Here is a 49,158-nt window from a genome sequence, read left to right on the forward strand (position 1 = left end):
CTCCTGAAAAGGCAATCGGTACTGTAGGAAGCGGATTTGAAGCCTTCCTTCTTGTTGATGAGAACATTAATAAGGATCAGCTTAAGACCCGCTTTACAAAAGAAATAGAAAAAGCTCAGAAGTCATGCCAGATGAGTCAGAATAAGCTTAACGGAAACTTTGCAAAAAATGCTCCGGCAGAAGTTGTTCAGCAGGAACGTGACCGTCTTGCAGAAAGTCAGCAGCGTATAGAAAAGCTCGAAGGTTATCTTAAGAGCCTGTAATCGCGGAAGCCTGATTTAAGGAGGACTTATGGCTAAGAAAAAGTATGAAATGGCTGTTGATAAGCCCAGCAGCATGGATACAGCCCACATGCTTCAGTTGAACAATACATACGTTGCTCCTTACATTCAGATTGCAACGAATTTAATCGGTAAGCAGAGATTTGCCGGCGGAAACATGTTCCGTCATCAGATAGATACCTTCGGAATCCTGATTGATTACGGTTACATGGATCCTGTTCTGCTTAAGGCAAGTCTTGTGCATGACGTCATAGAAGATATTCCCGGATTTGATGCATCTCTTATAGAAAAAGCTGATGCTGACGGTCCGGAAGTTCTGTCGCTGGTGAATGAAGTAACGAAAAAGCAGGGACAGCTTAAGAATGAATATCTGCGGGGAATTATTGAGAATGGAAGTTATCGGGCAAAGCTTTTAAAATGTGCTGACAGAATCAGTAACATGATAAGCCTTGGTTTTGTTACCAGTTCAGAGTTTATTGACCGCTACTGTAATGAAACTGAGTATTATATTCTTCCGATAGCAATTGAAGTTGACTATAACATGTATCAGGAAATCCTTAATCTTGTTATGACCCGCAGAAAGTATCTTGAGGATTCCGGCTATTACGATAGAAAAAAAGACGAGTAGATTTTTATGTCAGAAGAAATAGTAATTTATACAGACGGTGGCTGTCTTGGAAATCCCGGGCCGGGCGGCTGGGGGTGTGTCATTCTTGACGGTGAAAATGAAAACAGACTTTCCGGCGGAGAAGCTCAGACTACAAATAACCGTATGGAATTAAGTGCTGCAATCAATGCGCTGGATGCAGTTGTAAAAAATCCTCAGTGGGTTTCAAAAAAAATCTGTGTATATTCCGACAGTCAGTATGTAAAGAACGGAATTACTTCCTGGATAAATAACTGGAAGAAAAACGGATGGCGTACGGCTGCAAAAAAGCCTGTTCTTAATAAGGAACTGTGGCTTGCCCTTGATGAACTTTATAATCAGCTGAATATTGAATGGAAATGGGTTAAAGGTCATGCGGGTTTTAAATACAACGAAATCTGTGATCAGTTATGTAAGTCAGAAATGTCTAAGTTTTAGATTTTAAAATGCAGCAGGGAATTGCCCGTCAGGACAGTCCCCTGTTTTTTTTAGCAGTATTTATTCTGATTTAACGAAAAATACTTTTATTCCTTCATCAGGAAATTTTTCTTTTACTGCAGCAATGATTTTTTTTACCGCAGTTTTTTCTTCGTCTTCAATATAGCTTATCATTAGAAAATTTGTTTCAGGCCATGTTGCCGTTCCTAATTTATAGCTTGATTTTCCACGTCCGGTAACAAGAGGCACGGTTGTGTAAAGTATTCCCGGAATATTTTCTTCAAGTACTTCAATTATGTCATCCTGAACGGACTGGTTTGCAATTATTTCTGCCCTGTACATTTTAATCCTCCTGTGTAACTTCAGCTTCAGGCTGTTCCGTTTTTCCTTCAAGTAAAACCCTGATGTGGCTTTTCTGAGTTTTCTTTTCCTTCATGATGAGGGAATAAAGAACTGGAATAAAGAACAGAGTAACGAAAGTAGAAGAGGTAAGTCCTCCTACAACAGCAACTCCTATAGGCTGAACCATTGCGGCACTTCCGCTTGTAGCAAAACACATCGGCAGCATTCCGAGAATTGTAGTAAGGGTTGTCATAAGAACTGGACGCAGACGGCTTGCACCTGCTTCAAGACAGGCTTCCTTTTTCTTGTAGCCTCTGTCTATGAGGAGGTTTGTATAGTCAACAAGAATGATACCGTTGTTTACTACGATACCTACAAGCATGATCAGTCCTACGGCACTTACCATGGAAATAGCCTGACCTGTTATTTTGTATATTCCTACTACACCGATTACAAGGAACGGAATCGTACAGAGGTTGATGAGAGGTGCCTTAAAACTTTCGTAAGTTCCGGCCATTACTCCGAATACCAGCAGGACTGCCATAAGGATAATGCTGCCGTAAGTTTTGCTCTGGTCCTGCATGCTCTGCCAGGTTCCGTCGTAAGTAATGTTTACGTTATCAGGAATAATGAAGGTAGAAGCTATTTCTTCTTTAAGAAGGTTTTCTACTTCACGGGCATTTGCATTTGAAACAATGTCAGCACTTACAGTAACGACGCGGGTCTGGTTTTCGCGCTTGATGCTTACAGGTCCCAGGCCTTTTTTTACTTCTGCAAAGTTTGCAACGCTTACCTTGCCGTTTGTTCCCGTTACATAAATCTGTTCAAGGTCAATGACTTTCTGCTTGTCAGAATCCTGATACATGATTTTTACGGAATACTCTTTTCCGTTGTCACGGTAGGTTGTTGAAGTAACACCGTTGATGGCATAGTTGATTTCTTTTGCAACTGTAGTTACGTTGACGCCGAAGGAATAAGCTCTCTGTCTGTCGATTACAACTTCAACTTCAGGAACTCCTTCTTCCGTGTCAATACTTACTTCTCCGATGTCGCTTATGGATTCCATTACTTCACGAACCTGAGAAGCAACGGAAAGTGCATCATTGAGGGAATCAGACTTGATTTTAAGTACAAGATCGCTTCCCGTCATCTGTCTCATCATGCCCTGAGAAAAGTTGAATCTTACTCCGGCAAAATCGTTGAAGTGGGCGCGGAGTTTCTGCTGTATGGTTGCGGCTGTATCAATCTGACTGTCACTGTCCGGCAGTTTTATTTCTATGCTTCCCTTGTAGGAAGAAGAAGTGCCTCTTCCAGTACCGATGCTTGTAATGATGTTTGTATATCCTTTAATTTCATCCTTGCAGATCTGTTCAAGAGTTGTCATTACCTGTGCTGTTTCGCTTAAGGTTGTTCCTGTAGGAAGGGTTGCAGTTACTGTAACGCTGTCGTCACTTCCTGAAGGCATCATGTTGATTCTTAAAGTTGGAATGAAAGCAAATGAAACTGCAAGAACGCTTACACAGATTATGACTGTAACTGCACGATGGTTAAGGGCTGCATTGAGTGCTTTTCTGTATGCTCTTGTAACGGCATTAAGCGGAATATCCAGCAGTTCGTAGAATTTGCGAAGAGGCTTGAATTTAACAGGCTTTTCTTTTCTGTTGGACAGCGGAAGAAATTTTCCTGCAAGAACCGGAACAAGGAAGATGGCTACGAACAGTGATGAAATAAGTGCGATTACTACTGTAAAGATAATTCCCTTGAACATCTGTCCCATCATTTCCAGATCCTTAAGGAAGAACAGGAACGGTATGAATACACATATGGTTGTAAGGTTTCCGGATACGACGGACATTACCATTTCACTGGAGCCGAGTTCTGCTGCGACTTTAGGTTTTGCACCGCGGGTTCTGTAGACGTAGATGTTTTCAATCATAACGATGGAAGCATCTACAATCATTCCTACTCCGAGAATAAGTCCTGTCAGGGTCATCATGTTCAGTGTGATTCCTGCCATGCTCATGCACAGCATTGTAATTACAAGAGAAAGAGGAATGCTGATTGCAATGATGATTGTGGACTTAAAGTTTTTCAGGAAGAGGAAAAGAATTATTACGGCAAGCAGAAGTCCTTCGTAACAGCTTTCTATAAGAGTGTTGATTGTGTCCCTGATGGAATCAGTAGTGTCAGAAACAATCTCAAGAGAAACATCTGCCGGAATTGCTTCTTCTATTTCTTTCATTTTTTCATAGACTGCATTTGCAACAGTTACGCTGTTTTTTCCGGACTGTTTGCTGACGCTGATGTATACGCCCGGGAGGCTGTTGATGTAAACTTCACTGGTCTTATCTTCGTAGCCGAGTTCTGCAGTTCCGATGTCAGAAAGTTTTACGACATATCCGTTTACTTCCGTAATGATTGTATTTCTGATTTCTTCGATACTTGAAAATTCCCCTGTCGTGCGGATTGAATAGTCTGTGGTACCTTCCGTTATTTTACCGCCGCCAAGTTCAAGGTTCTGTTTTGCAAGGGCAGTGTTTACGTCTGTAATTGTAAGTCCGTATGCTGCAAGACGGTTCTGGCTCAGTTCAATTCGTACTATTTTAGAACGGCCTCCGTATACAGAAGCTTCTGCAACGCCGTCTGTCTGTTCAATAAGGTCTGTTATTGTATCTTCTGCGATGACTTTAAGATCATCAACGGAACGGTTGCCTTTTACTGCAAGACGGATTATAGGCATGCTGTCACTGTCCATCTTAAAGATGCTTGGAGAATCACAGTCATCCGGCAGGGATTTTGAAACACGGTCCAGTTTGTCCCTTACATTGTTTGTAGCAATATCAAGGTCTGTTCCGTAATTGAATTCAAGTGAAATAGTAGAAGAACCTTCCGAAGAAGTACTGGTCAAGTTCTTAAGGCCGCTTACGCTGATAAGCTGGGCTTCAAGAATTTTCGTAACTGACTTTTCTACTGACTCAGGACCTGCGTTTGTATATGTCGTGCGTACCATAAGATACGGACTGTCAACGTCAGGCATAAGGCTTATAGCAACATTTTTTATCGTAAAGATTCCGATAATTCCCAAAAGTACGAAGACAATAAGGGTAAGTACCGGATGCTGAAGTGTTTTTTTACTGATGCTCATCTGTACCTCCGGAAATTATTTATTCTGCTTCTGTCCTTCATCAGAAGTTTCTGTTTTCTTTTTATTAACGTCACGGATTTTTGCTCCGTCACTAAGAGATGTCTGTCCCTGAATTACAACGGTTTCTCCCGCTTCAACTCCGGAAGTAATCTGAACGACACCGTCTACGCTGCTGCCTAAAGTAACGGTACGTTTTTCTACGGTATCATCTTCTTTTACAACGTAAGCAAAATATTCTCCGTTATTCTGTACGAGGGAATCTGACGGCATGACTGCATAATTGCTGTAGTCCTGAGTGTAAAGCTTGACTTTTGCAAACATACCGGCATTGATTCTTGAATCTGCTTTGTCGAAAGTAAGAATGATTTCTTTAGTACGGCTTGCTGCATCAACTACAGGAGAAACATACTGTACTGTTGCCGTAAAAGTAACTCCAGGATAGGCTTCTACGGTTATGTCTGCTTTAAGTCCCGGTTTAAGTACTGCAACATATCGTTCAGGGATGCTTGCCGTAATCTGAAGGCTTGCAATGTCACCGATGACTGCTATTGCAGTTGAAGTGTTTACTGTAGTTCCGTTTTTAAGGGGAGAACTAATTATGCTTCCGTTAATAGGTGCGTAAACGGGACTTTCTTTATAGTAGGAACCGGGAGAAGTAGGGTCTATGCTTGCAATGACATCGCCTTTTTTTACAGATGTTCCGAGCATTACTTTTGTGGAAATTATTTTTCCTGCCGTATCAGGATAAACTGAAACTGAATTCTGAGCTTCAACTTCACCGTTTGCAATTACATAGTCATGAAGAGTCTGCTTTTCAAGAAGCTGGGTCTTTACGCTTATAAGGGTCTGCGCTCCTCCGCGTCCATTTCCCATGCCCATGACGCTGCCGTCAGATTTTGCGGTAGCTGCATAGGTTATAAGAATGACTGCTGCGAGAATGGTACATGCTCCGACTAAAAATGGTTTTGTTAATTTAATACCTTTCATTTTACTACTCCAGAATTATTTATTTGCCCAGGGTTCCGAATGAAACCCCTGTTGTATTTTCAAGATCAAGAACGGCACATATAAGGGTATATGCCTGAGACAGAAGGTTTACCCGTGCGGTAAAAAGACTGTCGCTTGCCGACTGCAGGCTCAGCAGATCTTTAGTTCCGTGATTGTAGGCTTCAAGAGTCATGTTATAGGTCTGCTCTGCAAGTTCAATACTGCTTTTTCTCAATTCAACCAGGGACTGGTATTCTTTAATCTGATTCAGATAGCTTTCTATGGAAACTTCAAGAGTTGTCTTCTGGTTTTCTATTTCAAGTTCCAGAGTCTTGACGCTGTCTTTTTTTGTATCAACGGCAAGGAAAGTATCAGACCATGGGAAGAGACCGTCCAGAGGAATTGTTGCACCAAAAGAAAGAGTTCCTTTTCCGGAATCCGTGAGGCTGCCGGTGTCATCAGAAGCTGCATTCATTGTGTAGGAATATCCTGCTGTAAGAACGGGAGTATATGCAGAAAGGCGTGCTGCTGTCAGTGCATTTTTTGCAGATTCCAGCTGAACTTCCAGGGATTTTAATGTCGGATTTTCTATAGTAATTCCGTCCAGAGAAATTTCTTTAAGGCTGAGGATTTCATTTAAATCTCCAATAAGTTTTATTTCTGTATCCTGAGGAAGGGCAAGCATCTGCTTGAAAGCTGCCGTGTCATTTTTCCAGGTTGTGCGGGCGCTCTCAAGACTGAACTGTGCATTCTGCCATGTAACCTGTGCGCTTAAAACGTCCAGCTGGCTTAAAGAGCCCCTGTTGTATTTTGTACGGTTGGATTCATACTGGCTTTTTGCCGTAGCTTCATTTTTTTCCTGAAGGGCTATGTTTTCCTGTTCGTTAAGGAGAGCCCAGAAGGCTTTTCTTACGGAAAGTTCTATCGTGCGGCGTGCTGTTTCGTAAGAAATTTTCGATGACTTGTAATTAAGGGAAGCTGCCTTTACGGAAGTTGCCAGATTTGCTGACAGTGAAAGGTTTAATTTTCCTGTAATCGTAATTGTTCCTGCGTCAGAAACTGCATTCTCTTCTTCCGGCAGTGTCTGACTGTAGGAGGCAGATACGTTTGCGGTCGGACTGATTGAATTCCATGACCAGCGGTTGTTTCGTTCTGCCTGCTCAAGTTCAATCTGGTTCTGTTTAATTGTAAGGTTTCCATCTAAGGCATATTTTACTGAATCTTCTATGGTAAGTTTCAGTTCTTCTGAATATGCAGCGGAAACTGCTGACATAACTATTAGTGCTGTAACTGAAAAAAGTTTTCTCATATCAATTCCTTCTCATTTCTTAAACCGGTTTCAATAATAAAAATATATATTAACGGTTCGTGTTACACAAAAAAAAATTGTTATGAGTGAATAAAAATGTGTTATTCTGAAATTGTTTCAGTCGCAGGTATATCTTGCTCTGTTTGTATCCGTTTCAAAAACGTCTACTGCATAAAGCCAGGGCTGTTTTCCGTCGGTCTTTTTTAATTCAGGAAGAATTTCAATCAGTGCTGAATAAATATAAAAGGCGATGCGCTCTGCACTTGGATTCTGGTCAAACCACTGGATGTCATTAAGGTTTGTGTGGTCAAGTTTTCCTGTTACCTGTTTAAGGCCATCCTTGAGTTTTGAAAAGTCCAGAAGCATTCCCCCTTCATTTAAAACGGAACCTTTTACGTGAACATAAACTTTGTAGTTGTGGCCGTGCAGTCTTTCACATTTGCCGTTGTAGTCCCGCAAAAAATGTGCTGCTGCAAAATCCGTATTTACTCTTACTTCGTACATACATCAAGCCTTACGGGAATTCCGTCATTGTTAAGGGCTTCTTTTATAGAAGAAACCGTGTAGTCTCCTGAGTGAACCATGCTTGCAATGAGTGCGGCATCTGCTTTTCCGTCAGATAGAACTTTTGTAAGGTGTTCAGGTTTTCCGCCTCCTCCTGAAGCAATTACCGGAACATTTACGTTTTCTGAAATCATGCGGGTAAGGTTAAGTTCGTAGCCGTCTCTGGTTCCGTCTGCATCAATGGAGTTAAGAACGATTTCTCCTGCTCCAAGTTCAACTGCTTTTTTTGCCCAGTCAAGGGCATCAAGTTCAGTGGCAACGCGTCCGCCGTTAATAAAAACCCTGTAACCGCTTGGCATAGCCGGGTCTTTTGCAGCATCCATTCCCAGTACGATGCACTGATTGCCGAAAACCCTTGCTCCTTCACTGATAAGTTCCGGGTGTTTTACAGCCTGTGAGTTAAGGGAAACTTTTTCTGCTCCTGCAAGAATCGTAGAACGGATGTCATCAATCGTGCCGATTCCACCGCCTACACAGAATGGAATGAATACCTGGGAAGCAACGCGGCTTATAAGGTCAAGAATCGGTCCTCTTCCTGCTGCACTGGCCATGATGTCGTAAAAAACCAGTTCATCAACTCCCTGACGGTAGTATTCAGCAGCCATTTCTACAGGGTCGCCTATATCAATATTGTTTTTAAATTTTATTCCTTTTGTCGTGCGTCCGTCCTTTACGTCAAGACAGACGATAATTCTTTTCTTTAACACTGTCTGCTCCCGTTTTTTACAGTTCTGCAAAGTTTCTTAAAATCTGAAGTCCTGCACTTCCTGATTTTTCCGGATGAAACTGAAAGACGCTGATGTTGTCTTTTTCTATGATTGAAGGTACAAGCATTCCGTAGTCAGCCGCTCCTTTTATAACCGAAGGATCATCAGGCTGAATTACGTATGAGTGTACAAAGTAAAAATCTGTGTGTTCCGGGATTCCTTTCATCAGACGGGAACCGCCGTTAAGATAGGTAATGTCATTCCAGCCCATGTGAGGAACTTTCAGCTCGTTTTTAAGCATGGCCCTTTCTTTGTGTTCGTTTTCGTCAGGATGTCTTTCCTGCCACAATTTAGAAAAGTGCCGTATTTTTCCTTTTAAAATGCCCAGACATTCAACATTTCCTTCTTCACTGAAATCAAAAATGATCTGAGAACCCAGACATACACCTGCCAGAGGTTTGCCTGAAGCAGCAAAGTCTTTTAAAAATGAGTCGTATCCGCTTTTTTTTAGCTGTTCCATAGCATATGCAGCATCACCAACGCCAGGAAATATGATCCTGTCTGCATTTTTAAGTTCTGCAGGGGTTTTAGAAATAATGTAGGGTGCTTTTATGTAGTTAAGGGCCCGTTCTACGCTTTTAATGTTGCCGGCATTATAATCTACTATACCAATCATGCATAAAAAGTAGCAGTTACCGTGCATTTTTTCAATGGATTTTTCGGTAATAGGGAGATTGAAAAACATGAAAATTATCCACCTTTTTCTAAAAAATAAATGGTTGCTAAAATAAAATTTCTATGTTTATGTTTTCCCTATGATTCCAGAAAATATGAAACTTGTATGGCAGGATAATTTTGACGGCAGCGGACTTGATTCAGCTAAGTGGAAAAAACTTGTCTGGAAAAAGGGCGTTGTGAATAATGAGGAGCAGTGTTATACGGATGATTCTGAGACCTGCTTTATAGATAATGGTCTTGTAATTCAGGCTGTAAAAACGGAAAACGGAAGCTGGAAAAGTGCCCGCATAACTACAGCCGGTCTTTGTTCCTGGAAGTACGGATATTTTGAAGCAAAAATAAAGCTTCCTGCAAAAACGGATGGTATCTGGCCGGCTTTCTGGATGATGAGTGAAGAAAATGCTTACGGTAAGTGGCCCCGTTCAGGAGAAATTGATATTCTTGAATATTCGCCTGCAACTTTCGGTTCTGATGTGTATGGAACCGTTCATTATGGAACGGGAACTGTGGATAAAGAAACGCATTTCTGGAAAAACCTTATGCGCGTTCCCCTTGAAAAACTGCCTGAATCTGCTGACGGTTATCATACTTACGGACTTATGTGGTCTGAAAATGAAATCAGCTTTTATTATGACGGAATAAAGTCTGCTTCTTCCTGGCGGCGCTATGACGGGGATGAAGTACGCTGGCCTTTTGACAGATCCTTTCATTTTATAATTAATCTTGCCATGGGCGGAACTTTAGGCGGTAAAATTCCTGAAAATCTTGAACGTGCGTCCATGAAAATTGAATATGTAAGGGTGTGGCAATAATTATACTGCACTAAAGTCGAAAAAAATGCACCTTTCTAAAAATTGTCCGTCTTGAGAATTCCCTCTGTCAGGCTGAGAATATCATAAAAGTTAAAGATAGACTGGGGCTGAAAGTTGTATGCACTTCAGGCTCCGGTAGGGGGTATTATGAAAAAATTGTCTTGGTTGGCAGCTGTAAGTGCATTGCTTATCGGCAGCTCAGTTTTCGTTTCCTGCGGTGGAAGCGACAGTGACGGCGGATCTGATCCGGTATTAGATAAGATAACAGTAGATGCTTCTGCTGCAAAAACTGTTTTTGCTGTAGGTGATTATTTTTCTGCTGACGGTCTTGATGTAAAGGCTGTAATGTCTGATAAAACAAAGAAACCTCTTTCTGTAGACGAATATACAGTTGCTCTTGCTGCAGCAAATCTTGGTGAAAATGGAAAAATCATCCGTGCAAAAGAAAGCGGACATTCAGAAGAAGCTGTAGTTACTGTAACTTATGAAGAAAAAACAGCTACTTATAATGTAACTGTTTCTGATGTTGTAACAAAACTTGAACTTACTATCGGATCTGCTGCTAAAGCAGAGTATGATGTTGGAGAAGAGTTTGATCCTACTGATATTACTGTAAAGGCATTCTATGGTGATGCTGACACAGTAGGTGAAGATGTTACTGAAAGCGCAACATTTACAGCAACTGTAAAAGATGATGAAGGTAATGATGTTGAATTTACAACAGAAGAACCTGGAACTTTTGCTGTAACTCTTACTGCTGAATATGCTGGTAAGACAGCTTATAAAAAGGCAACAGTTACTGTAAAGGAACCTGCCGCACCAGCTGACTATGAAATTTCTTTCAGTAACACAAAGAATTCTTATGTATACAGCGGTGATGGTGTATATACACTTACTATTGTTGAGGCAAATGATTCAGAGTGGGGTAATCAGATTTTCATCAAGAATCCTAACAAACTTGCAGGAGTAGCAAAGGGAGACCTTGTACTTGCAACAATCACTGTAAAGTCTGACAAGGCAATCAATGAATTATTCTTCAAGAACCAGTATAATGGCGGAACATATTCTGGAGTAGATACAGCAAAGGCTCTTACAGCTGATACAGAAACTGTTTTCCAGGTTGTTGGAACTGCAGCAAATGATTACGATGATTCAAGCTCTTATGTTATTGCTCTTCGCGGAAACCTTGCAGACACAACACTTGTAATCAGCAACATTAAGTCAGAAGTTCTTACAGACTATGATGTAACAAGTGTAACCCTTGAAGCAACTCCTGATTCAATCAGTGCTGGTGAAACATCAACAATCACACTTAAAGATCAGTACGGAATTGCTATTGCTGATGCAGTTTATGAAATTACCTCTGCGGATCCTGTTGCAACCCTCGAAGGAAATGTTCTTACTGCAGGGGATACAGCAGAGACCGTAACTGTAAAGGCAACTTATGGTGACTTTGAAGCGACTGTTGATGTAGTGATTTCTGCTGAAAAGGATTATGCAAAGTACTGGGCTCCTTCAATTACGACAGAAGGTAATAATGCACCTGCTGATTATTTCAGTATTTGGGCTAACCTTGGTTGGGTAGATGGTGGTTATGTACATCTTTCTGATATGACAGCAAGTGCAACAGGTGTAGCTTTGACCCAGACAGTGGATAATTTCTGTTGGTTCGGTACACAGATCTGGTACGGTGTAAGTGCTGCTAGTGACTTCTCATTCAAAGTAACTTCAACTGTTGCCGGTGGTATTACTATTAACGATGTGGTTTATGAACTTGAAGCTGGTACAGCAAAAGAAATTACCCTTGAAGGTGTAACTGGAAAACTTGCAATTCAGCTTGGAACAAAGGAGCCTGCAACTCAGCTTGGTGACTGTACCTTTACAATCAGTGACTTCAGCGTAACAGCCGCAGAGTAATCCCCCAAAAAATTACAGTTCATCCTGTAATTCAAAGGATAGATCTTACTTAAACTTTAACGGCACTTCCGTAACAGGAGGTGCCGTTTTTTTTGTTCTTTTGTGGTGATTTTGAAACTTCAGTGAAAATATATATATGCAAACCAAATTAAAAAAAAGGAGCTGTAAAAATCATGAACGGACAATTCACCAGACCCTGGAAGGACCTGACCTTTAAGGACAACTTTATCTTCTGCAAGGTTATGAAAAACGAAGAAATCTGCAGAAAGATGCTTGAGATTCTTCTTAAAATTAAGGTTGAAAAAATTGAATACATTGAATCAGAAAAGACCATCGAAAACTATTACGAATCCAGGGGAATCAGGCTGGATGTCTACGTTAAGGATTCAGACAGAATCTTTGACATAGAAATCCAGACCGGCAACTATGATGACCTGCTGCTGAGGGCCCGCTACTATCAGGGAGCCTGTGACGTAGCAACCGTAAGGCGCCGCACTAAATTCAGGAACCTTAAGGAAACCTACATCGTCTTCATCTGTGAAGAGGATCCTTTCGGAATGGGACTGCCCGTGTACACAAAGAAGAACCGTTTTACAGAAACAGACGCACTGATTTATGATGACAAAACCCATGCCGTATTTTATAATTCAAGTGCATGGAGCAAAGTTCAGGACGAAGAACTAAGGGACGTACTGCGTTTTATTTATGAATCCAAAGCCACTTCTTCTTTCTCAAAACTTCTTGAGGAAAACACCCTCCGTGCAAAATCCAGACCCGAAATGGAGGATGAATACATGTATTTTATGGACATAGTTGAAGAAGAAAAGGAATATGCTCGTGAAGCCGGCCTTGCAGAAGGAAGGGAAACTGGCAGAGCTGAAGGGGTGAAAGATACTAGAATTGAGACAGCAAAAAATCTTATTAAAATGAGCGTACTTACTTTGTCTCAGATAGCTCAGGCGACCGGGCTGCCGGAGCAAGAGATCGAGAAGTTAAAATAAAACTTGTATTGAATCACTTCCGTAACAGCCGGTGCTGCTTTTTTGAATGAATTTAATCTAAAAAAAATCTCCCAAAACTGAAAATTAGAGAGTTTTAATTCCTGAAAAGCTAACCATAATATCTAGAAGGGCTTTTTTTTATAAAAGCAGGTCAATATTTTATGGGGGAACAATTATGGTTTTATTCTCTTCACAAAAAGTAAAAAAGTCTGCCTTGGTTACAATGATTCTTTTTTTAATGGCAGTGCTGGCAGGTTTTTCTTCCTGTTCAGCATCTTCAAATGATGACTCAGAACCAGAAGTCAGTGAGATTACGTTAAAGGTTCAAGATGATGCTACATCACTTGTTGTCGGTGATACTTTAAAGATAACTGCTACTGTATTACCAAGAACAATAAAGAATCCTCAGATTACATGGAAGTCAAATCCTTCATCTGTAGCAACTGTAAGCAATGGTGTAGTTACAGGTGTTTCTGTCGGTAATGTTACTGTTACTGCAAAATGCGGTAAGAAAAGTGCTCAGGTTACTCTTACTGTAAAACGTGCAGAAAACGGAGAGACCGATGATTCTGTTGTAACAGGTGCAACTAAAGGAACCAGTGTCGGAACTTCGGGAACATCTTTTGAGGCAAAATCAAATAATGTTAACGATTATACTGTTCTTGTATGGTCAGATGAATTTGAAGGTACGAGCTTAAAAAATGAAAACTGGGCTTACGAGACCGGAAGAACAGGATGGGGTAATAATGAGTCTCAGAATTATACTACATCAAGCGACAATTCAGAAGTTAAAGGAGAAGTTCTCCGCATTACTGTAAAAGGTGACGGAACGACAGATCCTACGTCTGCACGTATAAAAAGTCAGGATTTAAAGTACTTTAAATACGGAAAACTTGAGGCCCGCATTAAATTTGATGAAGGTAATCTTTCATGGCCGGCATTCTGGATGCTTGGTCAGAATATGAGTGACGGTGTTACATGGCCGTATTGTGGTGAAATTGATATCATGGAGCATATCAATGAGGACCGCACCGTAATGGAAACCGTTCACTGGAATACTACAGGAAGTAATCCCGCAACAGATACATATTCTCATGGCGGCTGGGGAACTCATTCACCTGATTACAGCGGAACAAAACCTCCGATTTCAAAAGATGACTGGCACATATATGGCCTTAAGTGGACGGAAAATAAAATAACCATGTATGTGGATGACATTGATTATTTCAGCGTTGGTCTTGACGGAACAGGTTTTGACTGTTTTAAAAATCCTTTCTTCTTTATCTTGAATTACGCAGCAGGCGGTCAGCTTGTTGGTTATGACTGGGCTCCGGCTTCTGCATTTGCAGGTGTAAACTGGAACATGTATATCGACTACATCCGTGTATATCAGGATGAAAATCATGTTGTAGACGGTGTTGCAGCAGTTCCTGTTGAATCTGTTTCTGTTACTGGAACTGCATCTGTAAAAGTTGGTTCGACAACTACTCTTACTGCAACTGTAACTCCTTCGAATGCAACAGATAAAACAGTAACCTGGTCTTCTGACGATGCAAATGTTGCGACAGTTTCTTCAGACGGTGTAGTAACCGGTGTGTCAGAGGGAAGTGCAGTTATTACTGCAACTGCAGGCGGTAAGTCATACAGCGTAACAGTCAGTGTAGAAGAAGCAGAAGTTGCCGTAACCTCTGTTACTGTAAGCGGAACAGGTTCTATAAAAGTAGGTGCAACTACAACCTTTACTGCAACTGTAACTCCTTCAAATGCAACGGATAAAACAGTGACCTGGTCTTCAGGAGATACAAGTGTTGCAACCGTTTCTTCAAGCGGGGTAGTAACCGGCGTAAAAGCAGGAAGTGCCGTTATTACTGCAACTGCAGGAGGAAAGTCCGGAACAAAAACTGTAACTGTTACTGCAGAATCATCTTCGGGAATTACTTCTCCTTTAAGCGGCTATTCCCTTATCTGGAATGATGAATTTGATGAAGCTGATTCTGATGGAACACCATTAAGTACAAAATGGGGTTATGACATTGGTATAGGTTATTCTGCCTGTACAGATGGAAAGAACCCGAATAATGGAAACTGGGGTAACGGAGAACTTCAGTGGTATTCAGACAATGATGCCGACAACACATATGTAAGTGACGGAACTCTTAAAATTGTTGCAAAGAAAGAATCTTCCAACGGAATGAATTATACATCCGGACGTATTGTTACCCGCAGTATTACAGGTGGACAGTGGAAATACGGATATATAGAAATGTCTGCAAAGATTCCAAATGATGCCGGTGTATGGCCTGCATTCTGGATGCTTGACCAGGATATATATGATGGAGAAAACTGGCCTGGAAGCGGAGAGATTGACATCATGGAATCCAGTGTAAATCTCTGGGGAAGCGACAATGTTTACGGAACCCTTCACTGTACTGCAGGAAGCGGAGGAAGTCCTGTATTTACAAAGAATTCTACAGTTTCTTTCAGTGACGGAAAATTCCATAAATATGCCGTGGACTGGGATGATGATCACATTGACTGGTATTATGACGACGTAAAAGTATTTACATATAATCCGGCAAGCTATGATGACGGGCCGTGGCCATTTAAAGAAGAATTTTACATCATTATAAACCTTGCCGTGGGCGGAAACCTTGGTGGTGAAGTTCCTTCTGACTTTACCTCAAGTACTATGGAAGTTGACTACGTGCGCGTATGGCAGAAAGATGCCGGATATACAGACAGAAGCGGAGCTGTGGAAGTCACTGGAGCACCTTCTTCAACTGTAACAAAAAACATTCCGGATGGAGCAAAGGTTGTGTATGATTCCACTGCAGCTGCAACAAATGGAATTACCGGAGGCGGTTCATGGAACGGCGGCTGGGCATGGAGTGACTATACAGCAGGTGATAAGACTTTAAAGCAGGTTACATTCAGTTCCATTAATGGAGATAATGCCTGCGGCGGATGGAATATCAGCAGTTATGATTATGGAGCAAATGCAAAACTTCATTTAAGTGTTTATGCAAGTCACGATTTCCAGATTAAGCCTGTAAAGCCCGATACAGCTTATTCTCAGACAGTTTCTTCTGACGGTACTTATGAATGGGTTGATGTAGAAATTGATCTTGGTTCTGCAAATACTCTCTCTCAAATCGGATTTATTTCCTCTGTCGTACAGACCATCTGGGTAGACCATGTTTATATTACTGAATCTGACAGCGGTTCAAGCGGATCCGGAGGAAGCGGTTCAGGTTCCGGCGGAAGTGGAGATACTGGTTCCGGAATTGACTGGAGCAGTATTAACTTCGCCGGAGACGGAGCGGGAGGTGGAGCTTATAGCAATAAATATAAGTTCTATTCAGAAAACAATGTAGGTTCCCTTGTGAACATACAGAGTTCATTCGGAAAAGAAGCTGGTTTGTATGTGGCATTTAATGATGTCGGAGCACCTTCGGCCTGTTCTTTATCAAAAGAAAACTATGCTCAGCAGGGGGCAGGTATGTTGTTCTATATCAGTAAATTTACTGCAAAGGAAACTTCTTTCACAATAACTGCTGGTGGTAAAACCTACACTTGTGCAGTTTACTATGCCGATGGAGCAGAGTAAGATTTAATTAAATTGCAGTGCAGGCCTTTCTTTCTGACGGGCCTGCATTTTTTTTCATTTCAAAACATCCTAAAACCGAAATATAAAGACTACAGAAATAAAAAAAAGTGTAATACCTTTGTATTTGCAGGAGGAATTCCATGAATAAAATCAGAAACTTTTTTCAGTTAAAATCATGTGTGTTTTTATTTTTTATCGCAGGTGTTTTTTCAGTAATTTCCTGTGAAGTGAATTCAGATTCTGAACCGGCACCTGTAAAAGTAGAAAGCGTTACTCTTTCTGGAACAGATTCCCTGAAAGAAGGTGAATCAAAAACATTTACGGTTACGGTATTGCCAGAAAATGCTGCAGATAAAACTGTTACCTGGACTTCTTCTGATTCAGAAATTTTAAAAGTTGATGCCGGCGGACTTGTTACTGCTATAAAAGAGGGAAAGGCTGTCATTACAGTAACTTCATCTGACGGTAATAAAAAAGACAGTATTGAAGTAACTGTTGTAAAAAAACAGACTTCTGAAGATAACGGCGGAGATGACAACGGGGGAGGGAATAACGGAGGACAGGAAGGAGGGGAAACAGAAAATCCTGAACAGCCTCAGTCTGCTCCATCAGTGGAAATTCCTTCCGGAGTTTATGTAATTCAGAATTCATCAAAAAGCATTTCCACATTCGGCGGTGCTTTAGGCTGGAATGCAGGTTCCGTTGAACTTTCAGATTACACTTATCCGTCAGATTCAAAAAAAGCAAAGAAAGTAGTATTTACCCGTAACGGTGCTTATGATGCTTTTTATGTCAATACAACCATGCTTGATGTGACGGCTTCTCCAAAACTTTATATGAGCGTGTATGCTTCTCATGATTTTGCAATCAAAGCCATGACCACAAACAGAGAAGATTCATTCACTGTAGAAAATGACGGTGAATGGGGCTGGCATAGTGTTGAGTATGACATGGGAGCTGCTTCTGAAATTACAATGATATGTTTTGTATCAAGTATTCCCCAGACAATATATGTTGATAAGGTTTATGTAACCGGCGCAAAAGTTTCTTCCGGTTCAGAAGGAAGCGGCGGCAGTGGATCCGGCGGAACTCAGCCTGATGAAAACCTTACGGGAATAAGCATAAGCGGACCTTCTTCAGTAAAGGTAACTTCCCAGATAAATCTTACTGTAACGGCAACTCCATCTGATGCTTCTACAGGAACTGTAACCTGGTCAAGTTCAAATGAAGATATTGCCCTTGTTTCAAATAAGGGAACGGTTACAGGCCTTTCTGTTGGAACTGTCGTTATTACTGCAGAGGCCGGAAGTTTTTCTGCAGAAAAAACAATTAAAGTTATAGAAGATGTAGATCCTGAAAGTGCAGTTCAAAAACCTTCTGACATTTCACCTGAATCAAAATACACTGTTCCTTTCGGTGTTGTAACAAACGGCGGAATCGGTAACGGTCAGTTCAGTATCTGTTTCGGAGCTCCTTCTCCTATGGCAGACTACTGGGATTTATTTATTACAGGCGGTGATTACAGCGAACAGAAAGTAAAGCTTGGTACTTGCGGCGTGACAAATATAAAAACAGGCAAAGCCGGTACATACAGTCTTTCGCTTTATGCAGTATATGTTGTTGATGATGTTCCTCATTATTCAAATCCCTGGACGGGCAGTGTAAACGTAACTACAGATTCTGTTGCACAGACTTTACCTTCTGATGCTGAAGCGCGCCTTGCTAACAGAACTCTCGTAAAAAAGAAGGACACAACGACCCTTACCCTTCAGTTTGAAAACAATACCGGTTACTGGCGTGATGATCAGATCTGGGTAACGGGTTATGGTCGCAATGCAATAGGTGAGTGGTGCTATCTTAATAAAGACGGAACTGCAATTCCAATTCAGGCAGGTACGACAAGTGAGGACTGGTCTTTCCGTTTCAGTGATGTGGATCCTGAATGGGGACTTCAGTGTAAGGACTTCAGTTCCAGCCGCATTTATTTTACCTGTGGTGATGAACCTGTAACCATGAATGCCGTTATTGACGGAAACGGAAATGTTGGTGTTGCTCAGCCTAATATGGCAATAGAAAATGATTCTAACTCTACAAAATATTTTGACTGGATTGAATTTACTTCCGGCGGAGTTCTTTATGTAAATACGACTCAGGTAGATGCCTTTACATTCCCTATCGTAGTTGCAGATTATGCAGATGACGGAATGGGCGGTTATGAATGGAAAAAATCTGTAGGTGTTACAAAGAGCCGCAGTGAAGTTTTTGCAGCCTGGGATTCATGGACAGATAAATACACGCATTATAAAAACCTTGTACGCTGCAATGGAACAAGAATTCTGGCGCCATGCAAAGTTCCGAAAACAGATTTTGATATGACTTATATGGATTCTTACATTGCTGATGTATGGAACTATTATAAGACTCATGACCTTTATTATTCAGAAAATGAACACGGTACATACACTGGACGAGTTCATGAGATTGCGGATAAAAACGGAGTTACAAGAAATGTGCTCATAATGACCCGTGCCGGGGATGGAGCAAAGTTTTATGTTTATGACACTCCTAACATGGAAGAAGCTTTTGAAGGAAGCGGAAAACTTGCAATGGACTGTTCACCGGGGCAGAGCATGGAATGGTTTGGTACTTCAGAATACGGAAATGCAGAAACTTCTAAAAATGTTCAGAACCGTATCTGTTCTGCATTTACCCGTCATGCCTTTATTAAGCAGGGAAACGACTACATAAATGTCATGGATGATCCGAGCCGTTATTATTCGGAAGAGCCGGCAAACATGTATTCTGCATTTTTCCATAAAGAAGCCGGAAACCTTGACGGATATGCCTACGGTTTTGCCTACGATGACAATCATGATCAGTCTACGACTACTGTTGACGGTAACTGCCGCGGAGTTGTTGTAGGAATCGGAGCCTGGGAATAACATGCATTTCGGTTTTAATCATAAAATAACCGAAAAAAACACTCTATAAGTAAAAAGCACTCCCTACCTTCTGTAAATATTACCCCTTAGAATAGGGTAAGTAGAAAAAAAAGGGGGTGTATTATGCAGAAAATTGCAAAATTTTTTGAAAAAACTATGTTTACTGCTGCTGCAGTAGTGTTTTTTGCATTTGGTGCATTGTTTGTATCGTGTTCTGACGGAGGCGGTTCCGGCGGAAGTTCTGTCAGCCTGAAATCCATTTCACTTGATGTTACGGATGTAAAGACAGCTTATATTTCAGGAGAAGATGCTTTTACTGCTGAAGGATTAAAAGTAACTGCGCTTTATTCAGACAAGTCAAGAAAAGAAATCAGTGCAGAAGAATATACAGTTACCGGTTACGAAAAATATGCAGATGCTAACGGAGTACTTTCTCTTACCGGCGATGCAAATTATGTAAGCGTAAAGATTACCGTTGAATATAACGGACAGAAAGCTTCGTATTCCATTGTAATTTCAAAACCTGTTTCCCGCATAACGGTTGATGTATCTAAAGCTGTAACGGATTTCTTTACGGGTGATGAAATTTCACTTGAAGCTGTTGAACTGGCAGAGGATGACGAAGAACAGGCTGCAGGCTTTATCGTCCGTGCATTCTATCTTAATGAAGGTGATGAAGGTTATGCAGAAGAAGCAGACGAAGTTGTAACGACAGGCGTAAGTTTTACTGCAGTAGACAGTTCCGTAAGCGGAACTACTGACGTTAAGGCATCTTATCTTGGAAAAGAAAGTGAAGCTTTTGCTGTAAACGTTTATAGAATTTCTGGAACTGTTGCTTCTGAATATGAAAAGGGAGATGCAGTACCTTCTCTTGATGGAATTAAAGTTTATCTAGGTGATGAAGAAGTAACTGGTGCTGAGGTTGTTCTTAAAGATTCAGAAGGAAATGAATATGCTGAATCAGTTTTCAAAGTAGGTACATATTCCCTTATCGTAACAGCCGGAACTGCAGAGAAAACTTTTGCAGAAATTACAGTTAACCGTCCTGATGCAGAAAAGTTTGCTGTTATATCAGATGAATCAAAAATTGAAGGTGCAGCCCTTCAGATAAGAATTGATGCTTCTGACATGAATGTAAAATGGGCAGAAAATCTTGAATCTGTAAAACCTGAAATTACTTTGTCTGACGGAACTGTCAGCTCGGACCCGGGGGCATTCTTTACAGCTCCTGCGGTAAATGCAGATACAGGAATTGTAGAAAAGTTTACAATTCAGATTGTACTTACTTCTCCTGTTTCTACAACAGTTGCAGATGTATCAGCTGATATTGCCGGAACAAAATACAAGGCTACAGTTCGTTTTGTAAACGGTTCATGCATTCCTTCTGATTATGTTCCTTCTTCCCTTGTTCTTGATAAAACTTCTGTTGAACTTTCATGCGCTGCAACAACAACATTTAAAGTAACAGACGGAAAGTACGGCCTTGATTATTCTTCTGATGTAACATGGTCACTTGAAGAGGATTCAACCGGTTCTTCGATTGAAGGCGGTCTGTTTACTGCTGGAACAGTTGATGAACTTTCTACTGTAACAGTTCGCGCAAGCCTTAAGGCAAATCCTTCTGTTTATGCAGAAGCTTCTGTTACAATCAATCCTGATAAGGATGATGTTTCTTCAATCTATGATGCCCGTATTTATAATGAAGAGAATAACGGTGCATGGTTCCATGGTGAACTTTCATGGGATGATTCACAGTATAAGATTGTAGAAATAACATCAAAGAGTGCCGGCATTCAGAATATTATAGATGTTGTTCCTGCTGAGGATAAGACAACTTTCATGATCAATCTTACCAGCGGAGAGTATCGCGGTGTAACAAAAACTTTTGTATTCCGCGTTAAGACAGAAAAAGGTGCTTATTACGATGTAAGCGTAACTTACACAGACAGAGATGTTACTGCCGGCGGATCAACAACTTCTATTGATGATGTTTCAGTTGAAGAAGCTGTTCTTAATCCAAAACTTATTCTTGCAAAAGAAAATGTAGAAGTTGAAAAAAACGGTACTGTCAGAGTTGCCATTGCTTACGATGAGATTTTAGATTTTGATGCAGCAAAAATGTCTGCAGCTTCTTCTGATGATGAAGTGGTAACTGCTAAAATTGAAGGAACTGAACTTGTTCTTTCATGGGTAAAAGATGGTGAAGCGACAGTAACTGTATCTTATGATAACAGTGTGACAGTGAAGACAACTATAGCTGTAACAGCCCTTGCAGGAGAGATTGTGTATGAATCTCTTCCAATTCTTCCTAAGGGAAATATGCAGACAAAGGTTGAAGGTGCAAGTGTGTGGCTTTACCTTGACAACACAAATCTCGGAATTAGTGGAACTGATGCAAGCAAAGTTGAAGTTACGGTAACGGATACGGCAACTGGAAATGAAGTTGGCATTAACACAAAGGAATTCAATGACTACGGTGCAAACACAGTAAGACTTTATCTTGTATTTGGTGCTGCTTATGCTAACCTTAAAGTAGATGTTGTTGGAACATTCAACGGCAAAAATTACAAGGGCGAGGCTGTCTTCAAGGATGGTATATACCAGTTTGAATTTGTACCTGAGGCTCTTGTCGTAAGTCCTGCAACAAAAACTGTTGAAACTGGAAGTGAAGTTACATTTACTGTAAAAGATACCAAATATGGTGTAGATATTACTGATAAATGTACCTTTGCTACAGATAATGCCACAGTTAATGGTAATAAAGTGACTGTAGGCGACGCTGTAGGAGCTGTAACGGTAACAGTAACTTATAACGATGACGAAAGTATTTCGGCAAGTGCAACGCTTAATGTTGTTGAAGCAGGTTCTGTTTCTTATGATGTTGTACCAGTCCTCGTAAACGATACTTCAATCGGAGGAAACCAGATATTCTTATATCTTGACAACAGTATAATTAAAATGGCTGTAAAGAATAAGTTTGAAAATGAGATGGAATTTGTTTTTACTGATACAAAGACAAACGAAGTTCTTGCGGTTACACCAGTTGAATACAATGATTGGAAAGGAGATAAATTCCGTCTTTATGCAACTCTTCCTTCTGGAGGACATGACGATGCAACCTTACGGATAACGGCAACATTTGGTGACAAGTCTTATCAGAGTACTGTTACTTTTGAAGGTGGAAAAGCTGTTTCAAATGAATAAAATAATTTAGTAGAATTTTTACTTTGTTCTCAATCCGTCCCCCGTCTGCACTTCTCCTTAATTATACGCGGACGGGGGATTTCTTTTTTTCAGGCTGAAGTTAAATAAAAAAAGTACCGGAATCATGAAATTCTGTTTACGATTCCGGTACTTGCTATAGAAAGATTATGTTTTAATTCCCGTAATTCAGGGCGTTAAAACCTGATGAGTTTATTTTATTACACCCATAGAAACTGGTGTAATTACCTGAGAGTTAAAAGAAATTTTACTTACAGTAATACCAGGTTTTGTATGTTCCAGCGTAACGTGGTAGGTTCCCGGATTAAGAATTACCTGAGAAGCATTAACTGTTGTAAATACACCTGCCGTACTTCTGCATTCCAGGGATGAAGCCGGTTTTCCGTCAATCATTATGTTTGTAACGGACTGGCTTAAGTCATCGCTTTCTTTTATGTAAGTACCGCTTATGTTGTAAACTCCTTTGTGGTCAACTGTAAGCCATGTATTTTCATCAGGAATAAAATCTATCCGCTCGTTTACAGTTTTTGCACCTTCCGGAGCAGCTTTACATTCAGTATTGAATTCGAGAATTTCTTTAAGGGCTCGAAGTGGTCTTTTACTTACCGGAGCCTGAAGTATAAAATTCAGAATGTTTTTTACGCAGAGCTGAAGTTCACCCAGGGTAAGTTCTCCGTTAGAAAGACATTCTTCAATATTATCACCGTACTGATTGCATTCAGCTCCGTCGTTGTCTACAATCATGTAAATGTCATTTCTTGCGCGGATCATGTAGGCTGCATTTTTGATTGTTGCATCACCGCCTTTTACACAGTGATTCATTTTAGCCCACCAGTCAGTCATGACAAGTCCGTCATATTTCCATTCATCCCGGAGAATCATTGCTACCGTTTCGTAGTTTGAGGCAGCCCAGTGTCCGTTAATAGGATTGTAGCTGGTCATAAGAGAAACAAGATTTCCGTCTTTTACTACAATTTCAAAGCCTTTAAGATAAATCTCCCTCAATGCACGTTCAGAAAGAACAGAGTCACTTGAGTTGCGGCAAAGTTCCTGGGAGTTGCATGCGTAGTGCTTTATGGTTCCGCTTGAACCGCCTTTTTTAATTCCCCTGATTTCTGCTGCAGCAATGATACCTGTAAGGAATGGATCTTCACTTAAATATTCAAAGTTGCGTCCGTTAAGAGGATTTCTGTGAATGTTTATTCCAGGTCCCAGAAGAGAATCAATTTCGTAACGTACGAGCTCTTTTCCTTCTTCAATAAAAAGTTCTTCTATAAGTTCAGGATTCCAGGTACATGCAATCTGAGTTCCTATAGGCATCAGGCTTGCTTCCCGTCCTGTGTCAACACGAATACCTGAAGGACCGTCTGCACATCCTGCAACAGGAATCTTGTAATCATCATGAAGACTTTCGCTTAAGCCTCCGTATGCAGCAGTGATTCCCATTGTAACTTTTGCACTCATCATTCCTTCGCCCCTTACGATGGTTGCAAGCTGCTTTACATCAAGCTGGGCAATAAAATCATTCATCAGGTTTCTGTCTTTTTTTACGTCATCAAAAGAAATGCCTTTGTTGCCAGTAAATGGAATTTCTTTCGGAAGGTTTTCTTTAATGATTTTCTCAAGATCGTTTTTATTCAGAGGAACATTTTCATATACAGTGTTTCCGTTTTCATTTTTAAGCCTCTTGAATTCCTTAAAAGGAGCACCTGCCTGAGAACATTTTTTTACCGCATAAGTCCTGCCGATACTGATGGAATCCTTTTCTCCGAAGCTGAGCTTTTCTGCATTTAGTGAATCACTTCCGGCGTAAACGTAATATTTTCCTTCTTCAAGAACCCAGGAATGTGCAAACCCGGTTATTCCGGAATCATCGTAGGAAGCAAAATCTTCCAGATTGAATTTAACGGTAACGGTTTCTTTCTGTCCTTTTTCAAGAAGGCCTGTCTTTGCAAACCCGGCAAGTACGCGGGATGCTTTTCCAAGTTTTCCGTTTGGTGCATTAAGGTATACTTCGAGAGTTTCTTTTCCGCTGCAGTTACCTGTGTTTGTAATTTCTGCCTTTATGGTAACTGTCAAAGAATCTTCCCTGCATTCTGTAATCTGTGTGTTAAATTCTGTATAGCTTAACCCGAAACCGAAAGGATAAAGAATTTTGTCTTTTGCAAATGTGTTGAAGTATCTGTAGCCTATAAAAATATCTTCTTCATAAATGTTTTCTTTTTCATTTCCGAAGTTTTTAGTTGAAGGATAGTCTTCGATTTTTGCTATCGTATCAGAAAGTTTGCCTGAGAAATTTTCTTTTCCCAGGAGAAGAGCTGCAGCAGAATGTCCTGCTTCCATACCGCCCATCCATACGTAGGCAGCGGCTTTTATGTGTCCGTTGAAGGCACTGTCGTTTATAAAACTGGTATCCATGATTCCGCATGTATTGAAGATTACTGCAACTTCATCAAATACACTGCAGATGTTCACGAGATTGTCATATTCAGTTTCAGAAAGGTACCAGCTTCCTTTTACGGCCTGAAGATCTTTGTCTTCACCGGCGTTTCTTCCGATAACATATATTGCTTTTGAGTTGTTTTTTGCAAAGCGTGCGGCCATTTCTTTTGAGACCGGCATTTCTTTTTGGCTCCACGGTTCTCCAGCCCAGCGGCCGCCTCCGTTATCAAACGGATTTTCTTTATGCCATTCTTCGTAAACGTTTACAAGTTCCCTGTCAAATACTGCTGTTTCTGAATTTTCAGCTTTAAGCAGTTCATCAATGAGTACAGTTGAATAAAGTACATGAACTGAACCTCCGGATCCCATTCCGCTTTTATGAAAATCTTTCTGGCATCTTCCGAATACACATACGGAATCACCCTTTTTAAGCGGAAGTATTTTTCCTTCATTTTTAATAAGAACTGAACCTTCTGTAGCTGTGGTGAAAATTAAATCTGCAAACGACATACCTTCCTCCGTTAGAAATGCCAATTATAGCATGAGTGCATACCATATAAAAGTGAATAAATATTGTATAAATACAGATAAAATTTGCAAAACCGAAAATATGACACTACAATGAAAAGTAGCAGACTGTGAAAAATTTCGGTCAGCAGTGAAAATAATTCGTAGGTGAAACTGAATGCTTTTAAGAAAAATCGGAAGTATTTTTAATAATCATCGTTTCTCAAAAAGACTGGTAATGATATATACCTGCATTGTCGTAGTACCTCTTGCATTTATCTTTATAATACTTATGGCTGTATATAAATCTTCATTCCAGGATGAAGTAGAAGACAACAGCCGGCATATCGTTCTTAATGAGTTTTCCGATCTGCAGCGGCGCATGGAAAGCGTAGACAGAATTGAAAAAATAATAAATTCAAATGCAGCCCTTCTTTCTTTTTTAATGTCCCCCCAGGAATATGATGAAGCGGAAACAATTTCTACTGTAATCTCAGCAACAGATTCCCTTGAAAAAATTCTTGCGGTTGAAGCAGATCTTTCTTCCCTGAGAATATTTGCCGACAACGAAAATGTTCCGGAACGTTCTCCGGTATTGTTTCATTCAGACAGAACAGATTTAGACCGGCTTTCCAGATGGGAGTTTGATTATAATCCTTTCTATATTTTTTCCCAAAGGTATAAGGAACCTTCCGTAATATGTACGACCCGCAGGCTTTTTAATGGAAGGAGAAAAGTAGGTTTTATTCAGATTTCAATAGATCCGAAAAAATTTTTTCCTTTTATGTTTGAACAAAAAAAATCTGAAGAATCTTTCTGTATTTTAAAAATCGGCGAGAACGGTATGTTGTCAAGATTTAACAACAGTCAGATTAAGACGCAGTGCATTCTTGATGACAGCGCTTTGTCCCAGATTCAAAAACAGTATGATAAATTCTCCCAGGGAGAAATAATAAAATTTCAGAGTAACGGAAAATCTTACATAGGTGCTTTTGCTACCGTTCCTGAACTTAATATAGTGCTTATTCATTCCAGATATATGCCTATTGTTGAACCTCACATGCTTACTATTTACATCGGCTTCATCGTAGGTCTTGTAGTTACTCTTTTCTTTTTCTTTTTTGTCATTGCATACATTACGACAAAGATGCTTGGCGGAGTATATTCCATTATTGACGGAATGAAAGAGATTCGTTCAGGAAATCTTGATGTCTGTATTCCTGTAACTTCTTCCATAGATGAAATCAGTCTTACCCAGATTACTTTTAATTCTATGGTAGATAAAATCAAGACGCAGATTGAAATGATAAAGACGGAAGAGCATCTGATTGCAGATACAGAGATGAAAGCCATGCAGAATCAGATTAACGCTCATTTTCTGTACAACGTTCTTGAGACAATTCATATGCAGGCTCTTTTAAAAGAAGATAACGAAACTGCAGAAAGCATTCTCGTGCTCGGAAAGATGATGCGCTACTGTCTCCGCTGGAGGGTGCATTCTGTAACTCTTTCCCAGGAGCTGGAATATATTAATTCCTATATAAAGATTCTGAATATCAGAAATGATTATAAGATTACCCTGGAAGCAGATATTCCGGAAAAACTTCTTGACCGTGAAATCCCAAAAATGCTGGTTCAGCCTTTTGTAGAAAATTCTTTCTATCATGGAATTGAACCTCTTGCGCAGGATTCAGTAATAAAAATTTATACGGAAGTTGATGTGGAAAATGACAGGCTTTTCTTGTGTGTGCAGGATTTCGGATGCGGTATAAGTGAAGAAAAACTGGAGGAAATAAAAAATTATCTTGCTGATGTTGATTACGAGCGTGATTCAACAGGCAGCATAGGAATAAAAAACATTCAGCAGCGTTTATTTCTTTTTTACGGAGAAGAGTATAAGCTGCAGATTTTTTCAACTCAGGGAAAGGGAACTGTCATAAAAGTTCCTCTTCCTCTTTCTGAGGTAAGACTTTAGGGGAGACAAAAAGATGATAACAATTGTTGTTGCAGATGATGAAAAACTTATTCGAGCGGGAATAAAAAAGATTCTCATGGATAATGTCAGTGCTGATTTAAATGTTATTGAAGCAAAAAACGGAAAGGAAGCTCTGGATTATATAAAAGAAAATTCAACGGATGTTCTCATTACTGATATAAAAATGCCGGTAATGGACGGAGTTGAACTCATGCAGAATGTCCGTGAACTTCCGAGAAAGCCTGCAATGATTGTACTTTCAGGTTTCGATGATTTTAATTACGCAAAGGTTGCCATATCTTCCGGAGTTCTTGCCTACATTCTTAAACCTGTAGATTCAAAAGAACTTTGTACTGCCGTAAACTCTGCCTTGAATTCTGTAAAGAAAATAGAAAAGTCTCAGACTGAACTTAAATTAAAGTCCCTCATTATCGAAGGCGGTTCAAGAGGAATTGATGATTTAAAAGACATAAACATGTTTCACGGATTCTGCTGCGTAACGGTAAAAATTCCTTCCGGAATGAATGATGAAAATTTCTATTCCGTTCTTGATCCTAATCTGTGCTATGTTCTTGAAAAGAAAAAACATCTTGCAGGACTTGTAATTCAGAAAGATTATCTTGAGGAAATAATTTCTCTCGTAAAAAAGAACGGCTGTACTGCCGGTATAAGTACCTGCTCTGATAATGTTGTGGACCTGCGCAAACTTTATCATCAGTCCTGTTCAAGTGTTCTCCGCTTTTTCTTTGAAGATGAACAGTTCGGTTCCGTGTTTACTTATGATGCAGAAAGTTCTGTTTCTGATTTTTCAGAAATCGACCTTCGTTATGAAAAGTTCATTGCTGCACTGGATCTTCTTTCTGAAAACGAAATAAAAAAAGCCATGTCAAATCTTCTGGAATTTGATTACGCTGATTCAGGTAAAAAAGCAGAATCAGTTCTGTATGTTCATGATAAACTGGTAAGTAATTTGTTTAAGCGCTATCCTAAATTTCATGACAATGATACCTATCTGTATCTTAAAAGCCTGATGATCGAAAATATTGTTCAGGTAGATTCTTATGATGAGTGGAAGCACTATATCGGTGATTACGTTATTTATCTTACACAGCTTCTTATAAAGCAGCAGGGAAAATATCCTTACATAACAAAGGCAATTTCTTACGTTAACAGGCATTATTCAGAAAACATAACCATGGCTACCGTAGCAAACTATGTAAGCATGAATTACACCTGGTTCAGCGAGAAGTTTAAGGAACAGGTAGGAACTAACTTTAATGATTACCTTAAAAAATTCCGCATGGAGCAGGCAAAGCGGCTTTTAGAAATGGGAACCTATAAGGTGTATGAAGTTGCAAATAAATCCGGTTTCAGGGACGTAAAGCATTTTATGAAAACTTTCCGCGAGTTGAACGGAATGTCAGCCGGTGAATGGGCAAAGATTCACAGCCGTTACAGTGAAGATTAAAAGACATAAAGAACGTTGACATCATTTTGACAAAATGACATAATTTGTCAAAATAAAATCAAGAGGTTTATTATGGCAAAGAAGTATGCTTTTTTATTTCCTGGACAGGGTGCACAGGCTCCTGGAATGGTAAAAGATGTTGCTGAATCTTCAGCATCTGCAAAAAAAATTATTGATGATGTATCTGCAATTGTAGGTCTTGATGTTGCAAAACTTATGTGGGAATCAGATGCAGAAACTTTGAGCCGTTCAGATAACAGCCAGCTTGCAATTACTACAGCTTCAATTGTAATTATGGCAGCTCTTAAAGATAAGGGAATTGAACCTTCAGCAGCAATGGGATTTTCTCTCGGAGAATTTCCGGCACTTTATGCAGCAGGAGTTCTTTCTTTTGAAAATGTAATAAAAGTTGTACGCCAGCGCGGTCTTATCATGCAGAAAGTATGTGAGGAAATTGCAGCAGCTAATGAAGGCCATGCACCTGGAATGACTGCAGTTCTTGGACTTGCTCCTGAAAAAGTCGTAGAAATTGCTTCTTCCATTAAAGATGCTTATGCAGCAAACATGAACAGCGTAAAGCAGACTGTTGTTTCAGGAACTTTTGATTCTCTTGCTGCTGTAGAAAAAGCTGCAACAGAAGCCGGAGCACGCAGGGTAGTACGCCTTAAGGTTGCAGGACCTTTCCATTCACCGCTCATGCAGAAAGCTGCTGATGAATTCGGTAAGGTTCTTGAAAACGTACAGTTTGACGAACCTAAGATTCCTCTTTTCAGCAATGTAACCGGTAAGCAGGCTGCAAATGCTGAGGAAGTAAAGAAGTCTGCAGTTCTCCATCTTACACATTCCGTTCTCTGGACTGATGAAGAAGCTGTTCTTGCTTCAATGATTAAAGCTGATTCTGGAAATGAATGGTCAGTTCTTGAACCTGGACCGGGAAAAGTTCTCTCAGGACTCTGGGGTCAGACAGAATTCGGTGCAGGCCTTGCAGCTGTTCCTGTAAATACAGCAGACGGAATTGCAGCCCTGTAATATAATCTTACATTAAGGAGATAGTTATGTTGCTTGAAAATAAAAAAGCCCTTGTAACAGGTTCCAGCCGTGGAATCGGACGAGGAATCGTAGAAAAGTTTCTCAGTGAAGGAGCAGAAGTCTGGGGTCTCTGTTCTAAACCAAGTGCTGCAAAAGAAGAACTTGAAAAGTTTGCAGCAGAACACAATACAGCATTCCATGAAATCTGTGCAGATGTCGGAAACGAAGAACAGCTTTCAGAAGTTGTAAAGGCAGCTCTTGCAGAAGCCGGCGGTTTTGATGTTCTTGTAAACAATGCCGGAATTACTCGTGACGGTCTTTCATTCCGCATGAAGAAAGCAGACTGGGATGATGTACTTCGTATTAACCTTACAAGTGCATTTATTGTATGTCAGATTATTTCCAATGACATGATCCGTAAGAGAACAGGTTCAATTATCAACATGGCTTCCATCGTCGGAATTCACGGAAACGGCGGTCAGGTAAACTATTCAGCTTCTAAAGGCGGACTTATTGCATATTCAAAGTCTCTTGCTGCTGAAGTAGGAAGCAGGGGCGTTCGCGTTAATGCTATAGCTCCTGGATTCATTGCCACGGATATGACAGGTGCACTTAAGGAAGACCTTCAGAAAATCATGATTGACAGGACACTCCTTAAGCGTGCAGGAACTCCTGAAGACATCGCAAATACAGCACTTTATCTTGCCAGTGACCTCAGTTCTTACGTAACTGCCCAGGTTATCGGCGTAGACGGCGGTATGGGTGCCTGATTCTTTTTAACGAAGCTGGGGATGACCAATAAGTATGAGTCATTGCCGTGCTCGATACTCTGTCATTGCCGCACTTGATGCGGCAATCTCATGCAGGGGGATTTTCGGGTCGGAGCCCGAAAATGACATTTTTTGAACTTATTGGTCATCCCCATGACGATACATTTTGGACAGCCCCAGTTTTTTTTACATTATCATCGGACAGAAATCCGGTAATCCCCTGTAAGTACAGTAAAACTTAAATCCTTACTTCCAGATCGTCCAGAATTCCTGAAAATGCCGTGTTCTTAAGCTTAAACAGAAGCGCTCCTTCATCATCTGAAGTTATTTCAATACCGGTTTCAATCCACTTGTCATCAACTTTTACTTCAAAAGTATCTCCAAAGTTAATCTGTGTAAGCGGTGCTCCTTCTTTTGTAATCCAGAAGCTTCCTGAATTTATGTCAAATGTAAGGAAACCTTCAATTTTGTCTGCCATTATTTACCTCTCTGGAATTTAATTTTGTGTTACCCTGTTAAGAATATACCTTAAATCCCGGCAAAATACCAATAATCAGCATTATGTTTTTCCCTATTGCATAAAAAAAAGTTTTACTGTAATATTTTACAAAATGACATTTTTTGATATTTTGTCAAACTGAATGTTGATTTATTAAGGAGAACTAACAGATGCGTAGAGTAGTAGTAACCGGTTTAGGTTGTATCAGTCCTGTAGGTAACACAGTTGATGAAACATGGCAGGCAATTAAAGACGGCAAGAGTGGAGTTGCTGCAATTACACGTTATGATGCAACACCTTTTAAGGTTAAGTATGCTGCAGAAGTAAAGAACTTTGATGCTTCAAAATATATGGATTCAAGTGCAGCCCGCAAAATGGGTCTTTTCTCAAGATATGCTGTAGCTGCTGCAAAAATGGCTCTTGAAGATTCAGACCTTCTCGGAAAAGCTGACATTCTTGAAGATACAGCAGTTTATCTTGGTGTAGGTATCGGTGGTCTCGAAGTAACAGAAAACACAATGAAGGCTTATTTTGAATCAAATTATACACGTATGCCTCCAATGACTATTCCTGAACTTATTCCTAATGAAGCTGCCGGAAACATCAGTCTTGCATTCGGTCTTCATGGAGCAACTCATACAGTAGCAACTGCATGTGCTTCAGGAACAGATGCTATCGGTGATGCTCTCGATCAGATCCGCTGCGGCCGCTATGATGTAATCCTTGCAGGTGGTGCTGAATCTACTCAGTGTGGTTACGGTAACCTTGGATTTACAATGCTCCACGCTCTCTCTTCTAAGTGGGTTGATGATCCGTCAAAAGCAAGCCGTCCGTTTGATAAGCAGCGCGATGGTTTTATCATGGGTGAAGGTTCAACAATTCTTGTTCTTGAAGAATACGAACATGCAAAAGCACGCGGTGCAAAGATTTATGCAGAAGTTGCAGGTTACGGCGGATCAACAGACGGTTATCACCTTACAGCACCAAACCCAAACGGAATTCCAGGTGCAAAATGTATGACTATTGCAATGAAAGACGCAGGCGTAAAACCTGAAGAAGTTACATATTACAACGCTCACGGAACTTCAACACACCTTAATGATTCCGGAGAAACAAAAATGCTTCACATCGCATTCGGTGATGCAGCAAAGAAACTTCACATTTCTTCTACAAAGTCTATGACAGGTCACTGTCTCGGAAATGCAGGTTCTCTTGAAGCAATGATCTGTATAAAGGCAATCCAGGATTCATACATTCCTGCTACAATCAATCTTGATGAAGTTGACGTAGAAGGCGGATGTGACCTTGATTATACTCCAAACCACGGCCTCAACATGAACGTTGATGTTGCAATGAGTGCAAACTTTGGATTTGGCGGACATAACGGTTGTCTCGTGTTCAAGAAAGTAAAGTAATTCTTTCTTATATCTGAATAAATGGGGAATGACCAATAAGTATGAGTCATTGCCGTGCTCGACACCCTGTCATTGCCGCACTTGATGCGGCAATCGCATGCAGGGGGATTTTCGGCTCGAGCCCGAAAATGACACTTTTTGAACTTATTGGTCAGGCAGTTTTTTTATGCATCAACAGAAAAAAACTGCAATGACTTTTGTAAAAAAATACGGTAAAATCATTGCATAAAACCTTAGGAGAAAAATAATGGAAAAATTCACAGATATTGAATCTCTTTTACCCCACAGAAAACCTTTCCTTTTTGTAGATTCTATTGACAGCTACGATGAAAACGGCTGTGTATGTACACGCAAATTTACGGAAGAAGATTTCTTTTTTAAAGGTCATTTTCCTGAATATCCGGTAGTTCCTGGAGTTATTCTTATAGAAACAATGGCTCAGGGCGGTGGAGCTGCATTAAGCCTTCAGAAAAAGTTTAAGGAAGGAAGCCTTTTCTTCCTTGCTACAGTAAATAACGTTAAGTTTAAGCATCAGGTTCGCCCTGGTGATACAGTACGCATGGAAGTAACAAACAAGCGTGCAACACCAAACATGGTAGTTCAGAGTGGAAAAGCCTATGTGGGAGATACCCTCTGTGCCCAGGCTGAATGGATGTGCCTTGTAGGTTCTGGACAGCAGGCATAAAACTGTAAAATTTAAACGGTAAATTGTAAACGGGAAGACGTTGATTTTAATTCGGCCTCTTTCCGTTTTTTTTTCTATTGTTTTTTTTCCGGAATTAAATAACCTTTCCCAGTTCAATAAGATCTTCTGCTCCGTCAACTAAAACGGCTCCCATTCCTTTTTCAAGGGGAAGGGCAAGGTCAATATCAAACCTGTCACCTACAGAAAGGCATTCTTCTGCGCTGCAGCCTGCTGTTTTACAGGCAAGGGACAGAACTTCTTCCGAAGGTTTTGATTTTTTGCAGGAATCAAGTCCGATTATTTCAGTAATGATTTTTTCAACGCCTATTGCCTTAAGGGTGTTGTAAGCGGCGGTTTTCGGATTATTTGTTACGGCTATAAGAAAGTATTTTTTCTTTAAGGCTTTAAGGACTTCCGTAACTGCCGGATTTTCATGAATATACAGTTCAGGTTTTAAAAGCTGGTTTCTCCATTCAATTGAAGTTTCAATATCAACTCCAAAATGAGTAAAAGCATTTCCAAGACTTATTTTCTGTCCGTTATGATTGCGGCTCCATTCTGCCCTGAAATCTGCGATTTTCTTCCGTCCTTCTTCATGGGGCCATCCGTTTACGTCAGACCAGTGCCTTATCTGTACATCTACCTGTTCTTTGACATATTCATCACTGGTATAAAGAGTTCCGTCGATATCAAATATGATTGTCTTAAGTATTTGTGGAATTTTATAAATTTTCATCAGATACCGGCTTTCTGTTCATCCTGAGGGGTAAAAACCTTGGCAGCTTTAGAAAGCGTCATGGAAGCCTGTGTAATGTTTTCAAAAACTTTCATTCCGGTAAAGGCAAATACTGCACATCCTGTAAGTTCCGCATCATGACACAGAGGTACTTTTATGGTAAGTCCCGTTATGTTTGCCTTGAGCTGGTTCCATTCATCATTTGCAGCCTGTCCGCCTGTAATGGTAATTTCTTTCGGAAAGTCAAAACTTGCGTTTTTTGAAGCGTCCTTAAGAATGTCGATGGCGTTGCGTACGTCCAGTGCAATCTGAGTAAGAAGATACTTCCCGTCTGAATAAGTAGGATCCGATCCGTCAGCTGTAAGACATTTGTGTACAAGGTCATTGTGTTCAAATTCATGTCCTGCTTCCCGCTCAACCTTTTTTTTGAAGGCTGAATATCTGGAACCGGATTCTTTATAAAGAACTGCTGCATTCCACAGCCCCGGAACAACGGATGGCATTGTACGGATTTTATCAGAAAATATCGGGGAAGGTGTACAGAGGTTTATTCCCTCACTTGAACCGGCCCTGTCGCATAAAACTCCCGGATTAAGGGTTGCAGTTCCTGCCAGCGCACAAACAAAGTCAGGAGCACCGCAGTATACAGGGGTACCTTCAGTGATTCCGTTATTTTCAAAAGAAAAGAAAGATTCTGCCTTGCGGGTAAGCCTTCCTGCCATGCTGCCTGAAAAATAAAATTGCGGCAGTTTTTTACAGTCCGCTTCCGTAAAGCCGGATTTTAAAAGTTCATCCCTGTTCCACCAGAAGTCTACAAACCTGTTCTCAGGAATGATTGTTACCTTGCTTTCCGTAAGAAGATAAATCATGTATTCCGTTGAAGAAAATATGGTCTCAGCAGAGTTCCATATATCAGGCATTCTGTTCTTAAAAGTAAGAAGTCTTGGTATAAAAAGGGATTTTCCGGAATAAGAAATGCTTTCATCCGCATCCTCATTCCATAGAAGGGTTTCTCCTGTAGAAGCTGTCAGGGTTGGACCGTTACCGCTTATGCAGATGGCATTTACTTTAACGTCCGGATTGTTGGCAAACATCTCCTGGCAGGCATTTACAAGAGACGGAAACCATTCTTTTGAAGCATACTTTGTGCTTTTCAGAAGGAATTTCCTGCGGCTGTATGCAAGGACGCTTCCGTCTTCGCTGATTACGGCAGCCTTAAGAGAAGAGGTTCCTATGTCGGCACAAAGTACGTTTTTCATTTTAAGCCTTAGCCTCTGTATTTTCTTTTTCAGAATCTTTTTCAGCCGGCTTAGAAACTTTCATAAGCTTGTCAATGATTGAACGGTTGTCAAGAAGTTCTCCCAGTGACTGATTATGGTGAAGGCGTGTAATTACATTTGCAAAGAGACCTGAAACGTTTGTACTGATATACCATTCACGTTTAAGAAGTTCTTCGTGATAAACGGCATTTGTACCGATGATTCTGTAGAAAAGTCCCTGTTTGTAAGCTTCATCAAACTGTTCGATGGCATTTCCTGTAAAGAACGGAAGGCTTATTGCTGCAATTACCTTTGTAGCTCCCTGTTCGTGCAGGAATCCCATGGCTTTAAGAAGAGTACCGCCGGTACCCAGCATGTCGTCAGCAAGGAATGCAACCTTACCCTTAACGTCACCTAAAAGCTTAACGCTCTTTATGTTTGTATTTTTAGCGTCCTGAGTAACTACAGAATAGTCTCTTTCCTTATAAATCATTGCGAGAGGCTTTTTAAGGCCTGTAGCATAGAACTTGTTGCGGTCGATTGCACCTGTGTCAGGAGATACGACAACAAGGTCTTCCTTAGAAAGATCTATTACTTTTGCAAGTTCGCGGATAATCTGGTAAGAAGCATGCAGGTTCTCACAGTGAGTGTGGCTGAATGCATTTACGATTTCACGGCTGTGGAGGTCAAGGGTAATGATTCTCTTAACTTCCATGCTTTCATAAATATGTCCGAGAAGGGAAGCTGTAAGACCTTCCCGACCCTTCTTTTTGTGCTGTCTTGAATAAGGGTATACCGGAAGAACCAGTGTCATTGATTTTGCACCGGCCTGACGGATTGCATCGATTGCAACCAGAAGACCCATAACGTGATCATTTACGCTCAGGCGCATAACGTTCTTTCCGTTATTCATGGAAATAGGTTCGTGGTTTTCTACATCCTGGAAAATGTATACGTCCTTTCCGCGGATACATTCCTGAAGTTCGCATTTGTACTCACCGTTTGCAAAATAGGTGAATGAAGCGTTTACTTTGAATGAAGGAGCACGATACTTGTCGGTACTTCCACGAATGCACAAATCCGGAGTAAACAGGTCGTTGTAAAGATTAGCCTGTTCTACAAGCTTGGATTTGTCTACGTCGTAGCGTTTCGAAATAACATCGTTCTTGAGAGTGTAGCGATGTTTGTACATGTGGCGCAGGTGAGTGATAACTTCATTTGCAAAAGCTTCACCACCAGGACAGGCAACGATGGCCAGATCAGTTGGATCAGAATACGGCATTATTCTTTCCCCTATAAGTGAATTTTTTTATGCACATATTCTACTGTTTATGCAGGTCGAATTCAAGGTAAACGGCAGTTCAGTCATCCTCAGAAGTTCTTGCAAGGGCGTCTTTTTTCTGTTTTTCCATATTGGATTCCATGATGAACTTTATGAAGAAGTCCTCAAGAGTGGCTTTTGGTCCTTCAAGATGAAGTCTTCTTCTTGCACGGGCATTGTCGCGCCGTACCGTATAAAGCAGGTAGAAGTCTCTGTAATCAAGGCTTACGTCTGTTTTTACACGTTCTCCAAGATAAGCACCTACTTCATCACGACCGATGGATTTAACGCCCTGGTTGCGCAGGATGTCCTTAAGCTTAAGAACCTGCTCATGAGAAATTCCGAAGAGAAATTCTTCCATTGCCTGAGAAACTTCCGTTGTAGAAAGCTTGTTTTTTATGAACGATGCCCAGTTTTCATCAGCCTGCATGCTTACCATGATGAGCTCGCTTGTTCCCATCATTGTACCGAAGGCAGGAGCAAGACGGCGGCGGGCATTCCATACGGTCTGAAGTACGGGTGCTATGTCAGAAATTGTCTGGTCGCTTCTGTGTTCCCAGAGGATTATGAGAAGGTTTGCAATCTGACGCCTCAGTTCCATGGATATGGTCTTGTCCTTGATGAGGTTCAGATAAACATCTTCCGCCATAAGCGTAAACATCATGGATGTAGTTTCGTCAGAGTATTCCTTTACCTGTTTTTCAGTCATGGAAGTATAGTTTCTGGCAAGTTTTTCCATTGAGTAGAAAGTGTGAATCTTTGTGATGAGGAATCCTTTTCCCAAAGTAGCCTTTGAAGGCATGTGAAGTGTCGTATCACCGTCTTCCTGGTATGAAATTATGCTTTCAATAAGAGTTTCCGGCGTACGCATTGAAGAAGTAAGGTTTGCTTTTTCCAGCAGTGACGGAAACCGTGCAATGGCTTTGGCAAGGTTTTCAACATCGTTAAGCCTGCTCTGAATGCGCTCGACTTTATCTGGATTCTCTTTACTCAGTTCCGAGATAAGATTTGTTATCAGATCCTGCTGATGCGGAGTAAAGATTATGATGCCGTCAGGAATTGAACTTACCAGGTCTTCCTTGTCAAAAAATTCATCAATACTGACCTGTTCAAAATCTTGAAGAGCAATATTTTCCATTTTGTCCCTTCTTATATTATGTCTTATATTATGAGGGCATGAGCGGATAAAAAAAATCCTGTGATTTTTTAAGAAGCCGTCTTATTTATGACTGTAAAAATGACCGGTGAATATAAACTTTTTTTAATCAACTCTCGCCCAATCTAAGTATACAATAAATGATAACGATTTCAAGGTTTCAGAAGCTTTTTTTAGCCGGTAAAAGTATAAAATTTCTTTATATTTTTTATGTTTATGGGAAGGGGCTGTCCAATAAGTTCAAAAACTGTCATTTTCGGGCTGTCAACAACTTTTTATAAGTGTCATTTTCAACTTTTTATAAAGTGTCATTTTCGGGCTTGAGCCGAAAATCCCCCTGCATGAGATTGCCGCATCAAGTGCGGCAATGACAGGGTGTCGAGCACGGCAATGACTCATACTTATTGGACATCCCCTAACTTCTGAAAGAGCGATGTTTTAAGTCGTGACATTACAACGACTTAAAACTCGTCGGCATTTTCTAGAAATACACATTAGTGGATTTCTAGAGATGCCCTTATGTCTTGTTTCAAGAATTCCTAAAGAAATGCCGAAATTCTTACTATGAGGAAGTGTAGGAATTTTCTTTTAGGGCTTTTACTGCTGCTTTATCCGTCATTTGCATATTCTCAGACAGATCAGTCCTCTCAAAAAAGAATTCCGGTTTATCCGGAACTTGTAGTTACTCAGAATGACCTTTCCATAGAGAGACATTATTCACCGGAAGGAATCTTTGACGGATATCTTCTTTATGTGCGCAAACTGCCGGCTGTAGAAAGCGTAATGCTTTGTGAAACTGCAAAAGATCCTGAAGGAAAGATGGATAATTTTGCATACAGGGCCTCTTCCTATAATTCTTACAACGGAGACGAAATCCGTATCCTCAACGGTAAAGTCCTTGATTCCGAATACGCAAGATATACCCTCATATCCTCAACCGCAGTAAAACATTCCAGACTTGGAGACAGTTTCTGCATTTTTATTCCGCCGGTACTTGTATACGGTTATCCCTGGTCCAGAAACGGCACTGTAACCGTAGGCAATAATACATTTGTTAATATCCGCACGTTTTCAAAAAAATACGGTGATTATGAAGGAACTTTTCAGGATAATCCCTTCATGTTCAGTTTTAAGGCCCCTGTTTCTGAACCTCCCGTAAAAAAGACTGAACCGCCTCAATTACCGGAAGAAGCAGCTCCTGTTCTTGACGAAAAATATAATCCTGATACGGCCGCTTCCTTTAATGAAATTGCCGGAGATTCCGGAGGAAACGTCATTTATTCCGAAGGTACTGCTTCATTAAAAAAAGACGTGGATTCCATAATAAGAAAACTGGATAAATCAAAAAAGGCAGACCTTGTTTTTGCAATAGATACCACAGGCAGCATGGTAGACGAACTGAACGTTCTGAGGACAGTCTGGCTTCCTCAGTTTATAAAGGAATATCCTTCCTACACGGATTTAAGGGTTGCCCTGGTGCTTTACCGGGATTTTGGAGATTCATATCTGTATAAGAATCTTCCTGTTAAGATTTTTCATTTTACCAGGGACATGAAGGTGTTCTACCGGAATATTGACGGAGTATACATAAAGGGAAACGAGGGCGGAGATGTTCCGGAGGCAGTTTATGAAGCTCTTTATGCCTCTTTAAAGTACCTTGACTGGCGTGAAGATGCTCAGAAAAAGATAATACTCATAGGTGATGCTCCTGCTCATGACGTACCGAGGGGACCAAAAAAAATCAGCCGGGAAATCGTTGCAGACCTGGCTTCCTCTAAAGGCGTATCCTGTGACTGCATAATTCTTCCCTGACTGATTTCTGTCTGATTATTCTGTTTTTGTTTTATATGACTCAGGAATTTTTGCGTAATCGTTTACAGCAAGTTTCTGAAAGGCACCTTTCAGAGTTCCCGGAGTTGTATTTCTGTAGATTTCGATGATTTCTTCGTAAATCGGAGCAGCCTTATCGTATTTTTTTTCCTTAAGGTAGATGTGGGCAATTTCAAAGCGGGCTTCCGTATACACTGCAGTATCAATTCCGAACCTTTTGATTACTGTTTCATAATAATAAACTGCATCATCGGAGTGTCCTTTTTCATATGCAGTCTGTGCCATCTGAATTATTTCCCTGTCATCAGCTTCCGGGGCCGGTTCAACCCTGGTACTTTTGCATGAAATGACGAGAGAAGCTGATAAAAGCATGATTCCAAATAAAACTGATTTTTTCATAACACCAACTATATAATCTTTTTTTTGTAATGGAAACCTCAAAAGCCGTTGTTTTTTGAAGTTCACTTCCATACCTGACCGTAGAAACAATTTTTTTCCCGGGATGTTACATCTGTTCAGGCCTGAAGCCTATGTGAACCAGCTGCTTTCTTAAAAAAGGAATTTTTGTGATTCTTTTTCCGTGAATGCACAGTTCAGTAGAGTTTCCGCCGTCAAATTCTATTGCATAATCACAGCCCAGCTGTTTGAATATAAGCGCACATTCTAAAAAAGAAAGCCCCCTGCTGCCGGAAAATATGCCTCCGTCTACCGCAAGAATATAAAGAATCCTGCCGTTTTCAGCTGTTCCGGCGGCAATGCGTGCGTCGTCCGTGTGTATATACTGTTTTACGCATTTTCCTTCTGCCAGAATCGTAAAGAAACCTCCTGCCGCAATATCTGCCTTTTCAAGGATTTCATCTTCCTGGCTTAAGGCTATCCGGGCAGACCAGCCTTTTGTTTCTTTAAAGAAAGCCAGTGCTGAATATTTTGGTTCAGGGGGATAAAGTTTTTCTTTATTTCTTATAACGATTTCTGCCGGCTGTTTTCCAAAAGGGGTTGCGTTTAGTGCCAGAAGACAGTTGTTTTCAGAGGCAAATTTTTTTACAGAACTTTTATTGCAGTCAATTATTATTTCCGTATCTTCTGCATTCAGGTCCAGCTTTACAATTGTGTACTTAAGAGGAAACTTCCTGCTTCTGAAACTGGCAGTGCTCATGCAGGGAAAGTCTCTGTCAGTCTCCCATTCAGGCTGAAAAATGAGGAAATTCTCCGTATGTGCTGCTTCTGTCTGAACCGTCAGGTTATTTGATGTAGCGCATGCGCTGATGGCCAGGCAGAGGCTTAAAATCCATATTATTCTTTTCATTGCCGTTATTTATACTTTAAATGAATACAGGAAAATATTAAAATCATTTTATATGAAACTTACTTTTTTAGGAACAGGAACCAGTCATGGCGTTCCTGTTATAGGCTGTACCTGCAGTGTATGCCGTTCTGATGATGAGAGGGATAAAAGATACCGCTGCAGTGCCTATCTTGAAGACGGAGATTCCGCTTTTTTAATAGATGTTGGTCCTGAATTCAGGGTTCAGGCTTTAAGGGCTGGTATTTCTAAAGTAAGTGCAGTTTTTGTAACTCATTCCCATGCTGATCATCTTAACGGTCTGGATGATTTAAGGGTTTTCAGTCACACAAGGGCTGTAGATCCGTCTTTTCCCCAGAAAAACAATGAAACTCACGGCAGCGGTTTGCGGATTTATGCAGACTCAAACTGCATCCGTGATACGAAAAACAGATTTGACTATATTTTTACTCCCGTAAAGGAAGGTGGCGGTAAGCCTAAAATTAATCTCGTGGATGTTGCACCTTACGGAAAGGACAATCCGATCAGGGAAGGGCAGCTTGAGATAATCCCCGTACCCCTGATGCACGGAAGTCTTCGGGTAACAGGCTATCTTTTTATAAAAAAAATTTCCGGCGTTAAAAAAAGCATTGCGTATCTTACGGACTGCAGCTGTATTCCCCAGTCCTCCATTGATTTGATAAAGTCCTGCTGCGGCACTCCGGACCATCTTGTGATTGATGCCCTCCGCAGGGAACCTCATTCTACTCATTTTAACTTCGAACAGGCTCTCGGCTGTGCTCAGGTTTTAAATCCCGTGCATACCTGGTTTATTCACATGACCCACAATATGAGTCACGTTCAGGTGGAGCGCTATGTTTCTTCCCGGCTGGAAGATTATCCTGTGCTGAAGGAGAGGGTGCGTACCGGCGGAAGTGTAGGGCCTGCCTATGATACTCTTTTTATTGAATGTTGAATGAATATTGAACTTTAACTTTTCATGACGGTTACTTAAAGAAAGCAAATACCTTTTTCTGACAGAAGTTCTTCTTAGGGCATAAAAAAACCGTCCTTCTGTCAGGACGGTCTTCTGCAAGCAGGATATGCTTATTTTGCTTCTGCAGCTGGCTTTGGAACTGAAACTTTCTTTGTGATGAAGTCACTCTTAAGGCACTGTGTGCAGATCTTGAGTGTCATACTTGTTCCGCCGATAACAGTCTTTACTTTTACAAGATTAGGCTTCCACTGGCGGCGTGTGTGGTTGTATGACTTACTTACTTTGTTTCCGTGAATCGGGTGCTTTCCGCAAATATCACATGTTCTTGACATTTTGTTACCTACCTAAAAGAATTCAATAAGTTATAGGATTTTATATAAATCCTTCTGTTTAGTCAATGGCAAAACAACTGCGCCTGCTTCTGTTATTTTCCGTATGTTTTTTCGATCTCAAGGATCTGGTCACGAATGACGGCCGCCTGTTCATAATCAAGCCGTTCTGCACAGTCTTCCATTTCTTTCCGGAGGGCGGTAAGCAGTTTTTTTCTCTGGGCCGGAACAAAAAGATTTGCACTTTTCTTCAGAACTGCAAGATTTACCTGGGCCGTTTCTTCTGCGTCTGTCTTCTCATGTACAAGAATGTCTTCAACTGCCTTTTTTATGGTTTTCGGAGTTATTCCATGCTCTTTATTGTAAGCTTCCTGAATTGAACGGCGGCGTTTTGTTTCGTCAATGGCTTCTTTCATTGCGTCACTCATTCGGTCTGCATACATCACGACCATTCCTTCTGCGTTGCGTGCAGCCCGTCCTATTATCTGAATCAGTGACGTAGTGCTTCTCAAAAAACCGATTTTATCTGCATCAAGAAGTGCTATAAAGCTTACTTCCGGCAGGTCTATTCCTTCCCTCAGCAGGTTGATGCCGATTAGAACGTCAATTTCTCCGGTTCTCAGGGACTTGAGGATTTCAACTCTCTCAAAGGTGTCGATTTCTGAGTGAATGTATTTGCATTTTATTCCCAGTTCCGTAAGGTAGTCAGTAAGATCTTCCGCCATTTTTTTTGTAAGGGTAAGCAGCAGGGAACGTTCACCTTTTTTAATTCTTGCCGTAACTTCCGCAAAAATATCCTGCATCTGACCTTCGCTTGGCCTGACTTCAACTATCGGGTCCAGAAGTCCTGTAGGGCGGATTAACTGTTCTACTATCTGAGTAGACTGTTTTATTTCTTCCTTACGGGGCGTTGCCGTTACATAGATGACCTGGTTCATCTTTGCTGTAAATTCGTCCGCTTTAAGAGGTCTGTTATCCAGTGCACTTGGCAGCCTGAATCCAAAGTCAATAAGATTCTGTTTGCGGCTTCTGTCTCCTTCGTACATTGCACCTATCTGAGGAACCGTTACGTGGGCTTCGTCTATTAGGCACAGAAAATCATCAGGAAAATAGTGCAGCAGGGTAGCAGGCGGATCTCCGTGCTTTCTGTTTGCAATTGGTGCTGAATAGTTTTCAATTCCGGAACAGTAGCCCATTTCCTTCATCATTTCTATGTCGTAGGTTGTACGGGTTTTTAGACGCTCGGCTTCAAGCATTTTTCCCTGGGCCCTCAGCTCTTCAAGTCTCTGTTCAAGTTCTGCGTTTATTCTTTCTGTAGCCTGCTGCAGCATGATTTCAGGAACGACAAAGTGTTTTGCAGGATACAGGTAAAGTTCATCCAGTTCTTCAACAGCCGTGCCGTTCAGTACGTCAAATCTTCTGATCCTTGAAACTTCATCAAAGTCAACTTCAATTCTGTAAGCCTGGTCTGTTTCCATGTATGGCGGAAAAACTTCTATCGTGTCTCCCTTTATGCGGAAATTTCCCCTTTCAAGAACGGCGTCATTCCTCTGATATTGAACGCTTATGAGCTTTTGTGCCAGTTTGTGGACGTCCAGTTCTTCACCCCTGCTTATGTGGGTACGCATTTCTTTGTATAAATCCGGCATTCCCAGGCCGTATATGCAGCTGACTGTTGCAACGATTATTACGTCCCGTCTTTCCATAAGGGCATAGGTTGCCGCAAGACGGAGGCTGTCTATTTCTTTGTTTATAGCTGCGTCTTTTTCAATGTAAAGGTCTCTTGCAGGAACATAAGCTTCCGGCTGGTAATAGTCATAGTAACTTACAAAGTATTCGACTGCATTTTCCGGAAAGAATGTCTTGAATTCCCGGTAAAGCTGTGCGCTTAAGGTTTTATTGTGGCTTATTATAAGGGTAGGACGCTGTACCGCTTCGATTATTTTAGCCATGGTGAATGTTTTTCCGGAGCCCGTTACGCCTTTCAGTGTCTGGTATTTGTCTCCCCTTAGAAATCCCTCTGCCAGTTTTCGGATAGCTTCCGGCTGGTCTCCTGAAGGTTCATAAGGTGAGTGAACTTTAAATCTGCGCATGTTGAATCTCCGGCTATGAAAAAATTACAAAATAGTGCTACGATTATAGCATGAATCGTACTTCAGAAAAATACTTTACTAAGCTGCTGCTGTTTTTTTTAACCGCAAATCTTTTTGCAGCAGAATTTTCCCTGAGTATTGGCCCGAGGTATTCATTCAGAAATTCAACTACAGAAGAAATCCTTTATTTTTCCGGAACTTTTAATACTGATAAAAACAAAGTGTGCAGTCTCCTTGAATGGAACGAAAAGGCAGTAATGTCTGCAGGCATAGGAACTCAGGGGCAGCTCAGGACTGATTCCGGAAACTGTTTTATTTTTTCCGCCGACTTTGACTTTACGTTTCCCTATAATTCTTCCTGGATGAGTGATTCTGACTGGACTTCTTCCGGGGTCAAGTTTAATTATTCAAAATTTGACTGTACTCTTGATTCTCCTTTTTCCGGAGGAGGAATAAAAAACTTTTCGGCAGAAACGTACTTTGCATATAAGGTAAAGCTTCCCTGGTCAGCAGAAATTCAGCCGAGGTTTGGTTTCCGTTATTCTTCAGTGCATTATAAGGCAAGAAACGGTTACGGCTGGTATGGTTCTTCAAAGTGGACTACGGACGGATATACCTATCCCTGGAATTCCCCCTGGTCTCATTATTTTCCGGATGGAAAGTATCATCTTGCAGGAATAAATTATTATGTTCGTAAAACCGCCGTGTTTACGGGGCTGGAGCTTTCTAAAAAACTCAAGTCCTCTTTTTCAGTCTTTGCCGGAGCTGACCTTTATCCCTTTACCTTTGTTCTTGCCGCAGACAGGCATCTTGGCTCAAGAGATTATTATGAAACCTGTGATTATATTTACAATGTATGTCGTTCCTATGATTTTTATGCAGGAATAAAGACTGAATTATCTTCCAGAATTACCCTGAACCTTAACCTTGCATATTACGTTTTTGAAACTACCCGCGGAAAACAGCTTCTTGAATTTGATGAAGGCGGAACTGAAAGATCAGGACAGGACGGCGGCTTTTCAAATAAAACCTGGTGTTTTACTTCTTCCTTAAGTTACAGATTTTAAGTTTGTTCCAAAAAAAAGGGGATGACCAATAAGTTTACATCCTGATATCATTCCGAACTTCATCTTAGTGTCATTCCGAACTTTATCCTAGTGTCATTCCGAACGCTACGCCACATTCGCACGCACCTGCTACGAATGTGTGATTCGGAATCTATAGAACTAGATGTGGCGTAGCGTTCAGTATGAGTCATTGCCGTGCTCGACACGGCAATCTCTTGTATTGTAATTAAATGGATTTTCGGGTTAAGCCCGAAAATGACACTTTTTGAACTTTTTGGACAGCCCCAAAAAAAAAGACTGCCCTAAGACAGTCTCTTTTACTGAATTTCAGAAGAATTAGTCTTCTACAACGTCAGCAGCTTTGTAAGTTTCCAGGAGTTCCCATGTACCTTTTACAGTGCTTCCGGCATAAACATTTGCATATACGGCAAATTTGTTCTGTGTTTTTGTTGTGTAAGAAGTGTCAACTGTAGCAGCAAGCCATGAGCTGATATTAAGAGGTGAGCCTTCTGAATCAAGGAGGTTTCCATTGCTGTCAACGTCATCCACAGTTTCAGCTACAGATTTTGGAAGGAAGTATACATTGTAGTCGAAGTCTGCATCTGCAGTTTCAGTTTCAACGAAGTAAACGTAAACTGTTGTTCCGTCGGTAGTGTCTACATACGAACTGCTAAGAGTAGTAAATGCATCCTTGATTACTGTTTCCTTTGCTACAGAGTCTTTGTTGTATGTTACTCCTCTTGATTCATATTCTGCTCCGAAGTTGTCTCCCTGAAGATTTGTTACTCCTGTGTAGTATGAAACGTAGTATTCTGCGCCTGATGATGTAGTTCTTAATCCGACAACAGCGAAGTCTTTTCCGTCCTCTCCGTCATGAAGATCAAAAATCATTCCCATTACACCGCCCTGTGTGGTAGAACTTGCATCGAAGTTTACTTTTACAAGTGATCCTGCATGTTTAAGATTTGTAGAATTGTAACCGCGGCTTGTTTTAGTTGTTGAGTCGTTTGTATATTCAATAGAGTAGTTGTTGTTGCTTCCTGAGATCATGTCGTTTGGATCATCATCGTCAGCATAACCCATAAAACCAATTGCAGCAGCTGCAAGAACAGCACTACCTAAAAGAACCTTTGAAAATTTCATATCTTCTCCTTAGAAGTCAGGCTTTAAAGCCCTTTATTTTGTTGATGCATAAAGCATCTTTTAAACTTTATTAGAAAACCGTTATTTTTGCAAACAAAAGTTTAAAATAAAGTCCTCATTACTGTATTGCAAAAAAATACAAAATCAAGTTTTTCAAAAAATTTTTTCTGACTTTATCAGTGCATGTTTCTGTATTTTTTCACCGTTAACTGCAGGTTCAGAGAAATCCGCAGAAAATTACTCGTTTTCCCTGCCTGAACTGTAAAAAAAAACAAACCCCGGCACTAAAATGTCGGGGTAAAAAAATGACATTAACGGATGTAATTCGAAAAACCGTCAAAAAAAATTATTTTTCGTAACCTATTCCGGACTGAACCGTTTCAACAGCTTCCTCTGTCTGTTCGATAACAGTTTCTCCAGCAGCAGCCTCTTCCTCTACCTTTGCAGAAGCACAACCGGCAAGCATTGCAGCCGCAAAAGATGCCAGAACAACCTTGTACATAATTTTCATAGCAGTAACCTCTTAAAATAAAAAATCCGGCACAAAAAGCACCGTAAAATCATTATAACACGCATTTTTCCGGAATTCTAACTTTTAACCGTAATTTTACAGAGGCGGGGAACACTCAGAATCCACCCCGGCAGGTAAAAGAAAAGGGAATGCGCGTGTATCTCAACGGGCCCTACAGGGCTTACCCTCCCGGCCGGTCCTCCGCAGAAACTGCTCCGGACGCGCTCCGCGCCCCTTCCGGTCCCGCCCGGCATGCTCCATGAGTTCCCGTAAGCAGCCTTTTTTTTGCCATTCCCGTTTAAAAAAATTTGCCGGTAATTTCTTTTCGACTTACTGCTGCGGCAATCGCACTGATTTTCTGCAGGGGAACAGGCCTGAACAGCGGAGAAGACACAACAGCAGGCCGTACTCCAGGTGCGGGCTTAAAGCACGACGCAGTCAGATGTACATGGTGTTTGAACAGTGCAAATGCATACGACTGGACAATCACCGCAATACAGTGTCCTGTAGATGAAAGCGCAGAAAGTCTGACTGCCTGTCAGCTGCAGACAGGGGATTACACGGATCCTCAGAAAAAAAACTGCAGATGGAAGCGCAGAAAGCCTGACCTTTACCGGCGACAGAAACGGCAGCGGCAACTTTGATTAGGTTGAAGTATCTGAAGGTGCTGGTGATACCGCAACAGAGGAAAATTTCCCGGCTTTCTATTTTTGCAGGAATTACAGCACTGCTGCGACAAACCTGAGCGGAACTGATTATGAAAGTGCCTGGTGTCTTCCAGACATGGCGGAGCTTTTCCAGATTTATGAAAACGGAAAGGGAATAAACAGGGTCTTTGATATGGATGCAGCAGGCGAAGCTTTTGACGGGAATAAGTCTGTAAATTCATTTTACTGGCCGTCGTCCCGCACTGATACCGTCATGTCCCGGTTAAGATTACCCGTATACCGTTAATTTCAGGAATGACAGTTTCGCCTGCCTTAACAGCCGGTTGTACAGCACAAAGCCTGACTGCCTGTCAGCTGCAGACAGGGGATTACACGGATCCGCAAAAAAAAATCTGCAGCTGCGTAAACCGGGGTGATCCGCCCGGTATACTTCAGAGTTCCGTAAGAAGCCGGTAAAAGGCGGTTTCCCGCACTGATACCGTCATGTCCCGGTTAAGGTTATCCGTCATACCGTTAATTTCAGTAATGACAGTTTCGCCTGCCATAACAGCCGGTTGTACAGCACAAAGCCTGACTGCCAGTCAGCTGCAGACAGGGGATTACACGGACCCGCAAAAAAAATCTGCAGCTGCGTAAACCGGGTTAATCCCGTCCTGTATATTCCGGAGTTCCGTAAGAAGCCGGTAAAAGGCGGTTTCCCGCACTGATACCTTCATGTCCCGGTTAAGGTTATCCGTATACCGTTAATTTCAGGAATGACAGTTTCGCCTGCCTTAACAGCCGGTTGTACAGCATAAAGCCTGACAGCCTGTCAGCTGCAGACAGGGGATTACACGGATCCTCAGAAAAAATACGAAGACATTCCGCTTAAACCGTGAAAAAAAAATAAAAAAAGTCAGAAAAAATAAAAAAAATATAAAAAAATCGTTTCCGGCAGACGCGTAAATACCCCGGGAGGCCCGTAAACAGAGGGGTCTGCGGCATCGGAAAAAAAATTCAAAAAAAATGCAGAAAAATTTAAAAAGCTGTTGACACAAAATCGAATCGGATATATATTCTTCATCACTCAGCAACAACAGCTGAACAGCTTTTTGAAAGCATCAGGGACGGAAGAAACAGTAGATAATACGACGAATGTCAGTACGACGAGAAAGCATATGATTTCAGGAGAAATCCTGAAAACCTAAAGATTTCTTTTAATGAAAGCTTGGGAAGAATTAAAGTGGTAATCTTTTGCCCTTCGGGGCTTTAGAATAATCATGGAGAGTTCGATCCTGGCTCAGAACGAACGCTGGCGGCGCGTCTTAAGCATGCAAGT

The 49,158-nt window shown here is 41.0% G+C and carries 39 protein-coding genes (1 of these 39 running past the window's edge); 20 read left to right on the forward strand and 19 right to left on the reverse strand.

What is annotated here, in order from left to right:
- The 3 genes in view from HNP77_RS08755 to rnhA are tightly spaced (at most 49 nt apart) and all read left to right on the forward strand, a layout consistent with a single transcriptional unit that may run on beyond the window.
- Window positions 1-263: the end of a valine--tRNA ligase gene (locus HNP77_RS08755; protein ID WP_184652789.1), read on the forward strand. Its footprint begins 2,476 nt before the window's first position; the window shows 263 of its 2,739 coding nt (coding positions 2,477-2,739); its start codon lies off the left edge, out of view; the stop codon is at window positions 261-263.
- 49 nt (window positions 264-312) lie between these two features.
- Window positions 313-909: a nucleotidyltransferase family protein gene (locus HNP77_RS08760; protein WP_184652850.1), complete on the forward strand. Its 597-nt coding sequence runs from the start codon at window positions 313-315 to the stop codon at window positions 907-909.
- Window positions 910-915: 6 nt separating this feature from the next.
- Window positions 916-1,365 (forward strand): ribonuclease HI, encoded by a 450-nt coding sequence (gene rnhA, locus HNP77_RS08765; RefSeq protein WP_184652790.1) that lies wholly within the window; start codon window positions 916-918, stop codon window positions 1,363-1,365.
- Between the two features lie 60 nt (window positions 1,366-1,425).
- Here rnhA and HNP77_RS08770 read toward each other — a convergent pair whose 3' ends face one another.
- The 7 genes from HNP77_RS08770 to HNP77_RS08800 form a co-directional block, all read right to left on the reverse strand.
- Window positions 1,426-1,707, reverse strand: a complete 282-nt coding sequence (locus HNP77_RS08770) for a PG0541 family transporter-associated protein (RefSeq protein ID WP_184652791.1) — start codon at window positions 1,705-1,707, stop codon at window positions 1,426-1,428.
- Between the two features lies 1 nt (window position 1,708).
- Entirely contained in the window at window positions 1,709-4,852 is a 3,144-nt protein-coding gene (locus tag HNP77_RS08775) for an efflux RND transporter permease subunit (protein ID WP_184652792.1), read from the reverse strand.
- A 15-nt stretch (window positions 4,853-4,867) separates the two neighbouring features.
- Window positions 4,868-5,839 (reverse strand): efflux RND transporter periplasmic adaptor subunit, encoded by a 972-nt coding sequence (locus HNP77_RS08780; RefSeq protein ID WP_184652793.1) that lies wholly within the window; start codon window positions 5,837-5,839, stop codon window positions 4,868-4,870.
- Window positions 5,840-5,858: 19 nt separating this feature from the next.
- Window positions 5,859-7,148 (reverse strand): TolC family protein, encoded by a 1,290-nt coding sequence (locus tag HNP77_RS08785; RefSeq protein ID WP_184652794.1) that lies wholly within the window; start codon window positions 7,146-7,148, stop codon window positions 5,859-5,861.
- 117 nt (window positions 7,149-7,265) lie between these two features.
- Window positions 7,266-7,652, reverse strand: coding sequence for a 6-carboxytetrahydropterin synthase QueD (gene queD, locus HNP77_RS08790; RefSeq protein ID WP_184652795.1), 387 nt, complete (start codon window positions 7,650-7,652; stop codon window positions 7,266-7,268).
- A complete protein-coding gene (hisF, locus tag HNP77_RS08795) occupies window positions 7,640-8,419 on the reverse strand; it encodes an imidazole glycerol phosphate synthase subunit HisF (protein ID WP_184652796.1) in 780 nt (259 codons plus the stop codon). The genes queD and hisF overlap by 13 nt, the downstream gene beginning before the upstream one ends.
- A gap of 16 nt (window positions 8,420-8,435) precedes the next feature.
- On the reverse strand, window positions 8,436-9,164 hold the full coding sequence (locus HNP77_RS08800) for an imidazole glycerol phosphate synthase subunit HisH (protein WP_343042551.1): 729 nt from the start codon (window positions 9,162-9,164) through the stop codon (window positions 8,436-8,438).
- Window positions 9,165-9,234: 70 nt separating this feature from the next.
- On the opposite strand from HNP77_RS08800, the gene HNP77_RS08805 reads away from it, so the two are divergent.
- From HNP77_RS08805 to HNP77_RS08830, 6 genes are all read left to right on the forward strand, one after another.
- Window positions 9,235-9,969 carry a glycoside hydrolase family 16 protein gene (locus tag HNP77_RS08805; protein ID WP_184652797.1) on the forward strand — a complete coding sequence of 245 codons (735 nt, stop codon included), beginning with the start codon at window positions 9,235-9,237 and terminating at the stop codon, window positions 9,967-9,969.
- A 147-nt stretch (window positions 9,970-10,116) separates the two neighbouring features.
- Window positions 10,117-11,886, forward strand: a complete 1,770-nt coding sequence (locus tag HNP77_RS08810; RefSeq protein ID WP_184652798.1) for a bacterial Ig-like domain-containing protein — start codon at window positions 10,117-10,119, stop codon at window positions 11,884-11,886.
- A 173-nt stretch (window positions 11,887-12,059) separates the two neighbouring features.
- Window positions 12,060-12,887, forward strand: coding sequence for an Rpn family recombination-promoting nuclease/putative transposase (locus HNP77_RS08815; RefSeq protein WP_184652799.1), 828 nt, complete (start codon window positions 12,060-12,062; stop codon window positions 12,885-12,887).
- Window positions 12,888-13,062: 175 nt separating this feature from the next.
- On the forward strand, window positions 13,063-16,494 hold the full coding sequence (locus HNP77_RS08820; RefSeq protein WP_184652800.1) for an Ig-like domain-containing protein: 3,432 nt from the start codon (window positions 13,063-13,065) through the stop codon (window positions 16,492-16,494).
- A 140-nt stretch (window positions 16,495-16,634) separates the two neighbouring features.
- Window positions 16,635-19,436: a beta-1,3-glucanase family protein gene (locus HNP77_RS08825; protein WP_184652801.1), complete on the forward strand. Its 2,802-nt coding sequence runs from the start codon at window positions 16,635-16,637 to the stop codon at window positions 19,434-19,436.
- Between the two features lie 123 nt (window positions 19,437-19,559).
- Window positions 19,560-22,640 carry a hypothetical protein gene (locus HNP77_RS08830; protein ID WP_184652802.1) on the forward strand — a complete coding sequence of 1,027 codons (3,081 nt, stop codon included), beginning with the start codon at window positions 19,560-19,562 and terminating at the stop codon, window positions 22,638-22,640.
- A 210-nt stretch (window positions 22,641-22,850) separates the two neighbouring features.
- Here HNP77_RS08830 and HNP77_RS08835 read toward each other — a convergent pair whose 3' ends face one another.
- The gene (locus HNP77_RS08835; protein ID WP_184652803.1) at window positions 22,851-25,610 is read right to left on the reverse strand and encodes a glycoside hydrolase family 3 C-terminal domain-containing protein; all 2,760 of its coding nucleotides are present in this window, start codon (window positions 25,608-25,610) and stop codon (window positions 22,851-22,853) included.
- Window positions 25,611-25,785: 175 nt separating this feature from the next.
- On the opposite strand from HNP77_RS08835, the gene HNP77_RS08840 reads away from it, so the two are divergent.
- The 4 genes from HNP77_RS08840 to fabG all read left to right on the forward strand — a co-directional run bounded on the left by HNP77_RS08840 (window position 25,786) and on the right by fabG (window position 30,849).
- Window positions 25,786-27,582, forward strand: a complete 1,797-nt coding sequence (locus tag HNP77_RS08840) for a sensor histidine kinase (protein WP_184652804.1) — start codon at window positions 25,786-25,788, stop codon at window positions 27,580-27,582.
- 13 nt (window positions 27,583-27,595) lie between these two features.
- Window positions 27,596-29,050, forward strand: coding sequence for a response regulator transcription factor (locus HNP77_RS08845; RefSeq protein WP_184652805.1), 1,455 nt, complete (start codon window positions 27,596-27,598; stop codon window positions 29,048-29,050).
- Window positions 29,051-29,122: 72 nt separating this feature from the next.
- A complete protein-coding gene (locus HNP77_RS08850) occupies window positions 29,123-30,079 on the forward strand; it encodes an ACP S-malonyltransferase (protein WP_184652806.1) in 957 nt (318 codons plus the stop codon).
- 26 nt (window positions 30,080-30,105) lie between these two features.
- Window positions 30,106-30,849, forward strand: a complete 744-nt coding sequence (fabG, locus tag HNP77_RS08855; RefSeq protein ID WP_184652807.1) for a 3-oxoacyl-ACP reductase FabG — start codon at window positions 30,106-30,108, stop codon at window positions 30,847-30,849.
- A 238-nt stretch (window positions 30,850-31,087) separates the two neighbouring features.
- Here the strand turns inward: fabG and HNP77_RS08860 are convergent, their stop codons facing one another.
- Window positions 31,088-31,327 (reverse strand): DUF5348 domain-containing protein, encoded by a 240-nt coding sequence (locus HNP77_RS08860; RefSeq protein WP_221266557.1) that lies wholly within the window; start codon window positions 31,325-31,327, stop codon window positions 31,088-31,090.
- Window positions 31,328-31,518: 191 nt separating this feature from the next.
- Between HNP77_RS08860 and fabF the strand changes: the two genes are divergently transcribed.
- Together fabF and fabZ are read left to right on the forward strand one after the other, a co-directional pair.
- Window positions 31,519-32,763: a beta-ketoacyl-ACP synthase II gene (gene fabF, locus HNP77_RS08865; protein WP_184652808.1), complete on the forward strand. Its 1,245-nt coding sequence runs from the start codon at window positions 31,519-31,521 to the stop codon at window positions 32,761-32,763.
- Window positions 32,764-33,010: 247 nt separating this feature from the next.
- Window positions 33,011-33,448, forward strand: coding sequence for a 3-hydroxyacyl-ACP dehydratase FabZ (gene fabZ, locus HNP77_RS08870; RefSeq protein WP_184652809.1), 438 nt, complete (start codon window positions 33,011-33,013; stop codon window positions 33,446-33,448).
- Window positions 33,449-33,542: 94 nt separating this feature from the next.
- Here fabZ and HNP77_RS08875 read toward each other — a convergent pair whose 3' ends face one another.
- The 4 genes from HNP77_RS08875 to HNP77_RS08890 form a co-directional block, all read right to left on the reverse strand.
- A complete protein-coding gene (locus HNP77_RS08875; protein WP_184652810.1) occupies window positions 33,543-34,184 on the reverse strand; it encodes an HAD family hydrolase in 642 nt (213 codons plus the stop codon).
- Window positions 34,184-35,443 carry an FGGY-family carbohydrate kinase gene (locus HNP77_RS08880; RefSeq protein WP_184652811.1) on the reverse strand — a complete coding sequence of 420 codons (1,260 nt, stop codon included), beginning with the start codon at window positions 35,441-35,443 and terminating at the stop codon, window positions 34,184-34,186. The genes HNP77_RS08875 and HNP77_RS08880 overlap by 1 nt, the downstream gene beginning before the upstream one ends.
- 1 nt (window position 35,444) lies before the next feature.
- Window positions 35,445-36,725, reverse strand: a complete 1,281-nt coding sequence (prs, locus tag HNP77_RS08885; RefSeq protein ID WP_184652812.1) for a ribose-phosphate diphosphokinase — start codon at window positions 36,723-36,725, stop codon at window positions 35,445-35,447.
- Between the two features lie 79 nt (window positions 36,726-36,804).
- Entirely contained in the window at window positions 36,805-37,902 is a 1,098-nt protein-coding gene (locus HNP77_RS08890; RefSeq protein ID WP_184652813.1) for a hypothetical protein, read from the reverse strand.
- A gap of 582 nt (window positions 37,903-38,484) precedes the next feature.
- Here HNP77_RS08890 and HNP77_RS08895 point away from each other — a divergent pair.
- Window positions 38,485-39,732 carry a vWA domain-containing protein gene (locus HNP77_RS08895; protein ID WP_184652814.1) on the forward strand — a complete coding sequence of 416 codons (1,248 nt, stop codon included), beginning with the start codon at window positions 38,485-38,487 and terminating at the stop codon, window positions 39,730-39,732.
- Between the two features lie 15 nt (window positions 39,733-39,747).
- Here the strand turns inward: HNP77_RS08895 and HNP77_RS08900 are convergent, their stop codons facing one another.
- On the reverse strand, window positions 39,748-40,149 hold the full coding sequence (locus tag HNP77_RS08900; protein ID WP_184652815.1) for a tetratricopeptide repeat protein: 402 nt from the start codon (window positions 40,147-40,149) through the stop codon (window positions 39,748-39,750).
- Between the two features lie 106 nt (window positions 40,150-40,255).
- Window positions 40,256-41,056 (reverse strand): phosphodiester glycosidase family protein, encoded by an 801-nt coding sequence (locus tag HNP77_RS08905; RefSeq protein WP_184652816.1) that lies wholly within the window; start codon window positions 41,054-41,056, stop codon window positions 40,256-40,258.
- A gap of 52 nt (window positions 41,057-41,108) precedes the next feature.
- Here HNP77_RS08905 and HNP77_RS08910 point away from each other — a divergent pair, with 52 nt between their 5' ends.
- Window positions 41,109-42,008, forward strand: a complete 900-nt coding sequence (locus HNP77_RS08910; RefSeq protein ID WP_184652817.1) for an MBL fold metallo-hydrolase — start codon at window positions 41,109-41,111, stop codon at window positions 42,006-42,008.
- 131 nt (window positions 42,009-42,139) lie between these two features.
- On the opposite strand, the gene rpmB is transcribed toward HNP77_RS08910, so the two are convergent.
- Both rpmB and uvrB read right to left on the reverse strand, forming a co-directional pair.
- Window positions 42,140-42,361, reverse strand: a complete 222-nt coding sequence (rpmB, locus tag HNP77_RS08915) for a 50S ribosomal protein L28 (RefSeq protein WP_184652818.1) — start codon at window positions 42,359-42,361, stop codon at window positions 42,140-42,142.
- A 92-nt stretch (window positions 42,362-42,453) separates the two neighbouring features.
- Entirely contained in the window at window positions 42,454-44,451 is a 1,998-nt protein-coding gene (uvrB, locus tag HNP77_RS08920; RefSeq protein WP_184652819.1) for an excinuclease ABC subunit UvrB, read from the reverse strand.
- Between the two features lie 50 nt (window positions 44,452-44,501).
- Here uvrB and HNP77_RS08925 point away from each other — a divergent pair, with 50 nt between their 5' ends.
- Window positions 44,502-45,518: an omptin family outer membrane protease gene (locus HNP77_RS08925; RefSeq protein ID WP_184652820.1), complete on the forward strand. Its 1,017-nt coding sequence runs from the start codon at window positions 44,502-44,504 to the stop codon at window positions 45,516-45,518.
- Window positions 45,519-45,854: 336 nt separating this feature from the next.
- On the opposite strand, the gene HNP77_RS08930 is transcribed toward HNP77_RS08925, so the two are convergent.
- Both HNP77_RS08930 and HNP77_RS08935 read right to left on the reverse strand, forming a co-directional pair.
- Window positions 45,855-46,661: a hypothetical protein gene (locus tag HNP77_RS08930; protein ID WP_184652821.1), complete on the reverse strand. Its 807-nt coding sequence runs from the start codon at window positions 46,659-46,661 to the stop codon at window positions 45,855-45,857.
- Between the two features lie 346 nt (window positions 46,662-47,007).
- Complete coding sequence (locus HNP77_RS08935) at window positions 47,008-47,172, reverse strand: hypothetical protein (protein WP_184652822.1); 165 nt, start codon at window positions 47,170-47,172, stop codon at window positions 47,008-47,010.
- 308 nt (window positions 47,173-47,480) lie between these two features.
- Here HNP77_RS08935 and HNP77_RS08940 point away from each other — a divergent pair, with 308 nt between their 5' ends.
- Entirely contained in the window at window positions 47,481-47,816 is a 336-nt protein-coding gene (locus HNP77_RS08940) for a hypothetical protein (protein WP_184652823.1), read from the forward strand.
- A 139-nt stretch (window positions 47,817-47,955) separates the two neighbouring features.
- Window positions 47,956-48,126 carry a hypothetical protein gene (locus tag HNP77_RS08945; protein ID WP_184652824.1) on the forward strand — a complete coding sequence of 57 codons (171 nt, stop codon included), beginning with the start codon at window positions 47,956-47,958 and terminating at the stop codon, window positions 48,124-48,126.
- The last annotated feature ends 1,032 nt before the right edge of the window (window positions 48,127-49,158 follow it).

It is taken from the genome of Treponema rectale (genome assembly GCF_014202035.1).
Classification (GTDB): Bacteria; Spirochaetota; Spirochaetia; order Treponematales; family Treponemataceae; genus Treponema_D; species Treponema_D rectale.

What these genes read in the sequence shown, in the direction of transcription:
- HNP77_RS08895 (WP_184652814.1), top strand. Translation starts at nt 38,485, where the DNA reads ATGAGGAAGTGTAGGAATTTTCTTTTAGGGCTTTTACTGCTGCTTTAT.
- HNP77_RS08780 (WP_184652793.1), bottom strand. Translation starts at nt 5,839, where the DNA reads ATGAAAGGTATTAAATTAACAAAACCATTTTTAGTCGGAGCATGTACC.
- HNP77_RS08905 (WP_184652816.1), bottom strand. Translation starts at nt 41,056, where the DNA reads ATGAAAAGAATAATATGGATTTTAAGCCTCTGCCTGGCCATCAGCGCA.
- HNP77_RS08820 (WP_184652800.1), top strand. Translation starts at nt 13,063, where the DNA reads ATGGTTTTATTCTCTTCACAAAAAGTAAAAAAGTCTGCCTTGGTTACA.
- HNP77_RS08830 (WP_184652802.1), top strand. Translation starts at nt 19,560, where the DNA reads ATGCAGAAAATTGCAAAATTTTTTGAAAAAACTATGTTTACTGCTGCT.
- fabZ (WP_184652809.1), top strand. Translation starts at nt 33,011, where the DNA reads ATGGAAAAATTCACAGATATTGAATCTCTTTTACCCCACAGAAAACCT.
- HNP77_RS08900 (WP_184652815.1), bottom strand. Translation starts at nt 40,149, where the DNA reads ATGAAAAAATCAGTTTTATTTGGAATCATGCTTTTATCAGCTTCTCTC.
- HNP77_RS08785 (WP_184652794.1), bottom strand. Translation starts at nt 7,148, where the DNA reads ATGAGAAAACTTTTTTCAGTTACAGCACTAATAGTTATGTCAGCAGTT.
- HNP77_RS08835 (WP_184652803.1), bottom strand. Translation starts at nt 25,610, where the DNA reads ATGTCGTTTGCAGATTTAATTTTCACCACAGCTACAGAAGGTTCAGTT.
- HNP77_RS08935 (WP_184652822.1), bottom strand. Translation starts at nt 47,172, where the DNA reads ATGAAAATTATGTACAAGGTTGTTCTGGCATCTTTTGCGGCTGCAATG.
- HNP77_RS08880 (WP_184652811.1), bottom strand. Translation starts at nt 35,443, where the DNA reads ATGAAAAACGTACTTTGTGCCGACATAGGAACCTCTTCTCTTAAGGCT.
- rpmB (WP_184652818.1), bottom strand. Translation starts at nt 42,361, where the DNA reads ATGTCAAGAACATGTGATATTTGCGGAAAGCACCCGATTCACGGAAAC.
- HNP77_RS08770 (WP_184652791.1), bottom strand. Translation starts at nt 1,707, where the DNA reads ATGTACAGGGCAGAAATAATTGCAAACCAGTCCGTTCAGGATGACATA.
- HNP77_RS08775 (WP_184652792.1), bottom strand. Translation starts at nt 4,852, where the DNA reads ATGAGCATCAGTAAAAAAACACTTCAGCATCCGGTACTTACCCTTATT.
- HNP77_RS08800 (WP_343042551.1), bottom strand. Translation starts at nt 9,164, where the DNA reads ATGTTTTTCAATCTCCCTATTACCGAAAAATCCATTGAAAAAATGCAC.
- HNP77_RS08815 (WP_184652799.1), top strand. Translation starts at nt 12,060, where the DNA reads ATGAACGGACAATTCACCAGACCCTGGAAGGACCTGACCTTTAAGGAC.
- HNP77_RS08890 (WP_184652813.1), bottom strand. Translation starts at nt 37,902, where the DNA reads ATGGAAAATATTGCTCTTCAAGATTTTGAACAGGTCAGTATTGATGAA.
- HNP77_RS08910 (WP_184652817.1), top strand. Translation starts at nt 41,109, where the DNA reads ATGAAACTTACTTTTTTAGGAACAGGAACCAGTCATGGCGTTCCTGTT.
- HNP77_RS08945 (WP_184652824.1), top strand. Translation starts at nt 47,956, where the DNA reads ATGGCGGAGCTTTTCCAGATTTATGAAAACGGAAAGGGAATAAACAGG.
- HNP77_RS08925 (WP_184652820.1), top strand. Translation starts at nt 44,502, where the DNA reads ATGAATCGTACTTCAGAAAAATACTTTACTAAGCTGCTGCTGTTTTTT.
- HNP77_RS08760 (WP_184652850.1), top strand. Translation starts at nt 313, where the DNA reads ATGGCTGTTGATAAGCCCAGCAGCATGGATACAGCCCACATGCTTCAG.
- prs (WP_184652812.1), bottom strand. Translation starts at nt 36,725, where the DNA reads ATGCCGTATTCTGATCCAACTGATCTGGCCATCGTTGCCTGTCCTGGT.
- HNP77_RS08810 (WP_184652798.1), top strand. Translation starts at nt 10,117, where the DNA reads ATGAAAAAATTGTCTTGGTTGGCAGCTGTAAGTGCATTGCTTATCGGC.
- fabG (WP_184652807.1), top strand. Translation starts at nt 30,106, where the DNA reads ATGTTGCTTGAAAATAAAAAAGCCCTTGTAACAGGTTCCAGCCGTGGA.
- HNP77_RS08875 (WP_184652810.1), bottom strand. Translation starts at nt 34,184, where the DNA reads ATGAAAATTTATAAAATTCCACAAATACTTAAGACAATCATATTTGAT.
- HNP77_RS08850 (WP_184652806.1), top strand. Translation starts at nt 29,123, where the DNA reads ATGGCAAAGAAGTATGCTTTTTTATTTCCTGGACAGGGTGCACAGGCT.
- fabF (WP_184652808.1), top strand. Translation starts at nt 31,519, where the DNA reads ATGCGTAGAGTAGTAGTAACCGGTTTAGGTTGTATCAGTCCTGTAGGT.
- rnhA (WP_184652790.1), top strand. Translation starts at nt 916, where the DNA reads ATGTCAGAAGAAATAGTAATTTATACAGACGGTGGCTGTCTTGGAAAT.
- HNP77_RS08845 (WP_184652805.1), top strand. Translation starts at nt 27,596, where the DNA reads ATGATAACAATTGTTGTTGCAGATGATGAAAAACTTATTCGAGCGGGA.
- HNP77_RS08840 (WP_184652804.1), top strand. Translation starts at nt 25,786, where the DNA reads ATGCTTTTAAGAAAAATCGGAAGTATTTTTAATAATCATCGTTTCTCA.
- queD (WP_184652795.1), bottom strand. Translation starts at nt 7,652, where the DNA reads ATGTACGAAGTAAGAGTAAATACGGATTTTGCAGCAGCACATTTTTTG.
- HNP77_RS08930 (WP_184652821.1), bottom strand. Translation starts at nt 46,661, where the DNA reads ATGAAATTTTCAAAGGTTCTTTTAGGTAGTGCTGTTCTTGCAGCTGCT.
- HNP77_RS08805 (WP_184652797.1), top strand. Translation starts at nt 9,235, where the DNA reads ATGATTCCAGAAAATATGAAACTTGTATGGCAGGATAATTTTGACGGC.
- HNP77_RS08825 (WP_184652801.1), top strand. Translation starts at nt 16,635, where the DNA reads ATGAATAAAATCAGAAACTTTTTTCAGTTAAAATCATGTGTGTTTTTA.
- HNP77_RS08860 (WP_221266557.1), bottom strand. Translation starts at nt 31,327, where the DNA reads ATGGCAGACAAAATTGAAGGTTTCCTTACATTTGACATAAATTCAGGA.
- uvrB (WP_184652819.1), bottom strand. Translation starts at nt 44,451, where the DNA reads ATGCGCAGATTTAAAGTTCACTCACCTTATGAACCTTCAGGAGACCAG.